The following is a 52,936-nucleotide window of genomic DNA, read 5'->3' as shown; positions in this document are numbered from 1 at the left end:
ATCACCCAATAGAGTCGCCCCCGGTAAGCGAAGCGCCATCCCGTCGACCTGGCCAAACCCCATCACGCTGCAGGCAGGGCGCAACAAACCACCCCAACGAAACACCGCCTGCAGCGTGATAAACAAAAGCCAGGTTCGACGGGATAAAGCGAAGCGGAAAAACGCCATCCCAGAGACCTGCCCAGCCGGCGAGGCGAAAAACCCCACGGCGAACCGCACCCACCGGAACGAACAACCCCGACGGCAAACCGCACCCACCAAATCAGCCCCCCGGAGAACAGCACCCGCCCCTAAAAACCCACACAAGCCCGAAAATCGCCAACACGAGCCCCCGAATGCGCAACACCCACCCCTGAACCCGCAACACGCGCCCCCGAACCCGCAACACGAGCCCCCGAATCCGCAACACGGGCCCCCGAATGCGCAACACGGGAGGCGGCCGGGGCTACGGCCAGTGGATGACGGAGTCGGCCCAGGCGTCGAGCAATGTGTCGTCGTGGCTGATGGCGAGAACGCCGATGCCGTCGGTGGTGACGCGGTCGCGGACGAGGTGGACGAGGAGTGCGGTGGTGGAGGCGTCGACCATGGCGGTCATCTCGTCGCAGATGAGGTAGCGGGGGCGGAGGACGAGGGCGCGGGCGAGGCAGGCGCGTTGGAGTTGACCGTCGGAGACTTCGTGGGGGCGTCGGCGCAGCAGGTCGGGGGTGAGTCCGACGGCGTGGGTGAGGTCATCGACGATGCCGTCGTCGGGTCGCCGGCAGGCGTGGAGGGGTCCGCGGATGATGTCGTCGAGTGTCCAGCGTGGGTCGGTGGCCAGGCGTGGTTGCTGGAAGACGACGCCGACGGCGGTGCGCTGTTCTCGGGGCGCGCGCTGGCGGAAGCCGGGTACGGTCTCACCGTCCAGGGTGACCTGGCCGGACCAGGGTTCGAGCAGCAGGGACAGCACCTTGGCGACGGTCGATTTGCCGCAACCGCTGGGGCCGGCGAGGCCGAGGGTGGTGCCCGGGCGCAGGTCGAGGTCGACGTGGTCGAGCACGGGCCGGCCTCGGTGATAGCCGACGACGATGTCCTTGGCGCTCAGCACGGCCGGTGCCCCGCGATCATGCGCTCGCCGACGGTGAACACGGTGGCATCGCCGGTGCAGGTGGGGTCGTCGTGGTCGACGCGGGCGCAGAACGCGCATCCGTCGGGCACGTTAGTCAGCTCCGGGGGATGGCCTGGAATGGGGGTGAACGTGCCGTCGGGCAGTGCGTCGAGAAGTCCGCGGGTGTAGGGGTGCCACGGGTCGGCGAACACCTCGTCGGCGGGTCCGGATTCGACGATGCGGCCCGCGTACATCACGGCGACGTCGTCGGCGACGCGGCGGGCGGCGGCGAGATCGTGGGTGATGAGCAGAACCGCCTTTCCGTTGTCGGCCATGGTGGCCAGCTGTCCGACCACGCGGTCGACGAGCGGACGGTCGAGGCCGGTGGTGGGTTCGTCGGCGAGGATCACGTCGGGGTCGCCTGCCATGGCGAGTGCGAAGGCGACCCGTTGCGCCATCCCGCCGGACAGCTCGTGGGGATACCGGTCGAGCACGGCGGGGTCGATGCCTGCGCGCTCGGCGAGGTCGTCGACGTCGGTGCCGGGCGGGCCGATGAGCCGTACCGTCTCGGCGAGTTGCGCCCGCGCCGTCCGCACCGGGGTGAGGTGCCCGGCGGCCGACTGGGGCACGAGACCGATGCGCCTGCCGCGGATGTGCTGGGCGAGGGTGCGTTCCGTCGCCGTGCACAGGTCGACGTCCCCGCCGGGGGCGTGCAGCACGGCGCGGCCGCGGGTCTGGGCGTTGGCGGGAAGCAGACCGAGCAGCGCCGACGTGAGCACCGATTTGCCGCAGCCGCTCTCCCCGACGAGCGCGAGCATCCGCCCGCGGGCGAGGGTCAGCGACACCTCGCTCGCGGCCCGGACGACTCCGGCCTTTCCCTTGCGTCCCAACAGGAAGCGCACCGACAGGTCGTCGATCGTCAACGCGTCGTTCACAGCGCCAACTCCGATCGTCGCCGTGGGACCAGCCGGTCGCGCAGCGTTCCGGCGATCCCCGCGGTGGCGAGGGTCGTCACGACCAGCAGCGCCGACGGGAACACCACGACCCACCAGCCGCCGAGCAGTAGTTCCGAACGGGCGTCCGACAGGATGTTGCCGATGCTGGCCATGTGCGGCGGCAGGCCCAGTCCGAGGAAGCTCAGTGCCGTCTCGTGCCACACGGCGTGCGGCAGCACGAGCACGGCGGACAGCGCGGCCTGCGGGACGACGGCGGGCAACACGTGCCTGCGGACGACGTGCAACTGCGACGCGCCCCCGGAGATCGCCGCGTCCACGAACGGCCGCTGGCGCAGCGACAGCACCTCGCCGCGCACGATCCTGGCCACCGTCGTCCAGTGGGTGACCACAATGGACACGATGACGGCGGTCATGCTGCCCCGGTACAGCGCCACGATGACGATGCCGAGCAACAGGTGCGGCACGGCGTTCACCGTGTCGAGCAGGCGCATGAGCAGCCGGTCCGGCCAACCGCCGAGGAATCCGGCGACCGCACCGATCAGCGTGCCCAGCGTGATCGATCCGAGCGCGCAGATCACCGCCACGATCAACGAGATCCGCAGGCCCGCGAGCGACCGCGCGAACAGGTCCCTGCCCGCCTGGTCGGTACCGAAGAGGTGCTCGCCGCTGGGCCCCTGGCGCACCTGCGTGTAGTCGAAGAACTGCTCACCGGACGGCGCGAGCCACGGCACCACGACGGCGGCCACCACCAGCACGGCCAGTACCGCCACGCCCACGACGAGCCGTGCGTGCGCCCTGCCTTCGACGGCCCGCCCCCGCGGAGTGCCCGCCCTTCTGCGTGCCGCCGGGCGCCAGGTCTGCTCAGCCATCGGCCCGCACCCTCGGGTCGGTCAGCGCCGTGGCGATGTCGGCGAGCAACGAACCGAGCAGCACCGCGGCAGTCGCGAGCAGCGCCAGCACGGCCAGAAGCGGATAGTCCACGGCGAGTCCCGCCTCGACCATCGCCGAGGCGACCCCCGGCCACGAGAACACCGTCTCCACGAGCACCGCGCCGGTGACGAGTTCGGGCACACGGGTGCCGAGCACGTTGAGGAACGGCAGCAGCGCGGTCGGCAGCGCGTGGCCGGTGACGACGAGACGTTCGGGCAATCCACGGGCCCGCGCCCCGATCACGTGGTCGTCGGCGAGGGAGGTCAGCAGCGACTGCCGCAGGTGCAGGACCAGCCACGGCGACTGCGAGGCCCCCAGCACGAGCGCCGGGAGCACGAGATGCCGCGCCACCTGTCCGAATGTCGCCTCGGCGTCGCCGTCGGTGACGCCTGCGACGGGCAGCCAGCCCAGGCCGACCGAGAACACCAGGATTGCGACGAAGGCCAGCACGAAACTCGGCAGCCCCTCCATGCCCTGGCCGATGGCCGTGACCGTGCGGTCGAGCCAGCCGCCCTGACGCCACGCCGTCACGATGCCGAGCACGAGTGCCAGCAGCGCGGCGACGACGATGCCCGTGCCCGCGAGCAACAGCGTCCACGGCAACCGTTCGGCCAGCACGTCGGCGACCGGCTGGTGGAACACGCGGCTCGTGCCGAGGTCGCCGGTCAACAGTCCGCCGATCCACCGTCCGAACTGGACGTGGACCGGATCGTCGAGTCCGAGCTGTTCCCTGGTCTGCTCGAGCTGCTGCTCCCCCGCGGAGAACACGTCGACGCCGTAGTACTGGTGGATGGGATCGAACGGCGATGCAGCACCGAGCAGGAACACCCCACCGGCGATCACGATCAGCACGGGGATCGCCATCGCGAGCCTGCGCGCGACGAGCCGCGCGATGGCCTCGCCGCGCGGCGTGGTGGCGTGGGTACGGGCGCTCATCGCTGCCGCTCCCAGGTACGCACGTTCCACCACGGTCCCCACGTCAGTCCGTGCGTGTGCGGTTCGACCACCGGGCGGTAGCCCTTCCACCCTTCCCGCAGCACGTAACTGTGGTCGAGGAACGCGAGGAACACGAAGCCAGGGTCGCCGTGGAAAGCGCGTTGCATACGGCGGAACGCGGCGGCCCTGTCGGCGTCGGTGTCGGCCCTTCGCGACTCCTCGAGCGCGGCGTCCACATCGGAATTGGCGTAGTAGCCCGGGTTGTTGTAGCCGTCCCCGCCGTAGGACGAGTGCAGCAGCGGATAGGCGACCAGATCGGGCTCGAAGGGGTTACCGCCGCCGAGGACCACCGCGTCCCGGTCCATGCGCGGATCGATCGCCTCCCAGCCCAGACCTTCCAGTGTCACGTCGATGCCCACCGCCTTCGCGTCCGAGGCGAAGGCCTGCGCGAACAGCTTCCGCACGCTGTCGTCGGCCGGGTACATGAGCGTGAACGCCGCCCGAGTTCCGCCGCGCGTGCGCACACCGTCGTCGCCGACGCGCCAACCCGCGTCGTCGAGGATGCGCCGCGCCTTCACCCTGTCGAAGGCGAACGTGGCCCGCGGCTCGTGCAGCTCCTCCAGTGCGGGCGGGATCGGCGTGTCCGCGGGAACGCCGTGACCGGCCAGGATGGCCTCGATCATGCCGCGCCGGTCGACGGCGTGGTTGAGCGCGGTGCGCACGGCGTGATCGCCGGTCACGGGGTTGTCCGAGGGCATCGTGATGGTCCGGTAGTCGGCCGTGCGGTGGTGCACGACGCGGTATCCGGCCAGATCGCGCATCGTGTCGGCGAGCGCGGGTGGCAGCGACGCTCCGTCGAACTCCCCCGCCCGCAGCCGCTGCGCCCTGGTGTTGTCGTCGCCGGCGAAGACCGCGGTGATGGTCCGCACCTTCGGCGCCCCACCCCAGTACCGGTCGTTGGCCGTCAGCACCATGCGATCGCCCTTCCGCCACTCGGTGAGTTCGTAGGGCCCTGTGCCGATCGGATGGCTGCCGAGGGGTGAGTTCTCCAATGGTTCGGGTTCGGCCAGCGTCTCGGCGGGCACGATCCCGAGCGTGAGCTTGTGCGGAAACGGCGTATAGCGGTACGCGAGGTCGAATCGGACCGTGTGGTCGTCGAGGGCGCGCACCGACTCGACCATCTCGTACTTCGACGACACGGTGGAGGCGTAACGCGGGTCGGCCAGCGCCCGGTAGGTGGCGACGACGTCGTCGGCCGAGAACGGCGACCCGTCGTGGAACACGACCCCGCGGCGTAGCGGCACGGTCCACGACCGGCCGTCGGCCGATTCGCGCGCGGGCGCGGAGGCCAACGCCGGGTGCGGCCTGCGGTCGGCCCCGTAGTCGTACAGGCCGTCGAAGATCTTGGAGGCACCTTCCTGCCCGTGCCCGAGCAGCGGGTGCAGGCTCTCGTCCTCGTAGGCCTCGGCCAGCACGAGCCCCTCGTCACCGGTCGCGTTGCCGCTGCCTTCGGGCACGGCACAGGCTCCGGCCGTGAGGAGCAGGCACGTCAGCGTCGCGATCGCACGCGCCGCGGCGGCGCCTCTGGAACACATCCCGCAACTCCCCCGCGCCGACCGATCCGTCCGCACGGCAAATTATCTGTTCAGCTGATCAGATGACAAGGTTGCGAGAGAATCCGAAACATCCCGTTCACCGGCGACAGAACGAGGGCAGCGACCGCCTCAGAGCGCTCCCATGTCGGACGACAGCCAGTGTTCGGGGCGCATCGTGATCACGAGATGTTCACCGAGGTGTTCCCGCTCGTAGTCCACGAACTGCTCCGCCCGATCGCGGGGCAGGTACCGGGCCGCCATCTCCAGCGACAGCGCGTGACTGTCGTCGCCGAACTCGGCGGGCCCTTCCACGCTCACGTACCGGACCGTCGGTTCGGACCGTTCCACGACCAGGGTGAACCGGCCCGCCGCGCGAATCGCCCTCGCTTTGCGCGAATCGGTGCCCGTGCGGATCCACAGAACTCCGCCGGGCCGGTACTGGTACCAGATCGGCACCGACAACGGCCCGCGACCTGCGCTCTCGACGACCGACAGCACGCCGATGTGCGGTTCGGCCAGGAACTGCTCACGTTCTTCCACGGATAACGCCATGACCGAGACGTTAGCCGCGACCACCGACATCCGCCGGTCGCCGACGGGCCCGAGCGGCCGCGGCCGGAAACGGCAGGGTCAGGACGAGAGCATCCGCCGGAACGAGGCTTCCACCTCGGCCCGCTCCGGCAGCGCGTCCCGGACAATGCCCTGCAGCTGCCACCCGCAGAACACGACCGACAGAGCCCTGCCGGTGTCGGCGTCGGTGTAGGCCGCGAAGAGTTCGGCCAGCGCGGTGTCCCATTCCTGGCTGACGTGGCGCAGCGCGGGACGGTGCAGTGCCGCGATGTAGAGCTGGTGCTCGACGGCCGTCTGCGCCCGCGCGGGCCCGAGGTAGTGCAGCACCAGGTCCGTGAGCGCCTCGGCGAGGTCGCCGCCCGCCTCAAGGCCCGCGGCCCATTTGCGCAGGTGCTCGACGTCGTCGTCGGCGGCCTGGCGCAGCGCGCTGGCCAACAGGTCGTCGAGCGTGGCGAAGTAGTAGGTCGTCGACCCCAGCGGAACGCCGGCGGCCGCGGCCACCCTGCGATGCGTCAGCTTCTCGACGCCGACCTCGGCGACGACGTCGATGGCCGCGCGCGCGATCCGCTCCCTGCGGTCCGGATCCCTGCGACCGGCCGCGGACTGGTTGCTCGGCATTCCCTCGACGTTCCCTCCCGTGATCGGACCACCAGCGTGCCACGAGCACCCCCGACGGCGATGCGGCGCAGATCACCGGAATCAGGAAACCGCTGTTCAAGCGCAATTTCCCGAGCATCCCCGAAACGATTCGTACGCCATTGGTGTACAGATGTACAGGTCCGGTGTTAGTGTCCTGCCCCGACGCCGAACGAATGCGAACTCCGGCCACAGAGCCGACACCGCGGAGAGACCACACCGCGGCGAGATCGCACCGCCGCGAATTCGCGACCGCGCGGATGCCGGTCCACCGCGGCACGCACGGACGCCATGCCGGTGCGCACGCGACGTCGCAGGTCAGACAGCTGCGACGGCGCCGAAGCGGCGCCGCGACACCGCGCGGCCCGCCCGCACCGGGGGACGGACGCCACGAGAAACGCCGAACGAACGGAAAAGAGCGAAAAACCCATGCCGCACGCCGACATTCCGGCAGCCACGTTGTTCATCGACGGTGAATGGAGAACGGCCGCAGAAGGAGGAACTCGCGAGATCCACTGCCCCGCGGACGGAACACTGGTGGCCACGGTCGCGGAGGGCTCGCGCACGGATGCCGAGCAGGCCGTCGCGGCGGCGCGACGTGCGTTCGACGAGGGCACGTGGGCCTCGAGTTCGGCGTGGGACCGCGGCGACCTGTTGCTGCGCGTGGCCGACATCCTGGTCCGCGACAAGGCCGACTTCGCCCGCGCCGAATCGCTCGACACCGGAAAGCGGCTGGTCGAGAGCGAATTCGACATGGACGACATCGCCGCGTGCTTCCGCTACTTCGGCAAACTCGCCGGCACCGACTCGGGCCGTGTGGTCGACACCGGTTCGCCGGATGCGATCAGCCGCGTGCAGTACGAGCCGGTCGGGGTCTGCGGCATGATCACCCCGTGGAACTTCCCGTTGTTGCAGGTCGCGTGGAAGGTCGCACCGGCGATCGCCGCGGGTGACACCTTCGTGCTCAAGCCGAGCGAGTTGACCCCGAGCACTGCGATCCTGCTCATGCGCGCGCTCACCGAGGCCGGTCTGCCCGCGGGCGTCGGCAACCTCGTGCTCGGCACCGGTCCCGAGGTCGGCAGCGTGCTGGCCGAGCACCCCGACGTCGACCTCGTGTCGTTCACCGGCGGACTCCACACGGGACGCACGATCTCCGCGCTGGCGGCCCCGACGGTCAAGAAGGTCGCGCTCGAACTCGGCGGCAAGAACCCGAACGTCGTGTTCGCCGACGCCGACTTCGACACCGCCGTCGACTTCGCGCTGACCGCGATCTTCCTGCACTCCGGCCAGGTGTGTTCGGCGGGCGCGCGGCTGATCGTCCAGGACGAACTGCACGACCGGCTCGTTGACGAGATCGTGCGCAGGGCCGAGCGGATCCGTATCGGCGGACCGTTCGACGACGACGCCGAGACCGGCCCGCTCATCTCCGAGGCACACCTGCGCAAGGTCGAGGACTACGTCGCCAAGTCGGTCGCCGAGGGCGCCGTACTGCGCACCGGCGGCGCCCGCCCCGAGGGCGAGCGCTACGCCGCGGGGCACTTCTACCTGCCGACCGTGCTCGACGAGGTGCGACAGGGTTCGTACGCCGTCACCGAGGAGTCCTTCGGCCCCGTGCTGACCGTCGAGCGGTTCACCGACGAGGACGACGCGGTCCGCATCGCCAACGACACCCACTACGGCCTCGCGGGCGCGGTGTTCACCGGCGATCCGGCCAAGGCGCAGCGGGTGGCCAACCGGCTGCGGCACGGCACCGTCTGGATCAACGACTTCCACCCGTATCTGCCGCAGGCGGAATGGGGCGGCTTCAAGCAGTCCGGTATCGGCCGTGAACTCGGCCGCGCCGGTCTCGGCGAGTACCAGGAAGCCAAGCACGTCTACCAGAATCTGCGGCCCGGACCGCAGAACTGGTTCTCCGGCTAATAGGCCGGAAATCGCGGCGCGGAACCTGTCCGCCGCACTTTTTCGCACTACGCAGGAAACGACCACCCGGGACAAGTGTGTCCGCACACCGCCCGGGAAAGGAGTTCGGGGCATGAGTGCGCCCAACCAGGACGCCGGACTCGGTGAGTTCGGCTACACCAACAAACTGAAACGGAGCCTCGGCGGATTCCACACGTTCGCCGCGGGGATCAGCTACATCTCGGTGCTCACCGGCACCTTCCAATTGTCCTATTTCGGTCTCGGTCTCGGCGGTCCCGCCTACTGGTGGTCCTGGCCGATCGTGTTCGTCGGGCAATTGCTGGTGGCGTTGAGTTTCGCCGAGCTGGCATCGCGCTATCCCATCGCGGGTTCGGTGTACAACTGGGCGAAGAAGCTCGGTGGACGGCACGTCGGCTGGCTCGCCGGCTGGATGATGCTGCTGGCGTCGATCGTGTCGATCTCGGCCACGGCGCTGGCCTACCAGAACACCCTCCCGCAGATCTGGGAGGGCTTCCAGTTCGTCGGCGACGGAACGTCTGCCACCGACGCGGCCGTCAACGGCATCGTGCTGGCGATGCTGCTGATCCTGTTCACCACGCTCGTCAACGCCTACGGCGTGCGGCTCATGGCCCGGATCAACAGCACGGGCGTGTTCATCGAACTCGTCGCCGCCGTGGCCCTGATCGTGGCGCTGGCGCTGGTCGCGGTGAACCCGCCGAGCATCGTGTTCGAGACCGCGGGCACCGAGTCCGCGCACGGCGGCAGCTATCTCACGGCGTTCCTCGTCGCCGGTATCGCCTCGTCGTACGTGATGTACGGCTTCGACACCGCGGCCTCCCTCGGCGAGGAGTCGATCGATCCGCACCGCAACGCGCCGAAGGCGATCCTGCGTGCGCTGATCGCCTCGTTCCTGCTCGGTGGCCTGATCCTGTTGTTCGGCATGATGGCCATCCGCGACATCGGCGCCCCCGAACTGGGCGTGTCCGGCCTGCAGTTCGTCCTGAACGACGCGCTCGGACCGTTCGTGGGACGCCTGTTCCTGCTGGGCATCTTCGTCGCGATCACCGTGTGCGTGCTCGCGGTGCACACCGCGGCCATCCGCATCATGTTCGCCATGGCCCGCGACAACGCGCTGCCCGGTGGCAGGCGGCTGGCGCGCGTCAGCCCGCGGTTCCAGACGCCGGTGCTGCCCGCGGTGTTCATCGGTGTGCTGGCGGTCGTGCTGCTGCTGGTCAACATCGGGCAGCCGCAGATCTTCACCGCGATCACGTCGCTGGCGATCATCCTCATCTACATCTCGTACCTGCTCGTGACGATCCCGATGCTGGTCGCACGCCTGCGCGGGAAGTGGAAGCCGGCGAAGGAGCAGGGCCGATTCAGCCTCGGCAGATTCGGTCTGCCCATCAACGTCCTCGCCGTGCTGTGGGGACTGGGCATGACCGTGAACCTGGCCTGGCCGCGCACCGAGGTGTACAACGCCGAGCCGCCGCACCACTGGTACCTGCAGTACAGCGCCGTTCTGTTCGTCGGCATCGCGGCCGTCGGCGGGTTCGCGTACTACTGGTTCGTCCAGCGGCACAAGGTGGGCGTCCTCGCCGACCACGCCGCTCCCGCGGACCCGGAACACGCCGGGGCGAGCCTGCAGGCCGAGCCGACCACCGACCGCGAGGCCTCGAGCCTCACCTGAGCACGAGGCGGAAAGGAAACTCCCATGACCGATCAGTTCGACTACGTCGTGGTGGGCGGTGGCAGCGCGGGCGCCGCGGTCGCCTCACGCCTGTCCGAGGACCCCGACGTCACCGTGTGCCTGCTCGAGGCCGGACCGTCCGATGTGGGCGATCGCAACATTCTCGAGCTGAACCGCTGGATGGCGTTGCTGGAGTCCGGTTACGACTGGGACTACCTCATCGAGCCGCAGGAGAACGGGAACTCGTTCATGCGGCATGCACGTGCGCGCGTGCTCGGGGGTTGCTCGTCCCACAACTCGTGCATCGCCTTCTGGGCCCCGGCCGAGGACCTGGACGAGTGGGAGTCCATGGGTCTCACGGGCTGGGGCGCGAAGGACGTCTTCCCGCTGTACAAGCGCCTCGAGACCAACGACGGCCCCGGTGAGCACCACGGCCGCAGCGGTCCGGTGACCATTCGCAGCGTTCCGCCGAAGGACCCGTGCGGGGTCGCGCTGCTGGAGGCCTGCGCCCAGCAGGGCATCCCGACGACCGAGTTCAACTCCGGCACGACCGTGACCCACGGGGCGAACTGGTTCCAGATCAACGCCCGCGAGGACGGCACCCGTTCGTCGTCGTCGGTGTCCTATCTGCACCCCGTGCTCGACCGGCCGAACCTGGAGATCCGGACGAACGCGTGGGCGAGGAAGGTCACCTTCGACGGCACCCGTGCCACCGGGGTGCAGTACCTCGACGAGGACCAGATCCACACCCGCAGCGTCAGCGCGCGCCGCGAGGTCGTCCTGTCGACCGGTGCGATCGACACTCCGAAGCTGCTCATGCTGTCGGGCATCGGCCCTGCCGAACACCTCCGCGAGTTCGGCATCGACGTGCTCGTCGACTCCCCCGGCGTCGGTTCGACGCTGCAGGACCACCCGGAGGGCGTGATCAGCTGGGACGCCAAACAGCCCATGGTCACCGATTCCACGCAGTGGTGGGAGATCGGCATCTTCACCCAGACCGAGGAGGGTCTGGACCGGCCGGACCTGATGTTCCACTACGGCTCGGTGCCGTTCGACATGCACACGGTGCGCCAGGGATACCCGACGTCGGAGAACGCGTTCTGCCTGACGCCCAACGTCACGCGGGCGCGCTCGAATGGCACGGTTCGCCTGCGCAGCAGGGACTTCCGGGACAAGCCCGCCGTCGACCCGAAGTACTTCACGCATCCCCACGACATGCGGGTGATGACCGAGGGCATCAAGCTCGCGCGCAAGATCGTCGAGCAGCCCGCGATGCGCGAATGGGCGGGAGCCGAACTCTTCCCCGGACCGGACGTGCGCACCGACGACGAGATCGCCGACTACATCAGCCGCACCCACAACACGGTCTACCACCCTGCGGCGTCCGTGCCGATGGGCACCGAGGCCGACAAGCCGCTCGATGCCCGCCTGCGGGTCAAGGGCGTGCACGGGCTGCGGGTCGCCGACGCGTCGGCCATGCCGTTCCTCGTGACCGTCAACCCCAACATCACGACGATGGCGATCGGCGAGAAGTGCTCCGACATGCTCAAGGAGGACAACGCCTGAGCAGGCACCCGGCCCGATGACGCGGCCCCTCCCGGATCGTCGACCGGGAGGGGCCGCGTCGCGGTGTTCCGGGTTCCCCGGTCCCCGCACCGATGCTGTGACCTGCGCCCGAGATGTCGGATATCGCGCCCGAACGCCGGCCGGGTCGGCCATACTCACGCGGTGAACTGGATCATCTGGGTGGGCGGCGGTGCCGTGCTCGTCGGCGCGGGCGTGACGAGCGCCTACGTGCCTCGCATGCGCGCTCACACCGAGCGCACGCGCGCGGCGTGGGCGGCGGCGAAATCCGCGATCGCCGCCGCGGGCGTGAGCCGCGACGCCTGCCCCGCGCACGTTCCCGAGGCCGACCGCCTGCTCGCCCAGGCGGAGGCACTGAGCGGCGGGCCGAAGGCCGCGCGCACGGCGACGGATCTGGCCGAACGCGCCGACCGGCTCTGGCGGGAGGCCCGCGATGGGTGACCGCACGCTCACGCTCGCCCGGTGGGCTCTTGCGGTCATCGCGGTCGTGGTCGCCGGTGCGTTCCTCCTCCAGCAACGCCAAGGCGACATCGACGTCAGCTACGGCGAATCGCCGTCGTCGGACTATCGGGAGGGCGACGGCGGCGAACTGAGCGACCACACCGTCCCCTCGGCCGACGAGATGGCCCGCCGGGTCCTGGCCGAACGCGTGGTGCGACTTCCCGGCGCGAACGCGACGTGGGACCAGCAGTGGGTCCTCGAGCACACCGACGACGTGCGTTTCCTGTTCGCACCGCCGGGACTGGACGAGCAGGAACGCGACCGGGTGCGCGAGGTCTCCTCGCACCCCGACGTCGCGAACGCGCCGTTCGAGCTGATCACCGTCATGGGCACGCGGGTGTCCGGTGGTGTCGTGTCGGTGTCGTCGTCCGATCTGGACGAGTTCCGCAGCCAGTTCGGTGTCGGCGACGTGACCGAACTGGTGCTGACGGCCGCCTACCACGTTCAGGAACGCGACGACCCGCCCCAGGCCCCGGCACCCGCGTGGCGCGCGCCGACGGCCGCGGAACTCGACGTCGTGGCACGGGATCTCGAACGCGATCGGCTGCACGTCGCCGAGGGCGCGACACTCGACGACATTCCCGCGAGCGCGAAGCACGCGTTCCCGGACACCGAACCCATGGTCGTCGCGCTGCCGCGGCCGGACCGTTCGGCACCGATTCCCCAGTACGCGCCCGCACTGGCGCAGCGTTTCCCCGACACGCCGATCGTCGTGATGTACGACGCGTTCGTCGATTACGCCGGGCCGTATCGCGACGACTTCTACGAGGTCGCCACAGCAGGGTTCTACGGCGTGATGGGCCAGCGCCTCGCCACCTACGATTATCCGCAGGGCAACGTTCTGGGCGCGTGGCTGAACGATGTCACCGACGTCCGCTACGCGGGCCTGTTCGACCGGCCGCTGCCCTACCAGCCGATCGACCCGCTGAAGGTCACCATGCCGGCGCTGCCGTGGGTGTTCGCGGCATGCGTGGCGGGTTTCCTCGCGCTGTCCGTCGGGTCCGTCAGGCGCAGCTCACGCGCGACCCCGCCGACGAAGCGGATCGCCGCACTGACCGCGCTGGCCGTCGAGGTGTCCGGACTCACCGGGCCGGACAGCAACCCGCCGTTGACCCGCGCGATCACCCACCTCGACGCGGCCAAGGACCTCGACCCGACACCGACCAGCAGGCGCTACGCCCACGCGCTGCTCGACAAGGCCGAGAGGGAACTGGCCCAGACCGCGCGGCTCATCGGCAGGCCCGACTACGACCCCGCGCGGTACGTCGCGGGCTGGGGAGCGTGATCGCCGTGAACCGCAAACCGTTTCTGCTCGCCGTGCTGCTCGCCGTCGTGCTGGCCGGCTGGGCGGCGTTCACCGGCGGCATCTTCGACGGGAAGGTGGCGCAGGCACTGCGCGGATCGTCGGTGTACGCCGCACCCGAGTACCGGATCGACCTCGACGAGGCCCGGCATGTGATCGGCAACAGGAAGCTCACCGTTGGCTTCCTGTCCCCCGACGACGACGCGAGCGCCGTGTGCAAGAACGTCTCGCGTGCCGCCGACGGAACGCTGTTCGTCGCCCTCACCCGCGACGACGACACGTGGAACGCCTACGGCTGCAGCCACCACACCGACGACATCGGCACGGGCATGGTCGCCGAGACGATCATCTCGCGCGGCATCGACACGTTCGCCGACCGGCCGATCGACACGCTCAAGGTCATCGTCGTCAACTTCGACCGTCTCGTCCGCGCCGGGAACGTCCCCGACGGCGCACGTACCGTCGACCCACCGCTGCCCCGCTACCTGCTCGCGGGCGCCGCGCTATGTGCGGTGGTCCTGGGTGCCGCGGCCGCATACGCCCTGGCCCGCGCAGCCGGCAGGCGCGCGGCGCAGCGCCGCATCGAGGCCGAGACCGGTGACGACACTCGCAGCGTGCTCAACGCCGAAACCGGCGCCGTCTCCCAGGCGCTGATCGACCTCGACCGCGTGTACGCCCGTGCCGTCGGCCCACAGCAGGGCACTCCTGGTGCCAAGAGCTTCGCCACCCGCTACCGCACCGTCGTCGACCGATACCTGGACCTCACCCGAGACATCGCCTCCGGCACAACTCCCGATCCCGGGACGAGTACGGATTCGGGCAGCGATGCGGATGCCGACTCGCGGAGCGGGCGCGGCAGCGGTGCGGCCGCCGACTCGGGAAGCGGTGCGTCGGACACCGCGACGCTCGTCGAACGCGCACGCGACCTTTCCCGACTTGCGGCCAAACTCGAGGACGACCAGTTCGCCCGAACCCACCACCGCCGAAGGAACTGAAAACCCCGACCCGTGTTGCGAGTTCGGGAACGCGTGTTGCGTTTCCGGGCGCGCGTGTTGCGGGTTCAGGAACGCGTGTTGCGAAGTCGGGAACGCGTGTTGCGTTTCCCGGGGTTCGTGTTGCAGGGGCGGGAGTTGGTGTTGCGCTTCCCGGAGGGCCCGTGTTGCGGCTCTGGGGGGTTAAGTTGCAGATGCGGGTGCGTGGCGCGAGGTCGGGACGTCGTGTTGCGGGTTACGGGGCGCTCGCATTGCGGTCCGGGGACAACACGAGTCCCCGGACGCGCAAACTGAGCCCGCGAATTCACGAAACGCGCCCCGGAATCCGCAACACGCGCCCCCAGAACCACAACACGCGCCCCGGAGTCCGCAACACGGGTAGGTTTGGCCGGGCACCGTCACGGCCACAGGACCACGAACACCAGCCAGGCGATCAACGGGACCACGGCGATCACCGGCACGGACCACACCAGAAGCTTCCGGAAGAACACACGCGAATCCATCGTCCGCTGGTTCGCCACCAGCAGCGCACCGTTCGTCGACAATGGACTCACATCGACCACACTCGACGCGATACCGATAGCGCTGATCGTGCCCAGCACCGGAAGCACACCACCGTCCAACAAAGGCGCAGCCAACGGAATGGACGCACCCAACACACCCGCCGTCGACGCGAACGCGGAAATGAGCCCACCGATGTACGCCGCCGCCAACGCGGCCACCAACGGGCTGGTCCCGCCCGTCAGCAGATCACTCAGAAAGTCGATCGTCCCGACACTCTCCAGCACACCGACATACGTGATCACACCGCACACCAGCAACACCGCCGACCACGGCACCTTCGACACCACGTCCGCGTACGCACTCGGCTTCACCAACGTCAGCACCAGACCGACCGCCAACGCCGTGAACCCGACGTCCAACCCGAACGCCGTACCCGCCACGACCAGCACGCCCAATCCGGCCAGCGTCAACACCTGCTGCACCGACAGGCCACGGCGATCCCCCTCAGCCGCCACCGCTGCCACCGGCGCCGGCGCGGCAACCGTGGCGACACCGCCGCCCGAACCACCGGACGCACCCGCCCCGCCCGAACCGTCCGACTCGCCCGACACAGCAGCACCCGACACAGCAGCCCCGGACACGGCAGCCCCGGACCCTGTAGCCCCGGACACGGCGTCACCGTCGACGTCACCACCGTCGGCCCCACCGTGCCGGCGACGTTCGCGGGCCAACCGCACACCGCCGAACAGCCAGAACACGAACGCGCCCATGACGACGTTGAACACGAAACTGCTCAGAAACAGCCCCGGCTGCTGCGGCGGCAACCCCTCGGCCGCCACCAACTGACCGGTGATCGCCCCGAAGGGGCTCAACGGCGAGAACGACCCGGCGGTGGCCCCCTGCACCACCATGAGACCCACCAACAACGGGCTGATCCGATACTGCTGCGCGAACCGCATCGCGATCGGCGCCATGATCGCCACCGCCGCCGCGCTCAGCGCACCCACCGCCGCCACGAACGCCGTCAACAGGAACAACAACCACGGCACCAAGGCGACCCGGCCACGCACCAGCCGCAACCCGCCGTCGACGACCCGCTCCAGCGTGCCGTTCACCTGCGCGACCCCGAACAGGTACGTCACCCCGACCAACAACACCAACAGGTCGGCGGGAAAACCGGCGAGCATGTCGTCGACATCCATGCCGCCCAGACCGGCACCCACCACGAACGCCGCCACCAACGCCAGCAAACCCAGGTTCACCGGCAGCACCGAGGCGACGACGAACATCACGACCAGCACCGCCAGCGCGGTGATGTGCAACGCCACGAGCGACCTCTCCCCTACCGCGCCAACACGCCACGGCGGGCCAGCTCGGGCCGCAACCCCTCACCGACCCAGTACGCCTCTTCCAGATGCGGGTAGCCCGACAACACGAACTCCTCGATCCCCGCGCGGTGGTACTCCTCGATCAGATCCGCCACCTCGGCGTGACTGCCCACCAGCGCCGTACCCGCACCACCGCGAAGCAGGCCGACACCGGCCCACAGTCCCGGATGGACCTCCAGCGCACGCGCGTCGTCCGGCTTGACCCCCTGGTGCAACGCCGTCATCGCCTGCTGCCCCGTCGCCTCGGATGCGGCCAACTTCTCCTGTGTCGCGGCAACGTCCGCGGGATTCATCTCGTCGAGAAAGCCCTGCACCGTCGCCCACGCCTGCTCGCTGGTGTCCCGCGTCACCACGTGGGCACGCACGCCGAACCGCAGCCGCCGTTGCTCCCGATCGGCCAGCTCGCGCAACGTCCGCACCTTGGCCGCCACCGCCTCCGGCGGCTCACCCCACGTCAGGTGCACGTCGGCCCTGCGCGCCGCCACCGGCAGCGCCGCAGGTGACGAGCCGCCGAAGTACAGCGGAGGCAGCGGGGCGGGTACGTCGAAGATCGCCGCGTCCCGCACCTGGTAGTGCTCGCCGTCGAAATCCACCGGCTTGCCGGACCAGATCTCGCGGACGATGTGCAGGAACTCGTCGGTTCGGGCATAGCGCTGGTCCTTGTCGAGCCAGTCCCCGAACCGCCGCTGCTCCACCGGATCCCCGCCCGTGACGACATTCAGCAACAACCGCCCACCGGACAGGTTCTGGTACGTCACGGCCTGCTGCGCGGCCAACGTCGGAGTGACGCTGCCCGGACGGAAGGCGACGAGGAACTTGATCCGATCGGTGCTCTGCAACAGCGCCGCGGTCGACAACCACGCGTCCTGACACCACGACCCGGTCGGCGTCAGCATGCCCATGAAACCGTTCTGCTCGGCGGCGCGCGCCACCTGCGTCAGATACTCCAGCGTCGGCCTGCGCGGCGTGTGCGCGCTCTCGGGCGTCGTGTGCGGACGGTCCACAACAGACCGTCCGTCACCGTGCGAGGGCAGAAACCAGTGCAGCGTCACACTCATCAGCGGGAACGTCCTTCCACCGGCGAACCGGTCGGGTCTCGAACTCGCCGCGACGCTAACAGCGAAAACACTGAAAAGAATCATTCCGCGGAAATGCGTGAAATGAATCCCACACTGCGGACGAATCTATTGTTTCTTTCTGTTCGTAAACAGCGAAACGGCCGGCCCCGGACGAACCGGGACCGGCCGCGAACGCCGAGGGTCAGCTGCGGGCGTCGACACCCAGTGCGTCGATCACCGCGAAGAAGATCTCGGTGTTGTCCAGCACGCCGTTGAAGCGCGCCGAACCGGGACCCGATGCGCACACGCTGACGTCCTCGACCGTGTGCACGCAGTTCGTCTCCGCGCCCGGCAGGTTGCCGATCTGCAGCTCGGCACCCGGATCGCGCTCGGGGTTGTCGACGGCCTTACCGCTGTCCTCGTCGGTGAGCGCAGGCTCGGCGAACACGTGGTTGTGCTGGAAGTCGTCGGTGTGGTCGGGGTGGTTCGACCAGCCGAAGAACAGCTGCACGTCCGGGTTCGGGTCGTCGGGGAAGCCGTCGCCGTCCTCGTCGGAGTACGTCGGGTAGGTGGCGTCGCCGTAGACACCGTTGGCGTCGCGGCCCTCCGCGTCCCGCCGGTCGTGCGTGCCGACGATGCTCATCGAGTGGTTGTGGTCGGCGGTGACGACGATGAGCGTGTCGTCGCGGCCCTCCGCCCACTTCTTGGCCACGCCGACGGCCTGGTCGAGCTCGATGGCGTCGTACACGGCGCGCGGACCGTCCAGCGGGTGCTCCATCTTGTCGATGGACGCGCCCTCGACCATGAGGAAGAACCCGTCGTCGGAGTCCTCGAGCACCTTGAGCGCGGCCTCGGTCATCTCCATCAGCGTGGGCTGGTCGTCCCACTTGCCGAGCACCTCGGGCTTCTTGTCGTGCTTGCGGTCGAGGTACACGTTCATGTTGCCGGTGTGGAACGTGCCGAGCAGCTTCTCCGGGGCCTTGCCGCGCACCGCGCGGGTCAGCTCGCTGCTCGTGCTGACGTGCGTGAAGCCCTGCTCCGTGAACTCCTTGACCAGGTCACGGTCGTCGTCGCGCGAGGAGTCCTCGTGCGACGAGGGCAGGAACGAGGCCAGGCCGCCACCCATGTACACCGTCGGCTGCTGCTCCTCGCGCAGCGACTGGTCCATGATCTCCTGGTACTCGGAACGGCGCCGCGTGTGCGCGAACACGGCCGCGGGCGTGGCGTCCTGCACCTCCGCGGTGGTCACGACGCCGATCTTCATGTTCCGCGCGCGCTTGAGCAGCTCGGCCATCGTCTCCACGCGCGGGTGCTTGTTCGGGTCCTCCTCGCTGGCCTCGTACACGCCCATCGCGTTCACCGACGACTTGTGCCCGCACATGTACGCCGACATGGAGTTGGCCGAGTCGGTGGCCAGAGCGTCCATTCCGGACGTCGTCACCAGGCCGCGGTACTCCATGCGGTCCATCTCGAGCAGACCGTGGTACTTGCCCTCGGTCAGCCCCTTCGACAGGATCCGCGCGGCCGTGACGGCGGGCTGGCCCATGCCGTCGCCCAGGAAGAAGATCACGTTCTTCGCGGGCTTGGCGGGCGCCTCGGCGAGCACGACCTCGTGGCCGACCTCGTCCTTCGACTGCCGGTTGCCCGAACGCACGGTGGCCTGGACCGTGTAGTCGCCCGCGTCGGGGTAGTGCAGCCCGCGATAGGTGACCTCGAGGCTGTCGTCGGCCGAGCTGGTGCGCTCCGGCTCGCCGACCAGGATCTCGGCCGGACCCTTGGGGCCCTTCACGCGGATGTCGATGCGCGCCGTCTCCGGGTCGACCCCCACGGCCTCCACGCGCAGGTCGAACTTGGCGCCCGCCAGGAACTTGGCCCGGTCGATCGGCAGGATCGTGATCTCGGCGGCGTCGGGCTTACGCCGCCGACGCGGACGCCTCCGCTCGGTGAGCGCGTGCGGATCGGCCGCCTTCAGCGGTCCCACGGGCGTGCGGGCCGCGGCCGGCCCCGCCTGCGCCGCGGCGGGCTGGGCCCCCAGTCCGACGATCGCCGCCGCGGCGACGCCACCCCCACCTGCGGCCTGCAGCAACGCTCTCCGGCTGAGTCCGCCGCGTCCGTCCTTCTTGCTCATACGTGTTGTCCTCCGCGCCTGCCGCGGCCGAGGTGGGTCGCGGCCTGGATAAGTCCGCGGTCCACCCCATCCCCCGATTCCCTCGATCAGATGAATCGTTAGTAACGCGAAGGAATACGCCATGCCAAAAGATGGCGATATGCGCAGTTTGTCACATTTCCCGCGTCGATCAGATCGGGTCGATCAGATCGGGAAGAAGTCGGGAACGAGGTGCCCGCCCCCTGCCGCGGCGACCTGGTCGTGGACCCAACCCCCGACGGCCAGGTCCAGCACCCCCAGTCCGAACGGCGAGAAGATCGCCGCCCTGCCCGGCTCCCGTACCAGCTCGCCGCGCACGACGTCGGCGATCGTGCCGTGCACGAACTCGCGGTGCCCCACCTGCTGTTCGGCCAGATGCAACGACGTCTGCTCCCGCACGGCGTGATCGACGTCGTCGGTGACGTTGGTGGCCTGCAGAATCAGCTCGGGGGCCAAGTCCCGCAACGAGATGTGCAGCACCACCGGGGCATCGGCCAGCAATGCCGGATCGGTCAGATGCGGCGTGCCCGCGACCGTCGCCACCACGACCAGGTCGCAGCCCGCGAACGCACCGGCGACGTCGTCGGCCACCGACACCGCACCCTTCGGGCCGTCGGCCGCCAGCGTCGCGGCGAACCGCTCGGCGTTGGCGGGCACCGTGTCGAACAGGACGAACTCGTCGACCTCCCAGTCCAGGTCACGCAGGAACATCCGCACGTGGTCGCTGATCAGTCCGGTGCCCACGAACCCGACCCGGCGGGCCCGGCGCCCACCGAGCAGTGCCTCCGCTCCCAGCACCGCCGACGCCGCCGTGCGGGTGGCCGAGATGATCGACGCCTCGAGCACGGCGTACGGATAGCCCGTCTCGTAGTCGTTGAGCACCATCGTCGCCGACGCGCGCGGAAATCCGTGCTCGACGTTGCCGGGATAGCTGGCGATCCACTTGATGCCCGACCACCGACCCCCGTCCTCGGTCCCGGCCGGGTCATCGGTGCCGGCTGTGTCGTCGAGGAACGCGGGCAGGGCGATGATCCGGTCGGAGGGGCGGTCCGGGAACCGCAGGAAGCTCGAATGCGGGTTGGCCGTCGCGCCCGAGGCGTGCGCGAGATACGCCCGGCGCACGGCGGCGAGCGCGCCCTCGCGGTTGCCGTCGATCTGCGCGGCCACCTCGGCGGCCCCGATGACACGCAGCCCTGCGGGCGGATGCGGTGTGGACAAGAGCGGTCCCTCCTGACTCGGTTGCGGTCCGGATGTCGATCATCCCGCCCGCACCAGCCGCGTCCACAGCGGAGGGCGGCGCCGCCGAGCAGGCTCCGACGTTCGCCGGGGATCCGGTCGGGCGCGTCGAGCCGATCACCACAGCCGGTCGATCACCACAGCTGCGTCAGCGGTTCGGCCGGTCCCTGTCGTTGCCATGCCTCGGTGAGGCGGGCGAGCCGCTCCGGCGTGGCGACACCGTGGAACCCGGCGACCTGCTCGCCCCGCACCTCCAGCACGACGGCGCCGAAGACCTGATCGCCGAGCGCGAAGAGGATGGCGGGGCAGCCGTTGACTACGGCCGCGTGGACCTCCGGCGAACCGCCCACGAACGCGCGTTTCGCGGGCGAGGGCGTGAACGCCGACCGGATCGCGCGGGTGATCCGCAGCGGACCGGCGAACCGCACGAGCTTCTTCGCGGGCCCGAACCCGGCACCGTCGGACACGCCGGCTGCGTCGTCGGTCAGCAGGGCGACGAGCTGCTCGGTGCGCCCGGACGAGGCCGCGGCGACGAACGCCCCGACGATCCGGCGCGCGGTCGCCTCGTCGACGCCGGTGTCCCCGCGCTGCCGGCCCGCGGCGACGCGGCGGCGGGCGCGGCTCGTGTGCTGCTGGCTGGCGGACTCGGTGATGCCGAGGATCTCGGCGATCTCGGAATGGCGGTAGGCGAACGCCTCCCGCAGCACGTAGGCGGCGCGTTCGACCGGCGAGAGCTGTTCCAGCAGCAACAGCACGGCCAGGGTCACCGATTCGCGCTGCTCGACCGTGTCGGCGGGGCCGAGCATCGGGTCGCCGTCGAGGAGCGGTTCCGGCAGCCAGGCCCCGGCGGCGCGTTCGCGGCGGGTCCTGGCCGAGCGGAGCCGGTCGAGGGCCAGATTGGTGACGACCTTGGTCAGCCACGCCTCGGGCACCTCGATGTGCTCCCGGTCGGCGACCTGCCAGCGCAGGAACGCGTCCTGCACCGTGTCCTCGGCGTCGGCGGCCGAACCGAGGAGACGGTAGGCGAGCGAGGCCAGCCGGTCGCGGCCGGCCTCGAACGTCGCCACGGTGGACGAATCCATGTCGATGACCTTAGGCCGACGTCGTCGCCGGTGCGGGCGCCGACTCTGCCGGACTCGACGATGCCGCGAGCCGGTGCCTGCGGCTCGGGAGTCCGGACGTCGGATGGGTCGTCGACCAGGCCGCCCCGGTGAGCACGCTTGCCTTGAACCGGGCGGCTGCCCGGCCCCGCAGGGACACCGGCCGGGACTGCGCCTGCTTGTCGACGAGCTGGAACACCGCGTCCCGCCTGCCGAGGCTGACGTGGCTGCCGACGTAGAACTTCGGCGTCGCCGGGATCCGGCGTCCGGTGCGGTCGCCGAGGACCGTGGCCGCCAGCTGCCGACTGCTCAGCCCCGCGGTGGCACAGGACATGGGCAGCGTCAGGCCGTTGTCCCCGACGACGTGGGCGCTGTCGCCCGCGGCGTAGACGTCCGGGTGCGAGACCGAACGCAGCTGCCGGTCGACGACGATCTGTCCTTCCGGCGTGACGTCGAGCCCGCCCGCGGCGGCGATCGGGTGCACGGCGAACCCGGCCGCCCACACGGTCGCGTCGGAGGCCAGCACGGTGCCGCCCATGGCGGTCACGGACGAGGCGTCCACCCCGGTGACCGTGGCGTGCTCGTGGACGTCGATGCCCAGCCGGTCGAAGGCGGCCAGCACGTGGCGCCGCGCCCGCGCACCCAGCCAGCCGCCGAGCTCACCGGTGGTGGCGAGTGCGACGGTCAGTCCGGGGCGGGATTCGGCGATCTCGGTGGCGGCCTCGATCGCAGTCAGGTTCCCGCCGACGACCACGACCCGCCCACCGTCGATCTCGCCGAGGCGGGCGCGCAACCGACCCGCGGCCGGCGCGGTGGCGACGTGGAAGGCGTGCTCGGCGGCCCCCGGCACGGCGTGGTGGGCCGCGGTGCTGCCGAGCGTGTAGACGAGCGAGTCGTAGCCGAGCTGGTCCTGGCCGTCGATGGTGACGGTGCGATTGTCGGCGTCGATGCCCGTCACCTCCGCGATGCGCAGGTCGATGCCCGTGCCGGCGAAGACGTCGGCCAGGGGCCGGCGGTCCAGGTCGTGCCCGGCGGCGAACTGATGCAGGCGCATCCGCTCGACGAAGTCGGGGGCGGCGTTGACGACGGTGATCTCGACGTCGTCACGGTGCAGCCTGCGGGCCAGGTACCCGGCGGCGTAGCTCCCGGCGTACCCGGCTCCGAGGACGACGATCCGGTGCCTCGTGCCGCGAAGAGGCGTGCCGTGGTGGCTGGTCTCGTGGTGGCTCATGGGGTGCTCCTGTCTCGTTGGCGTACCCCTTGAACGAGACGGCCCCCGATTTCCTGACAATCCCGATCTCCCGACAACCCCCGGTGTCCTGACGACCCCGGTGTGCCGACGACCCGGTCAGGCGGTTCCGGATCGGTGCCGGTGGCCTTCGATGGCCAGTCGCGCCGCGGCGACGGACTTGCGCACCACGAGTTCGGGTGTGTAGCCGTGCTTGGTGAACACGCCGTCGATCCAGAACATGCCGTAGCCGTGGGCCTGCGTGAACAACTGTTCCATCAGCTCGAGCGCGTCCTCGGGCCGGTCGGAGACCGCCAGGCAGAGCATGAGGAACTGGTCGGTCAGCCGCCGCGTCTGGTCGTGCAGCTCGGTGTAGGCACCGCCCTGGAGCCCGTCGGTGTAGATGACGTTCATGCCTGCGCGGCGTTCGATGACGTACTCGGTGTAGGCACCCGCCGCCGCGGCGAGTGCGTCGGCCGGATCGGACATCGGCTCGGCGGCCGCGGCCACCCGGTCGGCGAGCTGACTCGCCACGGCGGTGGCGACCGCGGCCAGGAGGCTCTCGCGCTCGGCGAAGTGGCGATACGGCGCCCCCGGGCTGACCTGCGCACGACGGGCCACCTCGGCCACGGAGAAGCCGGCGACCCCCTGCTCGGCGATGAGGTCGAGCGCGACGCGGACGAGCTCGTCGCGGAGCTCGCCGCGGTGGTACCGGTCACCCATGGCCGTGCACACATTTCTATATCGGAATATGTAAGACCCCTCTTACGTCGTTACGTGAGAGGGCCCTTACTTCGGGGCTCGTGATCGAGTATCGCAGGAGTTCTGATGAGCACAACGACGCACGCCATCGCCGCACCCGGCCCTGGCGCACCGCTCGAGCGGACCACCATCGAGCGGCGCGACCTGCGTCCCGACGACGTCCTGATCGACATCGCCTACGCGGGCATCTGCCACAGCGACATCCACCAGGCGCGCGGCGAATGGGGCGAGGCCATCTTCCCGATGGTGCCGGGGCACGAGATCGCGGGCACGGTCGCCGCGGTCGGGTCCGCGGTGACCAAGTACCAGGTCGGCGACCGCGTCGGCGTCGGCTGCATGGTCGACTCGTGCGGCGAGTGCGAGTACTGCCAGGCAGGCACCGAGCAGTTCTGCGTCAAGGGCAACGTGCAGACCTACAACGGCGTCGGCTTCGACGGTGAACCCACCTACGGCGGCTACAGCCAGCAGGTCGTCGTCAAGGACGCCTTCGTGTGCCGCATCCCCGACGGCATCGGCCTCGACGTCGCCGCGCCGCTGCTCTGCGCGGGCATCACGACGTACTCGCCGCTGCGCCAGTGGGGTGCAGGCCCCGGCAAGAAGGTCGCGATCGTGGGTCTCGGCGGCCTCGGCCACATGGCCGTCAAGCTGGCGGCCGCGATGGGCGCCGAGGTGACGGTGCTGAGCCAGAGCCTGAAGAAGCAGGAGGACGGCAAGCGACTCGGCGCCACCGAGTACTACGCCACCGCCGACGAGTCGACGTTCGAGGTGCTGCGCGGCAAGTTCGACCTGATCCTCAACACCGTGTCGGCGCAGATCCCCGTCGACGCCTACCTCGGCCTGCTGCGGACCGGCGGTGCCATGGTGAACGTCGGCGCGCCCGGCGAGCCGCTGTCCTACAACGCGTTCTCGCTGATCGCGGGCAACAAGGCGCTGGCCGGTTCGATGATCGGCGGCATCCCGGAGACGCAGGAGATGCTGGACTTCTGCGCCGAGCACGGCATCGGAGCGGAGATCGAGACGATCTCGGCCGACGACGTCAACACCGCCTACGAGCGGGTCTCGGCCAGCGACGTGCGCTACCGCTTCGTCATCGACACCGCCACGATCAACTCCTGATCGCGCCCCACGCAGCGGCCCGGCAGTCGACTCGACGAGCGCCTGCCAGGCCGCTCGTCGATGACTGGCCAACCACCTCACAGGACTGAGCGCAGAACTCGCGGGCCAGCGCGCCGCCGAGCGGTTCGTCTCAGGCCTTAATAAAGTGCGGGCGTGAACTCCGCCCGGCTGGACACGGACAGGCACGCGGGCGAGGACGCCCCCGACGTCCCCACCCCGCCCCGAAGACGAACCGCAGCACCGCCGACCGAGCACGTCGTGCGGCGGGCGCTGCGCCGGATCGGACCGTCGACGACGGCCGTCGCGTGTTACCTCGTCGCGATGACCGTGTCGTGGCTGGTGATCGATGCCGCCGACGTCGACCCGCTGTCACTGCGCGGCTCGGTCGCACCGATCGCGGCTGGTGCGGTGGGTGCCGTCGTCGCGATCGCGCTCGCCGCCCGGTTCGTCTCCGACCGCGTGGCCGGTGCGGTCGCGGGCCTGTACTCGGGCTGGATCGGCATGATCCTCATGACTGCGCTGAACGGAACGTCGTTCGGGCACAACGAACTGCACGACTGGGACACCATCCGCATGTCGGCGCTGGCGAACCGGCTCACCACGACGTGGGGCAGCACGGACGCCTTCCTGCCCGATCTGCCTTCCGAGTACCCGGTCCTGTACCCGTGGCTCGTCGCGCGCGCATCCGAGCTGCTGGACCGTCCGACGTGGACACTCGTGGGCCACATGGAGGTCCTGTTCATCTCCGCATCGGCGCTCGTGGCGTTCCTGCTCTGGCGCCGGCTCACCACCGCGCCCGTCGCGCTCGCCATGGCCGCCGTGGCGCCGATCGTGTTCACACACGGGCACAAGAGCTACGAGATCCTCACCCTGGCGGTGCTCGTGCCGTGGGCGCTGGCGACGTTCGCGGGCCTGTCCCGCCGCGAGGGCGGTCTCCACTGGCTGCCTGCGGGAATCATCGGCGGACTGTTCGCCTGCACCTACACCGGTTACCTCATGTTCGGCGCCATCGGCGGACTGGCGATCATCGCCGCGCGGATGCTGCGGCCGAACCGGGGTCCGTACCTGCTGCACCTGCTCGGCGTGCTGGTCACGTCGGTCGTCGTGTCGTCCTGGTACGTCCTGCCGCTGTTGTGGGCATGGCTGACGAAACCACGGGAGGTCGTCGCCGACACGTACCCGAACATCGCCATCTCCGACGACCCCGTGCCGTTGCCGTTCCTGGAGGCCACGCCGATCGGCGCGCTGGCGCTCGCGGGGCTGATCGGACTGTTCTGGTATCGCAGGCGGCAGTGGTGGGCCCAGCCGATGCTGCTACTGGTCGGCGGCATCTACCTGTACTGGGCGATCCACATGCTGTCCCTCACCGGTAGCGGGCACAGCGGATTCCTCGTGAAGACACCACGCATAATCACGATGGTGCTGGTGACGGCCGGGATCCTCGCCGTGGCACGCGCGGGCAGATCGCTGCTGCGCCGGTTCGAGCTCACCCCACCGCGCGGCGTCGGCGTCGCCGCCCTGGCCGTCCTGCTCGTCTCCTCCGGACTGGTCGCATGGAACACCTGGATGCCGGGTGAACCGAAGGGCTTCACCGACGCACTGCCGGAGGTGCCCGAGGCCGCGGTCGAACCGAACCCGGCGCTGCGGGCCCACATGGAACCCGGGCCGGACGGCGAGCCTTCCGAATTCATCCCACCCGAGATGGCGGCCCCCGAGATGCCGGCGAACCGGATCGCGGCCGAGGTCGAACGACGGCTCGGGCCCGACGCGATGCCGATGTCGTTGTCCACGGACATGCGGCTGTACGTCTACGAACGCTGGTGGGCCTATCTGCAACGCGGGCACTACTCGGCCAACAGCCTGATGCGTTACGACGAGCGCTCAGACGAGCTGGCGAGGCTGGCCGAGATCGACGATCCGGAGCGGTTCGCGCAGGCCTCGGCAAACACGCGGTTCGGCGGCATCGACGTCTTCGTGCTCAGGAGGACGGGCGCGACGTGGTACTTCGACGACCGCGTCGAGTTCAACCCCGACTCGTTCCGGGGCCCGGCGTTCGACGTCGTCGACGACCTGCCCTCGGGCCTGGTCCTGGCCGTACGGACAAGCTGAACGCGGGCGCACCGCCGTGGGCGTCGACCACGGCGGTGCGCAGCCGGATCACTCCTCGAGCAGGCCCATCATCTCCGGCAGTCCGAGCGACAGCTCGGGGATGAACGTGACGGCCAGCAAGAGCAGCACCAGCCCGGCGAAGTACGGCAGCAGCCTGGGCACGACCTGCTCGATCGACACCCCACTCACCCCGGTTCCGACGAACAGCACCGACCCGACCGGCGGCGTCATCGTGCCGATACACATCGCGAGGATCAGCACCATTCCGAAGTGGACCGGATCCATGCCGAGCTCCTCCGAGATCGGAAGCAGGATCGGCGTGAAGATGAGGATCGCGGGCGTGATGTCCATGAAGGTGCCGACGGCCAGCAACACCACGAGCATCAGCAGCAGGACGACGACCTTCGAATCGGCCATCGACAGCAACGTGTCGGTGATTGCACCCGGGATACCCGTGTAGGCCATGACCCATGACATGCCCGCGGACGCGGCGATGAGGAACATGACGATGCCGGTCGCGACGACCGTACGGGTGACGACATCCTTGAACGCCGACCACGACATGCTCCGGTAGACCAGCGACAGCACCAACGTGTACAGCACGGCGATGCCGGCGCCCTCGGTCGCCGTGAACACGCCGAACACGATGCCGCCGACCACGACGACGATCAGCAGCAGGCCGGGCAACGCCCGGAGGAAGACGCGGACGGCCTCGGCCGCTCCGACGCGGCCCAGTTTCGGATATCCCTGCCGCCGCGTGAACACGTAGGCGATCGCCATGATCACGATGCCCATGAGGATGCCGGGAACGTATCCGGCCATGAACAACGCCGACACGGACACGCCGCCTGCCACGGTCGAGTAGACGATGGCTGCCGTCGTCGGCGGGATGAGCAATCCGCTCGGCGCGGACGCGATGTTGACCGCCGCACCGAAGGCCGGGTCGTAGCCGGCCTCCTTCTGCCGGTCGTGCAGCGTACTGCCGATCGCGGCGGCCGACGCGACGGCCGAACCGGACAGCGACCCGAACAGCGTGTTGGCCACGACGTTGGTGTGGGCCAACGCGCCGGGCACGCGCCCCACCGCGACGAGGGCGAGGTCGACGAGTCGACGGGCGATGCCGCCGGTGTTCATGATCGTGCCCGCGAAGATGAACAGCGGGACCGCCAGCAGCGGGAAGCTCTCGATGCCGACGTTCATCTGCTGTCCGACGACATAGGTGGCATCGCCTGCCGGCAGGAACATCAACGCGGTCACCATCGCGGCGACCCCCAGCGACACCGAGATCGGCACGCCGGCGAACAGCAGCAGGAAGAAGGCGCCGAACAGGATGGCGGCGGCGGTCAGGGCGCCCATCAGTCTGTCCTCTCCGTCTCGGCGGGGACCTCACCGGTGAGGTCCTCCCAGATGTTCAGCACCTGCGCGAACACGATCGCGACACCGGCGATCGGCCCGATCGTGTACACCAGGCCGCGGGAGACGCCCAGCAGTGCCGAGTAGTTGGTGGCCGCGCTAAGCGCCAGCATCGTCCCGCCGACGATCAGCACCACGACGGCGAAGACGAGCACGAGCACGTCGGTACCGACGATCAGGGCCTTCTGCGCCGACGGCGAGAGGCGGTCCCGCACGAACAGCAGCGCCATGTGTTTGCGGTGCAGGAACGCATAGGCGGCACTGATCATGGACGTCCAGATCAACGCGTACCGGACGAGTTCCTCGGTGAAGGCCGCCGGTTCGCCCAGCACGTACCGCGTGAACACCTGGTAGAGCACCAGCGCGGTCATGACGACGAGGAGACCGCCGGCGAACCCCGCCAGCACGCGGCCGAGCACCCGCCGCACCCGATTCAGACGATCATGCGTGGTCATACCGCTCCTCAGCTCCTGCCCGACTCGATGACGGACAGAAGTTCCGCGACCTCGGGATACTCCTCGGCGTACCGGTCGACGACCGGCCGCGTGGCCCTGCGGAAGGCGTCGGTGTCGACGTCGTCGACGAACCGCACGCCCATCTCCTTGGCGTCGGCGACCGACTGCTCGACGGTCTCGGCCCACGCCTCCTTCTGCTTCTCGGTGGAGGCCCGTGCCGCATCGGACAGCAGCTTCGCGTCGGCCGGATCGAGCCGGTCCCACGTCTCGGTGCTGATGACGAGCACGTCGGGAATCCAGGTGTGCTCGGTCATCGAGAACACTTTGGACACCTCACCGTGTGCGCTGTCGGTCAGCACCGTCTCGTTGCTCTCCGCACCGTCGATCAGGCCGGTCTGCAGCGAGGTGTAGGTGTCCCCGAAGGCCATCACCACCGGTGCCGCACCGAGATCGCCGACGAAGTCGGTCTGCGAGCGCATGCCCTGCACCCGCAACTTCAGCCCGCGCAAGTCCTCCGGTTTCCGTACCGGCGTGTTGCGGGTGTAGAACGAGCGGGCTCCCGAGCTGTAGTACGTGAGCCCGACGAATCCGTCGTCGGCCGTCGACCGGAAGTACTTCGCCATCTCCGGCGAGTCCATCACGTCGTAGAACTCGCGCTCGTCCTCGAAGATGTAGGGCAGGCCGAAGGTGTGGTAACCCGGGTCGTAGGTCGCCAATCCGGGTGCGCTGACCCTGGTCATGTCGACGATGCCCTCGTGGAGCTGGCCGAGCACGTTGGGCTCGTCGCCCAGCTGGCCGTTGCCGTAGATCTTCACCTCGATGCGGCCGCCGCTGCGCCGCTTCACGTCCGAGGCGAACTCGGCCAGTGCCTGAGAGGTCACGTGGTCGTCGCCGAGGTTGTTCGCCAGGGTCAGCACCAGAGGGTTCTCCGGCGTCGCCTCGGCGCTCGTCCGGGCACCCGAGGCAGGCGCGCACGCCCCGAGTGCCGCGACGACGACCACGGCGACGATGCCGCTGACACCGCGGATCAGTCGGTTCCTCATGCCTGCCTTCCTCACATGCCGATCATGTCGACGGGCTCGAACGAGATGTCGACGGTGAGATCACCGCCGTGGTCGGGCGTCTTGACCAACACCGAGCCGAGGCCGATGTCGTAGTGCCAGCCGGACTCGGCGGCGTCGAACCGGCCGCGGTGGAGCTGCTGCGGCACTTCCCGGCCGTCGACGAGCACCCGGTGCGGGCATCGGCCGGGCCGCACGACGTCGAACAGCAGCCGCTCGAGGGCGCTGCGGTACTCGCCGCGCCGGGTCAACCGCAGCCGGACGTGCGTTCCCGCCGTCATACGGATCTCCGTCTCGCGGAACTCGCCGCGTTCGTGGGCGCGGGTGAGGCCGTCGTCCTCGTAGAGGGTGAACCGGCCGTCGTGGTCGGGAACGCAGATCAGTCGCAGGTCCGTCACCTCGTCGCGGGTGAGACTGGTCAGCGGGTTCTCCGCCACCGGAACGATTCCGCCACCGCGCAGGAACAGCGGAATCGAACCGAGGTCGACCGGCAGTTCGGCGACCTGCCCGCCCTCGTACCGCCTGCGCGTCCAGGCGTCGTAGAACACCTCGCCCTCGGGCAGCCGTACGGTGCGCGTGCGTGCGCCGGGTTCGAGCACGTTCGCCACGAGCAGCGAGTCGCCGAGCATGAACTCCTCGGACACCTCGTCGACGCCGTGATCGTCCTGGAACGCACTGACGAGCGGCTCCATGATCGGCCAGCCAGTCTCCGCGGCACGCGCCGTCAGCGAGTACAGGTACGGGAAGAGCCGGTAGCGCAGCCGGATCGCGTCGCGGACGTGCTGGGTGTACGCCGGATACATCCACGGTTCGGTGACCGTGTTGTCGGCGTTGACCGAGTGGATCGAGAAGCGCGGTTGGAACACGCCGTGCTGCACCCAGCGCACCAGCAGTTCCGGATCGGGTGCGGGGCCGTGGAACCCGCCGATGTCGCAGCCGTGGTGCGGGAAACCCGATAGGCCCATCCCGAGGATCGTGGCGACGTTGTGCCGCAACGAATCCCACGACGTCGAGTTGTCCCCCGCCCAGCTCTGGGCGTAGCGCTGGATGCCCGCGTGGCCGGAGCGGCACACGATGTAGGGCCGGGCGTCCGGTGCCGTGTCGGAGACGGCGTCCCGCGCGACCCGGCACATGAGGTTCGACATGACGTTGCGCAGCCTGCCGACCGTCGCGCCCGCGCCCTCGAAGTCGACGCGCGAGTCGGCGTCGATGATGCCGTCGTACTCGCAGTTGTCGTTCCAGACCGACGTCGTGCCCTTGCTCAGCACCGACTCGGTCAGCCACCGCCGCCACGCCTCGCGCGCGGCAGGCTTGGTGAAGTCCACGAACCGGCCGGGACCGCCCCACCACGCTCCGGTCGCCGGTCCCTCGCCCGCCACCGCGACCGCGTCCTCGCTGCGGGTGACGAACACGTCGGCGTCGGTGAACTCGGCCAGCCGCGGATGGACGTCGAGCACACCCGGTTTGACGTTCGGCGACACGGTGATGCCGCGTTCGGACATCGCCGAGAAGAAGCCCTCGGGGTCGGAGAATCTGCGCTCGTTCCACGTGAAGACACAGCGCTTGGCGCCGGCCTCGGTGTCCTGTGTGGTGTAACCCGACGAGAGCTGGAACCCGTCGACCGGGATCCCTTCCTCCCTCGCGATGTCGATGAACTCGGTGATCGCGCGGTCGCTGCCGGCGTCCAATTCGGAGTAGTACATCGACGAGGCGAGGTAGCCGAGCGCGTACTTCGGCAGCAACGGCGGGCGTCCGGTCAGCACCGTGTAACGCCGCAGCACCTCGCGGATTCCCGGGCCGGCGATCAGGAACAGGTCGACGTCGCCGCCGTCGGTGCGATAACGACTGTGCGGCGGCCAGTAGTTGCTCCGCTCCCGCCCGAGATCGAAATCGCAGTCGTAGGTGTTGTGGTAGAAGTACCCGACCGCTTTCCGATTCCGCCGATTCATCTTGACGTAGAACGGAATGTGCTTGTACAGCGGATCCGTTTCCCGCGGGTCGTAGCCGAGCGCGTCCTTCGGACTCATCGTGATGAGTTTCTGCGCCTTGTTCAGCGGACCGGTGGTCTCACCGAACCCGTAGAACGCGTCGTCGCGCGAGATCTCACTGGTGTGGATGCGGCGGCCGTTCGCGTCCTGGCGGTAGCCGAGGCCGACGACGTCCGTGTGCAGAACGGTCCCCTCGTCGTCGCGGACGCGGATGCGGAACGGCTCCCTGTCGATCTCCACGCGGAAGTTCCCGCCGGTCACGGAGATGACGTCGCCCTGTTCGCCGAGTTCGCACGGCGCAGGCGACACCCGGGTGCGTTCCTCGCCGAGCACGTCGTCGAGCCGGTCCGGCCAGGCCGTGGTGGCGAGCGTGTAGGACTCCTCGGCGAAATCGCCGTCGAAACCCGCACGAATACGCAGAATGCCGTCGGCGAGGACGGTCAGCCGGATCTCGACACCGTCGGTGTGGACCCGGACCGTCTCGCCGATCCGTTCCACTCGTTCGACTCGGGATGTGACGCGCACGGGGGACTTCTCTCGATCTCGCGAATTGCTTTAGCGGCCGGGCCCGACCACCTCGGGCACCGACATGTCCTCACCAATCATGAACGGTTCCGTCCTGTAGCCGGTTCACCGGCAAGTAGGCCCGTTCGTAGGGATACTTCGCCGCGAGCTGCTCGTCGACGTGGACGCCGAGACCGGGTTCCTCGCTCGGCCGCAGTCCACCGTGGGCGAACTCGTACGTCGGTCCGAAGACCTCCCGCGTCTGCTCACTGTGGACCATGTACTCCTGGATGCCGAAGTTGTGCAGGGCCAGGCCGAGGTGCACGGCCGCGGCGAGACCGACGGGCGAGACGTCCGTCGGACCGTGCATCCCGGATTTGACCTGGTACATCGCGGCGTAGTCCATGATCCGCCGCACGCTGCTGATCCCGCCCGCGTGCGTGATCGGCGAGCGGACGTAGTCGATGAGCTGCTCGCGGATCAGGTGCTGGTAGTCCCACACGGAGTTGAACACCTCGCCGATCGCCAACGGCGTCGTCGTGTGGTGCCGCACCCATCGCAGCGCCTCCTGGTTCTCGGCCGGGGTGACGTCCTCGAGCCAGAACAGGTCGTAGGGCTCCAGTGACTTGCCGAGCTTGGCCGCCTGGATCGGCGTGAGGCGGTGGTGCGCGTCGTGCAGCAAGGCGATGTCCTCGCCGAACTCGCCGCGGACGGCCTCGAACACCGACGGCACGTGCCGCAGATAGGCGCGCGTGTCCCAGCTCTCCTCGGCGGGCAGCGCCGCGCGGCGGGCGGGTTCGTAGTCGTAACGGGCGTCGCTTCCGGCGCCGACCGACGCGGCCGCGCTCGAGGCGACGCCGTACACCGAGTCCAGCCCCGGCACACCGGTCTGGATGCGGATGGCGCGGAACCCCTCGTCGAGGTGCTTGCGGACCGAGTCGAACAGTTCGGGGATGTCCTTGCCGCTCGCGTGGCCGTAGACCAGGCACCGCTCGCGGCTGGCCCCGCCGAGCAGCTGGTACAGGGGCAGGCCCGCGACCTTGGCTTTGATGTCCCACAACGCGGTGTCGACGGCCGCGATGGCCGCCATCGTCACCGGGCCGCGCCGCCAGTAGGCCCCGCGGTACAGGTACTGCCAGGTGTCCTCGATGGCGTGGGCGTCGCGGCCGGCCAGCAACGGCACCACGTGGTCGGTGAGGTAGCTGGCGACGGCCAGCTCCCGGCCGTTCAACGTGCCGTCGCCGTAGCCCACCACCCCGTCGTCGGTGGTGATCCTCAGCGTGACGAAGTTGCGCCCAGGGCTGGTGGCGATCACGTCGGCGCGCTCGATGAGCACTGGTCCTCCTTGACTCCGAACGACGAGCAGCCGCCGGTGCGCCTGCCGGGAACGGCCGTGCGAGCGCCGGGGGCCTCGTGGTCGGTTCAACGTAAGAGCCGCCCCGTAGACTGGCAATCAGTTGCCATTTGTTGCCATCAGGCGGAACACCGCCGCCGCGGCCTGGGAGGGAACGGCGTGGACGAGGCGAGGCCGACGATCTACGACGTGGCTCGCCGCTGCGGTGTGGCCGCGTCCACCGTGTCGCGCACGTTCTCGCATCCGAGCCGCGTCAATCCCGCCACCAGGGAGAAGGTCCGCGCGGCCGCCGACGAGGTCGGCTACGTGCCGCGCCCGCTCGCCCGCGCGGAGGCTCCGGGGCGGACGAGGACGTTGACCCTGGTCGTCACCGACATCGCCAACCCGTACTACGCACCGCTGATCAAGGCGGCGCAGGCCCAGGCGCTGGCGAGCGACTACACCCTCGCCCTCACCGACAGCGACGAGTCGCCGCGCGTCGAGGTCAGCAACCTCCGGCAACTGCTGGCGACCACGAGCGGAGCCATCCTGGCGACGTCCCGGCTGTCCGACGACGTCATCCGGCAGCTGGCCCAGCACCGCCCGCTGGCCATCGTCAACCGCGAGATCGACGGGGTGCCCAGCCTGGTGGTCGACACCGCGGGTGGCATGCGCAAGGCCGTCCGGCACCTGGCCGCCATCGGGCACCGCCGGATCGCGTACCTGTCCGGTCCGCGCAACTCGTGGATCAACGGCGCCCGCTGGCAGGCGGTTCGTCAGGAGTCCGCGGCGCTCGGTCTCGACGCCGCGTTCCTGGGTCCCTACGCGCCCAACCGGCAGGGCGGTCACGAAGCCGCCGACGCCCTGATGTTGCAGCGCGCCACCGCGGCGGTCGCCTACAACGACCTGATCGCGATCGGCACGTTGCAACGGTTGCAGTCCGCGGGCGTGCGCGTGCCCGACGACTTCAGCCTCATCGGTTGCGACGACATCTTCGGCGCCGACCTGACCGTGCCCGCGCTGACCACGATCGCGGGCCCGACCGAACGTCTCGGCAGATCCGCCGTGGACGCCCTCCACGCGCAGATCGCGCACCGCACGGCGGGCGATTCGGCCGTGTTCGACGCCCACCTCGTCACCCGTGGGTCCACCGCACCGCCGCCCGCGGCGTCCCGGTGACACGCGAGTACCAGCCGCTGCCGAGTACCCGGCCTTCCCGGGCGCGGCGCGTGCCGTGGTGACAACTGACGGCAACTAGTTGCACCCGGCGACCGCGGCACGCGAGGCTGCCCGCATGGACCGCGGCACGACAGACAATCCCGCCAACCCCGCTCCGCAGCGCACGTCCCGCGCCCACCGCGACACCCGGGGCCCGGGCGGCCGGGTACCGCTGGCTCCGCATCCCGACCGGCTGCTGCCGCCCGAGCCGTCACAGCGCGCCATCGCGCGCCGGCTCTACGAGAGCGTCCGCGATCTGCCGGTGATCAGCCCGCACGGCCACGTCGACGCGCGACTGCTCGCCGAGGACGAGGCGTTCACCGATCCGGCCTCGCTGTTGGTCACGCCCGACCACTACGTGACGCGGCTGCTGCACGCCCACGGTGTGCCCATGAACGAGCTCGGCCTGCCCGACCGGGACAACGCTGGGGCTCCGGCGGAGCCGCGTGCCGTGTGGCGTGCCTTCTGCGAGCACTGGCATCTGTTCCTCGGCACGGCGTCGCGGCAGTGGATCGAGGCCGAGCTCCACGACGTGCTCGGCGTGACGGTGCAGCCGTCGGCCGAGACCGCCGACGAACTCTTCGACGAGCTCACCGAACGGCTGCGCAGGCCCGAGTTCCGGCCGCGCGCGCTGTACGAGGCGTTCGGCATCGAGGTGCTGGCGACCACCGACGATCCGGCGGACGATCTCGCCCACCACCGCGCCCTCGCCGACGATCCGTCGTGGCCCGGCCGCGTGGTGCCCACGTTCCGCCCCGATCGCTACCTCGACGCCACGAAACCCGACTGGCCCGCGGCGCTGGACGCACTCGCCGAGGCGAGCGGCATCGACACCGGCGACTACGCGGGGCTCGTGCGCGCGCTGGAGAACCGCAGGGAGTACTTCCGCGCCCGCGGCGCCACGGCCACCGACCACAGCGCACCCGACGCAGGCACGCTGTTCCTCGACGCCGGCGAGGCACAGCGGCTGTTCGAGCGGGTCCGGTCCGGTTCGGGCGGCCCCGAGGACGCGCGTGCACTGTCGCGGCAACTGCTCGGCGAGATGGCGCGTATGTCCAGTGAGGACGGCATGGTCATGGCGCTGCACACGGGCGTCCGGCGTAACCATCATCCGGAGACGTTGCGCCGCTTCGGCCCCGACACCGGGCACGACATCCCGTTGCAGGCCGAGTTCACCACGACACTGCAGCCCATGCTGGAGCGGTTCGGCACGAATCCGCGGTTCCAGACGGTCGTGTTCACCCTCGACGAGACCGTGTTCTCGCGGGAGCTCGCTCCACTGGCCGGTTTCTACCCGTCGGTGTACCTCGGCGCGCCGTGGTGGTTCCTCGACGCGCCGCGCGCGATGCAGCGGTTCCGGGACGCGGTCACCGAGACGGCGGGCTTCTACCGCAACGCCGGCTTCATCGACGACACGCGCGGGTTCTGTTCCATCCCGGCCCGCCACGACACGGCACGCAGGGTGGATGCCGCACATCTGGCGAGCCTCGTGGCCGAGCACGTCGTCAGCGAGGACGACGCGGCGACGGTGATCCACGACCTGCACGACCGCCAGCCGCGCACGGCGTTCCGCCTCTGATGCCGGACAACGCCGCGCCCCGGCTCTCGCGAGCCTCCGCGTCGACCCGGCCGCCCGCCCCGGTGCGTGCCGTCCACCTCGGACTCGGCGCGTTCCATCGTGCCCACCAGGCGGTGTACACGATGTCCGATTCGGACTGGGGAATCGCGGCCTACACGTTCCGCAACACCACGCTGCCGCGCACGCTCACCGAACAGGACGGGCTGTACACCCTCCAGGTGCGCGGCGACGGCAAACCGCGCGCCGAGATCGTCGACGCGATCAGCAGGGCGCACCCCGGCGGGGACACCGACCGGTGGCTGGCCGATCTGGCGTCACCCGACGTGGCGTTGCTGACGCTGACGATCACCGAGCCCGGCTACCGCACCGGCGGACACGGCAGCGCGATCGACCGCGTCGTGGCCGGGCTGCGTGGACGTCACCGGGCGGGCGGCGATCCCATCGCCCTGGTGCCGTGCGACAACCTGCCCGGCAACGGTGGCGTGCTGCGGGACGCGCTGGCTGCGGCGACGCGGGAGGAGGACGCCGCGTTCCGCGCGTGGCTCGAGGAGCACGTGTCGTTCGTCGACACCGTCGTCGACCGCATCACCCCGGCCGCGACCGACGAGGACGCCGCGACGGCCGCGCGGCTCACCGGTTTCGCCGATCACGCTCCCGTGGTGACCGAACCGTTCAGCGAATGGCTGCTGGCGGGGCGGTTCCCGCTCGGCAGGCCGGCGTGGGAGAACGCGGGGGCGCGATTCGTCGACGACCTCGCCGCCTTCCAGCAGCGCAAGCTGTGGTTCCTCAACGGCGCCCACACGCTGCTCGCCTACACGGGCCCCGCGCTGGGCTGCACCACGGTCGACGAGGCGATGCAGCATCCGACGCTGATGGCGTTGACGGAATCGTGGTGGGACACCGCGGCCCGGCACGCCACGCTGCCCGAGGAGGACCTCCGCGATTACCGGCAGCGTCTCCTGCAGCGGTTCGCCTCCCCCGGCATCCGGCACCACCTGCTGCACATCGCGGTCAACGGATCCCAGAAGATCCCGGCGCGGATCCTGCCGGTGCTGCGTGCCGAACGATCCGCGGGACGCCTGCCGGAGCCTGCGGTCGCGGTATTGGCCGGGTGGCTGATCCACCTGCGGGACAGGGAGGTCGCCGACCCGCGCGCCGACGAACTCGTCGCACTGGCCCGTTCCGGCAACGGCGCCCGCCAGGTGGTGGCCACTGTGGACAGCGAGCTCGCCGAGGACGGCGCGCTGATCTCCGCCGTCGACGACTACGTCGAGCACCTCCGCTCGGCCGGATAAGCCGTCACCGCCGTGCCTCCCGGTCAACGGCCGCGAGCGCACCGGCGAGCCCGGACAGCAGGTAGCGGCGCCACAGCGGGGCAAGCCCGGCCCGGATCGCGAGGAAGCATCCGCGGCGGGGTTTGAACTCGTAGGTCCAGCGAACCACCGTTCCGGTGCCGTCCGGGGTGAAGGTCCACTCGCCGCGAACCCCGGAGACCAGTCGTCCGAGCACGTTGCTGAAGTCGGTCAGCTCGTAGGCGAAACTGCGGCCCCGGTCGTACTCGGTGAGGGTCTCGGTGGCAGACGAGCCATCGGTCAGCTGTGGATTCCGGGACGCGCCGACGTGGTCCCACGGGCCGGTCTGATTGCGGACGCCCTGCACTCCGGGGAACGGCCCCCAGCCCCGGAACACGAGCGACAGATCGATGGGCACGACGACGTCGAACGACCAGGCGGGGTCGGCGGCCGTCCGCCCCTGCACGGTGACCGCCACGGTGCGGTCCGAGCGCGAGATCAGCACCATGCCGACCATCCTGCCAGCCGCGGGCGGCGTCGACCCGTGCTTCGAGCACGGCCGGTCACGGACGTTGGCCTGCCGCCTCGCTCGTCAGTGCGTCGAAGGCGGCGCCAGCCTCGCGCGCGAGGGCGTCGGCTTCGTGTCCGGCCAGGCGCCACGCCGTGTGGTAGCAGGCCAGCGCGAGCTGCGCGGCGAGGACCGCCGATGCCTGCGGCGTGCCGCGCGTGACCAGGTGCTGTTCGAGACGATCGGCGTAGTGGCGGAGCTTGCGCGCGTGCCGATCGGCCAGCTCCGGGTGCCGGTCGACGAGCCTGGCGTAGGCCGCGTGCTGCTCCTCGGCACACAGCGCCACCACCAGTCGCCGCGCCTCGCCGAGCGCGGAGGCGAGGTCCGGCAGTGCCGGCGCGGCCGGGTCTTGTTCGGCGTTCAGCGCGCGCAGAGTGTCGCTTTCCCCGGAGAAGACGACCTCCTCCTTGTCGCCGAAGTACCGGAAGAAGGTCATACGACCGACGTCGGCACGAGCCGCGATGTCGTCGACGGTCACCGCGTCGAAACCACGCTCGTCGAACAGCGTGAACGCGGCCTCGGCGATCCGTTCCCGGGTCTGACGGCGCTTTCGCTCGCGCAGCGACTCCCCTGCGGCGATGTCGGCGTTCATCGCCCCGACACTAGCCGCTCAGCCGGGTCGCCTCGCGCCAGAGTTCCTCCTCCCGGGCCTCGTCGTAGGACTCCGGCGACGACGGAACCACTCGCCCGCGGTCGATGTAGGAACCGGACGGGCCGGGTGGCCCGGCGAGAATCGTCTCGGCCAGCCGGAGCCCGGCCTGCTGCGGCGTCATGCCCCGCCCGAGAGCCGACTGGAGCCGGAAGAAGCCCTTCGCCATGGCGCGCAACGGCGGCGGCGCCGCACGGAAGAAGTCCGTACCGGCCACGAGTGCCGGGTTGTAGGCGTGAACGGCCACCTCGGGCGGAAGCCGCCGAGCCAGTGCATGCGCCAGGTAGATGGTCCCGAGCTTGCTGGTCGCGTACGCGCGCCCGGCTTCCCGCGGGCCGCCCTCCCGAGGCCTCGCCAGCCGTGCCGGAGCGTCCCACCGGGGCGGCGGGGTCGCTCCGAGCGTGTAACGGAACTGTCCGAAGTGACTGTCGCTCGTGGTCAGCACGACCCATGCCGGCGCGGTGAACCGTTCCATCAACCGCCGAACGAGCAGCTGGTGCGCGAGCACGTTGACAGCGAAGGTCGTCTCGTACCCGTCGGCGGTCGCCGTGTCGGTTCTCATGAACACCACCCCGGCGTTGCCGAGAAACCCACCGAGCGGTGGCAGTTCCCCGTTGTCGAGGCCGGACGTGATCACGCCAGCCGCCCTGTCGACGTCGGCGAGCGAACCGAGGTCGCACGCGACACCGAGAACGCGGCCGGTACCGACCGCCGGGGCCAGTGCCTCGGCGGTGCCCGCGGCGTCACCGCGCGCCAGCACGACGTACCGGTCCTGCGGCCGCCGCGCGATCAGCGTTTTCGCGGCCTCACGGCCGAAGCCGCGGCTGACGCCCGTCAGCACGACGGTACGGGGGTTTTTGGCAAGCACGGCATCCATAGCGTCCACAGCACCCAACTTGATATTTAGTATCTTTTGATACTGAGTATCAGGTTATCCCTGTGGATACGAGTTGTCGACCGGTGCTGCTCCCCTGGTCACATCTCGCCGGCCGCGCAGCGTTCGGGCCTGCGCGCTGCCCACGGGTGCACCTGTTCGAGGAAGTGCGCAGCCCGGAGCAGGAGATCCTCCCGCCACGGGGCCGCCACGAGGTGCACGCCGACGGGCAGTCCGGACGGCTCGTCGTGGTGGATCGGCACGGAGACGGCAGGTTGGCCGGTGACGTTGAACAGCGAGGTGAACACCGCCATCGGATGGCTCGCCGTCACCGGGTCGCCGACCTCTCGCCAGGCACCGACCCGGGGCGGCAGACACGCCATCGTCGGTGTCACCAGTAGGTCGAAGGACACCGCGAACGCTTCGACGATGCGCCGGGACAGGCGTTGGGCCGCCTGCACGCTCTCGACGTACGCCAGCGAATCGACCGTCAGTGCCGCCTGCCGCTGAGCGCGGTTGTGCGGTTCGAGCCGATCCGGGTGCGCCACCGGAATCCCGGCGCTCGAGACGTTCCAGATCTTCATGAACACCGAGAGCAGCTCGTCGGCCGGCGGCAGTGGCAGCGCCGCGTCGACGACGTGGTGGCCTGCCTCCTCCAGCGCGCGCACCACCGTCCCCACCGCGGTCACGCACGCCGGATCCACGCCGATGCCGTCGATCGGCGACGTCGTGAGCACGCCGACACGCAGCCGGGCGTGCGCCGGGTCCGTCGACAGGGAGTCGGACAACCGGCGGTCGGACAGCAGAGGCTCGGACAGCAGGCCGGCGAACGAGCGTGCGGGCGAGGGCGGCGACCACCACGCACCCGGATCGTGCCGAGCGAGGACGTCGAGTGCGACGGCGGTGTCGGCGACCGTGCGGCTCACGACTCCGCTGGTGCCGAGGCCTTCCGCGTCGACGACCGAGCTCGTCACCCGGCCGCGGGTCGGCTTCAGGCCGACGAGCCCGGTGCACGAGGCCGGCACGCGGATCGACCCGCCGCCGTCCTCGGCGTGTGCGATCGGCGCCATGCCGGCCGCCACGGCAATCGCCGCGCCGCCCGACGAACCGCCGGGCGTGCGGTCGGGGTCCCACGGGTTGCGGGAGACGCCGTGCGCGTCGCTCTCGGTGAACGACGCGGCGCCGAACTCCGACGTCGTCGTCTTGCCGAGCGGGATCGCGCCGGCGTCGACGAACCGCCGCACGACCGGGTCCGACGCGCGTTTCGGCGCGTGGTCGGTCGCCAGCGAGCCGTAGGTGGTCGGCCAGCCCGCGACGTCGGCGAGGTCCTTGATCGGCACCGGGACGCCGTGCAGCGGCGGAAGATCCTCCGGCCGGCCTCGCGTGACCGCATCGGCTGCGGCGGATGCGGCGGCGCGGACCTCGTCGTCGGCGCGGTGACTGAACGCGTTGAAGACCGGATCGAGTGCGGCGATCCGGTCGAGATAGCACTCGGCGACCTCGACGGGACTCACGTCCTTCGCGCGGATCGCGGCGGCGAGGTCGACGACTGAGGTGTACGGATCGATCACGGTGGGCTCCTTCCTGACGTCCGTTCAGCCTGGCCATCGGGGTGGGAGCGGTCTTGGACGAATGTCGCGCGCGCCGGGCGGCTCTACGATGACGGCATGCGACCGGCCGAGTGGGCCCGAGACGGCGCCGCCGTGTGGGACATCGCCGTATGGAACCCGGCGGTGTCGAACAGAACGGGGGCGAACAGGCCTGAGCCGGCCGGGCCTGGGCCGGCCGGGTCTGGGCCGGACAGGGCGAGGCGACTGCCGGGACTGCGGATGGCCGGGTTCAGCGGCAGGACCACCGATCTCGTCGATCTTCCGGTGGTGCCACATCCCGCCGTCACGCTGTTCGTCGACCTGGGCGACGGACTGCTCGTCGACGACGTGAGTGGTGCTGCGCTGCGGGGTGGTGTGGTCGCCGGGTTGGAACCGCGAGGGGCGCGAGGTCGTGGGCGGCACATCGAGTGCTTGCAGGTCCGGCTCTCGCCGACGCTCGCCCATGCGGTGTTCGGCACCGGGCTGGACAGGAGTGTGGTCGCGCTCGAGGACGTGTGGCCGACGACGTTGCCGGAGCGGTTGCGCGCGGCCGGATCCTGGGCGGAGCGGTTCGCGATCGCCGAGGCGACGTTGGCGCGGCGCTGCGGGTCGGGTCGCCGGGTCGACGACGAGGTCGCGTTCGTGTGGCGGCGGATGGTGCAGCGGCGCGGCCGGGTGCGCGTCGAGCAGCTGGCGGACGAGACGGGGTGGAGCCGCAAACGCTTGTGGTCCCGGTTCCGCGGGCAGATCGGACTCGGGCCGAAACGAGCGGCGCAGCTGGTGCGGTTCGACGAGGCGGTGCACCGTCTCGCGGCCGGTGACAGTCCGGCGTCGGTGGCGGCGGCCGGAGGATATGCCGACCAGTCCCACCTGCACCGCGAGGTCGCGGCCTTCGCGGGGGTTACCCCGGCGGCGGTGGCGACCGCACCGTGGCTGGCCGTGGACGACATCGCCTGGCCCCGCTGAGGCCACCGGCGTGAGATCGGGCCGAACTCGGACCGCAACACACCCGCAAAGGGAACACCCACGATGGGGGTCCGGGGAACGCCCCGGGCGGGGTCTGCGAAACCAAACGGACCTGACGCTGGTCCCCACCCACCGGACCATGCCGCCAAAACCAGGAGCACGCACCGTAGGGGCCCGGGGGCTCGGCCCCCGCAACCAACACCCGAAACGAGAAACCGGCGAGCGCTCTCCGCGAGCACTCGCCGGTCATCGAGTGGAGGTGCCGGGAATCGAACCCGGGTCCTCTGTCGCCTCTCCAGGGCTTCTCCGTGCGCAGTTCGCTGTGCCTCTACTCGGCCCCACCGGTCACGCGAACAAGCCGGTGTGACGGGCCCAGCCACTGTTGGTGTCCCAACCGGTCCCCGTGGCCGGGACCGGTGGTGAGCCTTCTAGCTGATGCCGGCAAACCGGGTCGAAGGCTTACCCGGGCCGACAGACTCGCACTCGCTCAGGCGGCGAGGGCGAAGTCGCGCTGACTATTCGTCTTGGCGCTTATATTTAGTTGCGACGACGCTTTCGGTGGTCGTTGCCTGCACCGGCACGCTTCCCGCTGGATCAACGTCCAGAGTCGAAACCGTTCACCCCCTTGACGGGATCGGTGTGGATCACTCGTTCCACCCAGGATAACGCCCCCGTCCACCCGATCCTACCGGACTTGGGCGGGCAGCTGCATGTCACGGGGTGTTCGGGGCGGCGATGCTGGTTCTCGGGTCCCTGGCGTTGCTGTTGTCGAGTCTGCCGTTGGGCATCGTCTCGTTCGTGTTCCTGGTGACGACGTTCAGCGTGGGTGTGCCGTTGTCGCTGGTGTGGGCGGGCATTCCGGTGTTGATGGCGTTCGTGCTGGGTTCGCGCGGGCTGGCCGAGCTCGAGCGGGCACGGGTGCGGGCGTTGGCGGGCACGTCGGTGCCGCGGCCGTATGCCGTGTTGCCGTCTGCGGGCGCGCGGGCACGGTGGTTGACGCGGGTGCGTGATGCGCAGACGTGGCGGGACGTCGCCTACCTGTTGCTTCTGCTGCCGGTGGGGATCGTGGAGTTCACGCTGGCTGTGACGTTCTGGGCGTTGGCGTTGGGCCTGGTGGCGTTGCCGGTGTACTACCGCTTCCTGCCGGACGGGATCTACGCCTTCCCCGGGCACGATCTGCGCTGGATCGTCGTGGACTCGGTGCCGACGGCGTTGCCGTGGGCGGCGTTGGGGGTGTTGTTGGCGTGCCTGGCGTTGCCGGTCACGCGCGGGGTGGCCACAGGTCACGCGTGGCTGGCGGCGGCGCTGCTGGGTCCGTCGCGACGGCGCATGCGGGAGGCGGAGGCCGGGCCGGACATTCGCACGCCCGAACGGGAGCACGTGGTGGCAGGATGAAAGGCGCCTTGGCAGAAGGGGCGCCGCCGATGAACGAGGACCAACCGTGGCCCGGCACCTGGCGCACGATCGGCTACCAGGTGTTGACGTTGCCGGTGCGCCTGGTCCAGTTCGTCGTGCTGGTGACCCTGCTGGTCGCGGGGGTGGCCACGACGATCGTGTGGGTGGGCATCCCGCTGCTGATGGCCGCGACGCACTTGACGCAGTGGTTCGCCGACGCCGAACGACGGTGGCTCCGGCGCATGCTGCGCACCCCGGTCGCCGACGCGATCCGCGCGCAGGGTGACGGCAGCCGCGTCCGGAACTGGTTCGCGCGCATGGCCGACGCGACGACGTGGCGCGATCTGGCCTACCTCCTGGTGAGCTTTCCGCTCGCGATCGTGGAGTTCGCCCTCGGTGTGGTGTCGGCGATCGTGGTGCCGTTGGCGTTCACGGTCGCTCCCGGCGTGGGCTGGCTGCACGGCAAGCTGGCGTTGGCGCTGCTGGGACCGCCGCGTACGCAGCGGCTGGAGGCGAAGGCGTCCCGGTTGCAGGCCTCGCGGGCACGCGGGGTCGACGCGGCCGAGGCCGAGCGGCGGCGGATCGAACGCGACCTGCACGACGGTGCGCAGCAGCGGCTGGTCGCCGTGGCGATGACGGTGGGCCGCGCGAAGGCCAAGGTCGGTCAGGAGGACTCCGAGCTCGCGGGGCTGCTCGACGAGGCGCACGCCGATGCGAAGCTCGCCGTGTCGGAGTTGCGGGACCTGGCGCGCGGCATCTACCCGGCCGTGCTGGGCGACCGTGGGCTCGACGCGGCGCTGTCGGCTCTCGCAGCGAAGTCGCCGGTCCCGGTGGCGGTGACCGTCGACCTGCCCACGCGCCCGCCCGCGGCCGTGGAGACGACGACGTACTTCATCGTCGGCGAGACGCTGACCAACGCGGCCAAGCACGCCGAAGCCACACATATCGAGGTTGCCGTGCGGGGCGATGGCGATACGGTGATCGCCGAGGTGACCGACAACGGTCGCGGCGGCGCCGAGATGCGCCCGGGTGGCGGGCTCGCGGGCCTGGCCGATCGGGCGGCCACGATCGACGGTGTCGTCTCCGTGTCCAGTCCGCACGGTGGTCCGACGATGATCCGCGCCGAACTGCCCTGCGCCTGGTAGCTCAGCCGATCTGGGGGTTGTGGAGAGTTGCGCGTCGTCATCGCCGAGGATGCCGTCCTGCTGCGCGCCGGGGTGCAGCGTCTGCTCGCCGACGAGGGAATCGACACGGTGGCCGCGGTGGGCTCAGGGGACGAGCTGCTGGCCTCGGTCGAGCAGCACCGGCCCGACCTGGCCATCGTCGACGTGCGCATGCCGCCGACGTTCACCGACGAGGGGCTGCGCGCGGCGTTGCGTGCCCGTGAGAGGGTGCCGAATCTGCCGGTGCTGGTGCTGTCGCAGTACGTCGAGGAGACCTACGCCATCGAGCTGCTCTCCGGCGGTGCGGGCGGTGTCGGTTACCTGCTGAAGGAGCGGGTCGCGGACGTCGCGGACTTCCTCGACGCGATCCGCCGGGTCGCGGGCGGTGGCACGGCCATCGACCCCGAGGTGATCTCGCAGGTCATGGCACGGGGCAGGCGCAATCCGCTCGACTCGCTGACCGGCAGGGAGGGCGAGGTACTCGAACTCATGGCCCAGGGCCTGTCGAACTCGGCGATCGCCGCGAAGCTCGTCGTGTCGCACGGAGCCGTCGAGAAGCACATCGGCAACATCTTCCTCAAGCTCGGCCTCGACGGCAGCGCCGAGGAGCACCGCCGGGTCCGCGCGGTGTTGACCTACCTGGAACGCTAGGTGCTCCCAAGGGCCCCATAGTCGCGTTCAACGCGACTATGGGGCCCTTGGGAGTTTTGCCGGGGCGGTAGGGCTTGCCCCACCTGTCCGGTACGAAAACCGGTAGCGCGGGACGGTGGGTAGCTCCGCTGTGCGCGCATCGTTCGCTGACCAGGCTGAACGGTATGACCACGAGCCTCACGCCACCTGCCACGTCGCCTGTCGCGCCTGCCACTGCGCGCCCGACATCCCGGCCCACCGCGCCACCCACGCAGCCTCCGGGGCGGGATCGGTTTCTCGACCTGGTGCGAACGCTGGCCGTGGTGGGCGTGGTGGTGCAGCACTGGACGATGCCGGTGCTGAGTTACTCCGACGGGGTGCTGACCACGGGCAACGCGCTCAGCACCCCCGGCTGGTGGGTCGTGACATGGTTGTCACAGGTCATGCCGCTGGTGTTCTTCGCAGGGGGTGCGGCCAACCTGATCTCCCTGCGGCGGGCGAGCTCGACCCGCGACTGGCTCGCCGCACGGCTGCACCGGCTGTTGCTGCCGGTGCTGCCGCTGCTCGCGGTGTGGCTGCTCGTGCCGACACTGCTCCGTGACCTCGGCGCCCCGGAGCAGCCCGTGGCCGTGGCGGGGGCGATCGCGGCGCAGCTGCTGTGGTTCCTGGCCGTCTACCTGCTGACGGTCGTCACCACTCCCCTGCTGGCGGCCGCGCACCGCCGCGGCGGGCTCGCGACGTTCGGCGTGGTGCCGGCGTTCGCGGTTGCGGCGGCAGCCGTCGACGTCGTCCGATTCGGCGGCTTGCCCCAGCTGGCGGAGGTTCCGGTGGTCGGCTACGCCAACGCGGTGTTCGTGTGGCTTGCGGTCGCCCAGCTGGGATTTCACTACGCCGACGGCGGGCTCGCCCGACTGTCGACGAGCCGCGCACTCGCCCTGTCCGGCGCCGGGTTCACCGGGACGGCGCTGCTCGTGGCGTTCGGTCCGTACGCGCAGAGCATGATCGGCATGCCGGGCGATGCAGTGTCGAACATGAGCCCGCCCGCCGCGTGCCTCCTCACTCTGGCGGTCGGTCAGATCGGCCTGGCGCTCGCGGTCCGCCCGCTGCTCACGCGGCTGGCGCAGCGGCGGTGCGTGTCGACGGCGTTGGCGTGGGCCGCGCCCCGGTTCATGAGCATTTACCTCTGGCACATGCCGGCACTCGTGGTCGTCGCCGGGGTCGCGGTCGTCGGGCTGGGCCGTGCGACGCCGCAGCCCGGGACGGTCGCCTGGGCGGCGACACTGCCGGTCTGGCTCGCGGCCGCGGGCCTCGTGCTGCTGCTGTTGGTGCGGGTCACCGGCCGGTTCGAGACGGCACCACCGCAGCGCGCACTCGAGACGCAGACCCCGGCGCCGCTCGGCAGGCTCGTCGCCGCGGGCCTACTCGGCGCGACGGGCGTCCTCGGCCTCGCCGCGACCGGGTTCGGCAACGGACCCGAGCTGTGGGCGGCACTCATTGCCGGCGCGTACCTGCTCACCAAACCCGTCGTTGGCGAAGCGTCAAGGGAGCATTAGTCGGGATCAACGCAACTATGGGGCCCTCGGGAGCCTTGAACGGTGGGTCAGACGCCGAGGAGTTTGGCGGGCGTGTCGTGAAGAACGGCCCTGAGGAACGCATCGCCCAGCCGGTCGTCGGCCTCGGCCCATCCGGCGATGGCACGCAGCTGCGTGGCGTAGTCGTACGGGATGTTGGGGAAGTCGGTGCCCAGCACGACCCGGTCGGCGATGTCGGCCATCCGCGCGGGCCAGTCCTCCGGCACGGGCATGAAGCTCTCCGTGAACGGAACGCCGACCATCGTGGTGTCGAGATGCACGCGGGGGAACCGCCGCACCAGCTCCAGCGCCTCGGCGTACTCGGGCATCCCCGCGTGCGCCAGCACGGCGACCAGATGCGGATGCCGCGTCAGCACCTCGGCGAACACGTCGAGCCCGGTGTGCTCCCCCTGCAGCGGGCCGTGACCGCAGTGGATGACGGCCGGGATGCCGGCGTCGGCGATCGCGCCCCACACGGGATCGAGCAGCGCGTCCCTCGGGTCGTACGCGCCGACCTGCACGTGGACCTTGAAACAGCGCACGCCCGCGCGGATCGCCGTGTCCACGTAGGAGGCGGCCTCCGGCTCGGGGTAGAAGGTCGCGGTGGGTACCGCGTCGGCCTCCCGCTCTGCGAACTCGAGCGCCCAGCCGTTCAACCACTCGGCCATGCCGGGCTTGTGCGGGTAGACCAGCGGGGCGAACGCCCGCACCCCGAGCGACCGCAGCGTCGCGACGCGTTCGGCCTCGGGCAGCCGATAGTGCACCGGCCACGGCATGCCGTAGTGCTCCTCGGCGCGGTCGAAGTACGCCCACACCTTCTGGAGCATGCGGTCGGGAAGGAAGTGGACGTGGATGTCGACGAGACCGTCGAGCCCGAGCCCCCGCGCCCAGGCCGCGACGTCGTCGTCGGTGGCCGGACCCGTCACCGGCGGCCCGCGCGCTGCTTGTACTTGCCCTTGATCGCGCGCCCCATGGCCTTGGAGATCTCGCGCTGCGCGTCCCGCTTGGCGATGTCCTGACGCTTGTCGTGCGCCTTCTTACCGCGGGCCAGGGCCAGTTCGACCTTGACCTTGCCGTCCTTGAAGTACAGCGACAGCGGGACGAGGCTGACGCCGCTCTCCTTGGTCTTGCCGATCAGCTTCTCGATCTCCCTGCGGTGCAGCAACAGCTTCCTGGTGCGCCGCGGCGCGTGGTTGGTCCACGTGCCCTGGGCGTACTCGGGAATGTGCACGTTGCGCAGGAACACCTCACCGTCGTCGACCGTCGCGAACGCCTCGCTCAACGACGCCTTGCCGGCACGGAGGCTCTTCACCTCGGTGCCGGCGAGCGCGATGCCGGCCTCGTAGGTGTCGAGGATCGAATAGTCGTGTCGGGCACGACGGTTCGACGCGATCACCTTGCGTCCGACTTCCTTGACCATGTCTCGACTCTAACCGCCCTCGACCATGTGTCCTAACGGGTTAACACCGACCCACAACCGTAGGCGAACCGCCGCGGCCAGGCCGCGCTGAGGTTCCGCCACGGGAACCCCAGCGCAGGCCTGGACAATCCGCTAAGTACGGACGTAGGCGCGGAGCGTGACGTAACCGGTCACGGCCGAGATCAGGATCGACACGCCCAGCAGGATCGGCGCCACGGGGAACAGGATGTCGATCAGTTCGATCTTCGGAATCGCGCCGCCGGTCGCCTCGAGGATCCGGTCGAGCGCGATGTATTTGATCGCGATCAGTCCCCCGGTGCCGAGTACCGCACCGATGACGCCGGCGACCACCGCTTCGAGGAGGAACGGTAGCTGCGTGTACCAGCGCGTCGCACCGACGAGCCGCATGATGCCGACCTCGGTGCGCCGCGTGTAGGCCGACACCTGGATGGTGTTGGCGATCAGCAGCACCGCGGCGAGAGCGGCGATGAGGGCGACGATGAACGTGCCGTTCCGCCCGGAGTTCAGCAGGCTGAAGAACCGGTCGAGGAACTTGTTCTGGTCGTCGACGTTGGCGACGCCGGGCTGGTTGGAGAACTCCTGCACGATCACGTCGCTGCGTTCGGGGTCGAACAGCTTGACGTGCAACGAGGCGGGCAGCGACTCGGGCCGGGCGAGCTCGACGAGCTCGGGCTGGCCCTCGAAGATCCGCTGGAAACGCTCGTAGGCCTGCTCGCGGTCCTCGAACACGACCGACTCGACCGCCTGGTTGCTCTCGAGCGACTGGCGGATCGTCGAGCACGGCTCGGCGGTGCAGTTCTGGTCGTTGGCGCTGATGTCCTGCGTCAGATACACCGTGACCTCGACGTCGTCGAGGTAGCTGGCCTGCATCTTGTCGATCGTGCGGACGAACAGCAGCCCACCGCCGAACATCCCGAGTGAGATGGCGGTGGTCAGGATCATGGCGATGGTCATCGTGACGTTCCGGCGCAAGCCGGTGACGACCTCGCTGAAGACAAAGCTGGCGCGCATCTAGGGCACGGTTCCTTGGGAGTCGGGGGTCGGGTCTGGACGGGCGGGGGTGTGGCTCGCTGCGGGGGTCAGCGGCCGACGCCGTACACGCCTCGACGGTCGTCGCGGATGACCCTGCCGAGGTCGAGTTCGACGACGCGGCGGCGCATGGAGTCGACGATCGAGTGGTCGTGGGTGGCCATGACGACGGTCGTACCGGTGCGGTTGATCCGCTCCAGCAGCAGCATGATGTCCTGGCTGGTGTCGGGGTCGAGGTTGCCCGTCGGCTCGTCGGCCAGCAGCACCAGCGGCCGGTTGACGAACGCCCGCGCCATGGCGACGCGCTGCTGTTCACCACCGGAGAGCTCGTGCGGCATGCGGTCCGCCTTGCCGTCGAGACCGACGAGTTCCAGCACCTCGGGAACGACCTTGGTGATGGTGCGCTTCGGCTTGCCGATGACCTCGAGGGCGAACGCGACGTTCTCGGACACCGTCTTGTTGTTCAGCAGACGGAAGTCCTGGAAGACGCAGCCGATGGTCTGGCGCAAGCGGGGGACCTTGCGCCGGGGCATCTTGGCGACGTCGAAGTTCGACACCGACACCCGACCCTTGCTGGGCACTTCCTCCCGCAGGAGCAGTCGGAGGAACGTCGACTTCCCGGACCCCGAGGGTCCGATGAGGAAGACGAACTCACCCTTGTCCACGTCGACCGAAACGTTGTCCAGTGCCGGACGTGTCGAGGTCTTGTAGACCTTGGATACGGATTCGAGCTGGATCACGATTGGGCATCCTACCGTTGGGCGACGTTAAGGCCGGGTTGCCTGGCCTTCGGCCGCCGCGGCGCTGTCACCTGCGCCGATGCCCATCCGCTGGTCGAGCTAGGCCGCGTCGGCTTCCTGTTGCTTACGCCACCGGATGCCCGCGTCGAGGAACGCGTCGATGTCGCCGTCCAACACGGCGGACGGATTGCCCGATTCGTGCTCGGTGCGCAGGTCCTTGACCATCTGGTACGGGTGCAGCACGTAGGAGCGCATCTGGTTGCCCCAGCTGCTGCCGCCGTCCTTGAGGGCGTCGAGCTCGGCCTGCTCCTCCTCCTTCTTGCGCTGGAGGAGTTTGGCCTGCAGGACCTTCATGGCCGCGACCTTGTTCTGGAGCTGCGACTTCTCGTTCTGGCAGGACACGACGATGCCGGTGGGCTGGTGCGTGATGCGAACGGCCGAGTCGGTGGTGTTGACGCTCTGCCCGCCGGGTCCGGACGAGCGGTAGACGTCGATGCGGAGGTCCTTCTCGGGGATGTCGACGTGGTCGACCTCCTCGACCTCGGGCAGCACCTCGACGTGTGCGAAGGAGGTCTGGCGGCGGCTCTGGTTGTCGAACGGCGAGATCCGCACGAGGCGGTGCGTGCCCTGTTCGACCGACAGCGTTCCGTACGCGTAGGAGGCGCCGACCTTGAAGGTCGCGGACTTGATGCCCGCCTCTTCGGCGTAGGAGATGTCGTAGACCTCGGTGGCGTAGCCGTGGCGTTCGGCCCAGCGCAGGTACATGCGCATGAGCATCTCGGCGAAGTCGGCCGCGTCGACGCCGCCGGCCTCGGCGCGGATGTTGACCACGGCGTTGCGTGGGTCGTACTCGCCCGACAGCAGAGTGCGGACCTCGAGCGCGTCGATCGCCTCGGTGAGGGAGGAGAGTTCACTCTCGGCCTCGCTCTTGCTGGCTGGGTCGCCTTCGGCCTGTGCGAGTTCGTAGAGCACGCCCAGGTCGTCGAGCCGCTGGCGGAGTTCGCCGACGCGGCGCAGGTCGGCCTGCTTGTACGACAGCTGGCTGGTGACCTTCTGAGCGGCCTCGGGGTCGTCCCAGAGATCGGGGCGTGCCGCCTCCTCCTCGAGGGAGGCGACCTCCTGGCGCAGCGCGTCGATGTCCATGACGGATTCGACCTGCGTCAGCTTGCCGTCGAGGTCCTTGACGACGTCTTCGAACTCAGCACTCACGAATGACAAGGTTACGGCAAATCGTGCGGCCGCTTGAGGCGGCCGCACGAGATGCCGCTGCGCCGGGCTCGGCTCAGTTGGCCGAGACCGTGTCGAGGAGCTTCAGCGCCGCCTTGGCGTGCGCGAGGTCGAAGTCGGCGACGGCCTTGGTCACCGGGTCCTCGGCGGCCTTGGACACGGCCTTGGCGTTGTCGACCTGCTCGGTGTAGACGGCCTTGGCCGTGTCGAACAGGTTCTGCCGCTGCTTCTGGGTGAGCACGCGGGCGTGCACCAGGCGCAGGATGAGCGGCGAGCGCAGGTGGTCGGGCGCGGAGTCGGCGGCGACCCAGGCCTTGAAGGCCTTCTTGCCTGCTGCGGTGATGACGTACTGCTGACTGGAGCGCGGGCCCTGCTTGCCGAGGCGGACGTACCCGGCTTCGTGCAACGCGGGCAGTTCGCGGTACACCTGGCTCCGTGTGACGCTGAAGAACGCTCCGAAGCGTTCCTCGGCTCCGGAGACGAGTTCACCGCCGGTGGCGGGGCCGTCGTGAAGCAGTCCAAGCAGTGCTGCGGCTGTAGCGTTCAAATCGGACACGCCACTACGGTGCCACGTTCTGCCATTTCTGTCCACTGTGGCCCCAGTCGACGTCCACTGTGGAGCTGGGCACAGTCCACAAGCACCAGCTCATGCGGGCGATCGGCGCAGCGGTGTCGCCCACTCCGAGCAACGCCGGGTGACGCACGGTAGCTACCGCCGGTCTCGACAACCCTGCGCCTCCATCCCGTCACGCACCGCACATACCAACCGTCGCACCTGGGCGGCCGCGACGCAGCGGATTCCAACGCCCCTTGGGCGACCGCGAACGAGTAGGCCGATGCGAAGCGAGGCCGAAGGGGGTCCGGGGGCGAAGCCCGCCGGCCTGGGGCGTGGGGGGCTGGGCCCCCACAG

The 52,936-nt window shown here is 69.8% G+C and carries 46 protein-coding genes and 1 other RNA gene; 16 read left to right on the top strand and 31 right to left on the bottom strand.

Features of this window, described 5'->3' with window-relative positions; all coding sequences use genetic code 11:
* The 8 genes from IF64_RS27770 to IF64_RS0122385 form a co-directional block, all read right to left on the bottom strand.
* A partial coding sequence (locus tag IF64_RS27770) for a hypothetical protein (protein WP_211252642.1) occupies positions 1-219 on the bottom strand: 219 nt, incomplete at its 3' end.
* A 226-nt stretch (positions 220-445) separates the two neighbouring features.
* Positions 446-1,084, bottom strand: coding sequence for an ABC transporter ATP-binding protein (locus IF64_RS0122415; protein WP_030534149.1), 639 nt, complete (start codon positions 1,082-1,084; stop codon positions 446-448).
* The gene (locus IF64_RS0122410) at positions 1,078-2,019 is read right to left on the bottom strand and encodes an ABC transporter ATP-binding protein (RefSeq protein WP_036877580.1); all 942 of its coding nucleotides are present in this window, start codon (positions 2,017-2,019) and stop codon (positions 1,078-1,080) included. Before IF64_RS0122410 ends, IF64_RS0122415 begins: the two co-directional genes overlap by 7 nt.
* A complete protein-coding gene (locus tag IF64_RS0122405) occupies positions 2,016-2,909 on the bottom strand; it encodes an ABC transporter permease (RefSeq protein ID WP_084706040.1) in 894 nt (297 codons plus the stop codon). Before IF64_RS0122405 ends, IF64_RS0122410 begins: the two co-directional genes overlap by 4 nt.
* The gene (locus IF64_RS0122400; protein WP_030534146.1) at positions 2,902-3,906 is read right to left on the bottom strand and encodes an ABC transporter permease; all 1,005 of its coding nucleotides are present in this window, start codon (positions 3,904-3,906) and stop codon (positions 2,902-2,904) included. Before IF64_RS0122400 ends, IF64_RS0122405 begins: the two co-directional genes overlap by 8 nt.
* Positions 3,903-5,501, bottom strand: a complete 1,599-nt coding sequence (locus tag IF64_RS0122395) for an ABC transporter substrate-binding protein (RefSeq protein ID WP_030534145.1) — start codon at positions 5,499-5,501, stop codon at positions 3,903-3,905. Before IF64_RS0122395 ends, IF64_RS0122400 begins: the two co-directional genes overlap by 4 nt.
* A gap of 129 nt (positions 5,502-5,630) precedes the next feature.
* Positions 5,631-6,053, bottom strand: coding sequence for a pyridoxamine 5'-phosphate oxidase family protein (locus IF64_RS0122390; protein WP_030534144.1), 423 nt, complete (start codon positions 6,051-6,053; stop codon positions 5,631-5,633).
* Positions 6,054-6,131: 78 nt separating this feature from the next.
* Positions 6,132-6,689: a TetR/AcrR family transcriptional regulator gene (locus IF64_RS0122385; protein WP_030534143.1), complete on the bottom strand. Its 558-nt coding sequence runs from the start codon at positions 6,687-6,689 to the stop codon at positions 6,132-6,134.
* Positions 6,690-7,136: 447 nt separating this feature from the next.
* Between IF64_RS0122385 and IF64_RS0122380 the strand changes: the two genes are divergently transcribed.
* The 6 genes from IF64_RS0122380 (at position 7,137) to IF64_RS25660 (ending at position 14,697) form a co-directional block, all read left to right on the top strand.
* Positions 7,137-8,627 (top strand): aldehyde dehydrogenase family protein, encoded by a 1,491-nt coding sequence (locus tag IF64_RS0122380; protein ID WP_030534142.1) that lies wholly within the window; start codon positions 7,137-7,139, stop codon positions 8,625-8,627.
* Between the two features lie 112 nt (positions 8,628-8,739).
* Positions 8,740-10,314 (top strand): APC family permease, encoded by a 1,575-nt coding sequence (locus tag IF64_RS0122375; protein WP_051758077.1) that lies wholly within the window; start codon positions 8,740-8,742, stop codon positions 10,312-10,314.
* A gap of 24 nt (positions 10,315-10,338) precedes the next feature.
* Entirely contained in the window at positions 10,339-11,880 is a 1,542-nt protein-coding gene (locus tag IF64_RS0122370; protein WP_030534140.1) for a GMC family oxidoreductase, read from the top strand.
* A 162-nt stretch (positions 11,881-12,042) separates the two neighbouring features.
* The gene (locus IF64_RS0122365; RefSeq protein ID WP_030534139.1) at positions 12,043-12,339 is read left to right on the top strand and encodes a DUF6403 family protein; all 297 of its coding nucleotides are present in this window, start codon (positions 12,043-12,045) and stop codon (positions 12,337-12,339) included.
* Entirely contained in the window at positions 12,332-13,684 is a 1,353-nt protein-coding gene (locus IF64_RS0122360; RefSeq protein WP_030534138.1) for a hypothetical protein, read from the top strand. The genes IF64_RS0122365 and IF64_RS0122360 overlap by 8 nt, the downstream gene beginning before the upstream one ends.
* Positions 13,685-13,689: 5 nt before the next feature.
* Positions 13,690-14,697 (top strand): hypothetical protein, encoded by a 1,008-nt coding sequence (locus tag IF64_RS25660; RefSeq protein ID WP_145600636.1) that lies wholly within the window; start codon positions 13,690-13,692, stop codon positions 14,695-14,697.
* A gap of 395 nt (positions 14,698-15,092) precedes the next feature.
* Here the strand turns inward: IF64_RS25660 and IF64_RS0122350 are convergent, their stop codons facing one another.
* The 7 genes from IF64_RS0122350 to IF64_RS0122320 form a co-directional block, all read right to left on the bottom strand.
* Positions 15,093-16,526, bottom strand: coding sequence for an SLC13 family permease (locus IF64_RS0122350; RefSeq protein ID WP_030534136.1), 1,434 nt, complete (start codon positions 16,524-16,526; stop codon positions 15,093-15,095).
* A 14-nt stretch (positions 16,527-16,540) separates the two neighbouring features.
* The gene (locus IF64_RS0122345; protein ID WP_030534135.1) at positions 16,541-17,644 is read right to left on the bottom strand and encodes an LLM class flavin-dependent oxidoreductase; all 1,104 of its coding nucleotides are present in this window, start codon (positions 17,642-17,644) and stop codon (positions 16,541-16,543) included.
* Positions 17,645-17,846: 202 nt separating this feature from the next.
* Positions 17,847-19,772 (bottom strand): alkaline phosphatase, encoded by a 1,926-nt coding sequence (locus IF64_RS0122340; RefSeq protein WP_051758075.1) that lies wholly within the window; start codon positions 19,770-19,772, stop codon positions 17,847-17,849.
* Between the two features lie 183 nt (positions 19,773-19,955).
* On the bottom strand, positions 19,956-21,008 hold the full coding sequence (gene sbnB, locus IF64_RS0122335) for a 2,3-diaminopropionate biosynthesis protein SbnB (protein WP_030534133.1): 1,053 nt from the start codon (positions 21,006-21,008) through the stop codon (positions 19,956-19,958).
* 152 nt (positions 21,009-21,160) lie between these two features.
* The gene (locus tag IF64_RS0122330; protein WP_030534132.1) at positions 21,161-22,108 is read right to left on the bottom strand and encodes a sigma-70 family RNA polymerase sigma factor; all 948 of its coding nucleotides are present in this window, start codon (positions 22,106-22,108) and stop codon (positions 21,161-21,163) included.
* Positions 22,109-22,118: 10 nt separating this feature from the next.
* On the bottom strand, positions 22,119-23,357 hold the full coding sequence (locus tag IF64_RS0122325) for an NAD(P)/FAD-dependent oxidoreductase (protein WP_048808157.1): 1,239 nt from the start codon (positions 23,355-23,357) through the stop codon (positions 22,119-22,121).
* A gap of 117 nt (positions 23,358-23,474) precedes the next feature.
* A complete protein-coding gene (locus tag IF64_RS0122320) occupies positions 23,475-24,077 on the bottom strand; it encodes a TetR/AcrR family transcriptional regulator (RefSeq protein ID WP_030534130.1) in 603 nt (200 codons plus the stop codon).
* A 105-nt stretch (positions 24,078-24,182) separates the two neighbouring features.
* Here IF64_RS0122320 and IF64_RS0122315 point away from each other — a divergent pair, with 105 nt between their 5' ends.
* The gene (locus tag IF64_RS0122315) at positions 24,183-25,232 is read left to right on the top strand and encodes an NAD(P)-dependent alcohol dehydrogenase (RefSeq protein ID WP_030534129.1); all 1,050 of its coding nucleotides are present in this window, start codon (positions 24,183-24,185) and stop codon (positions 25,230-25,232) included.
* Between the two features lie 153 nt (positions 25,233-25,385).
* Positions 25,386-27,341: an arabinofuranosyltransferase gene (locus IF64_RS0122310; RefSeq protein WP_030534128.1), complete on the top strand. Its 1,956-nt coding sequence runs from the start codon at positions 25,386-25,388 to the stop codon at positions 27,339-27,341.
* Positions 27,342-27,389: 48 nt separating this feature from the next.
* Here IF64_RS0122310 and IF64_RS0122305 read toward each other — a convergent pair whose 3' ends face one another.
* The 5 genes from IF64_RS0122305 to manD form a co-directional block, all read right to left on the bottom strand.
* On the bottom strand, positions 27,390-28,697 hold the full coding sequence (locus IF64_RS0122305) for a TRAP transporter large permease (protein ID WP_030534127.1): 1,308 nt from the start codon (positions 28,695-28,697) through the stop codon (positions 27,390-27,392).
* Positions 28,697-29,209 carry a TRAP transporter small permease gene (locus tag IF64_RS0122300; protein ID WP_030534126.1) on the bottom strand — a complete coding sequence of 171 codons (513 nt, stop codon included), beginning with the start codon at positions 29,207-29,209 and terminating at the stop codon, positions 28,697-28,699. Before IF64_RS0122300 ends, IF64_RS0122305 begins: the two co-directional genes overlap by 1 nt.
* Positions 29,210-29,217: 8 nt before the next feature.
* Positions 29,218-30,252 (bottom strand): TRAP transporter substrate-binding protein, encoded by a 1,035-nt coding sequence (locus IF64_RS0122295; RefSeq protein WP_030534125.1) that lies wholly within the window; start codon positions 30,250-30,252, stop codon positions 29,218-29,220.
* An 11-nt stretch (positions 30,253-30,263) separates the two neighbouring features.
* Positions 30,264-32,783 (bottom strand): glycoside hydrolase family 31 protein, encoded by a 2,520-nt coding sequence (locus IF64_RS0122290; protein ID WP_051758074.1) that lies wholly within the window; start codon positions 32,781-32,783, stop codon positions 30,264-30,266.
* Positions 32,784-32,853: 70 nt separating this feature from the next.
* A complete protein-coding gene (manD, locus tag IF64_RS0122285; RefSeq protein ID WP_030534123.1) occupies positions 32,854-34,098 on the bottom strand; it encodes a D-mannonate dehydratase ManD in 1,245 nt (414 codons plus the stop codon).
* A gap of 177 nt (positions 34,099-34,275) precedes the next feature.
* Between manD and IF64_RS0122280 the strand changes: the two genes are divergently transcribed.
* From IF64_RS0122280 to IF64_RS0122270, 3 genes are all read left to right on the top strand, one after another.
* The gene (locus tag IF64_RS0122280) at positions 34,276-35,274 is read left to right on the top strand and encodes a LacI family DNA-binding transcriptional regulator (RefSeq protein WP_030534122.1); all 999 of its coding nucleotides are present in this window, start codon (positions 34,276-34,278) and stop codon (positions 35,272-35,274) included.
* A gap of 115 nt (positions 35,275-35,389) precedes the next feature.
* Positions 35,390-36,892 (top strand): glucuronate isomerase, encoded by a 1,503-nt coding sequence (gene uxaC / locus IF64_RS0122275; protein ID WP_084706038.1) that lies wholly within the window; start codon positions 35,390-35,392, stop codon positions 36,890-36,892.
* Positions 36,892-38,187, top strand: coding sequence for a mannitol dehydrogenase family protein (locus IF64_RS0122270; protein WP_084706037.1), 1,296 nt, complete (start codon positions 36,892-36,894; stop codon positions 38,185-38,187). The genes uxaC and IF64_RS0122270 overlap by 1 nt, the downstream gene beginning before the upstream one ends.
* 4 nt (positions 38,188-38,191) lie before the next feature.
* On the opposite strand, the gene IF64_RS25655 is transcribed toward IF64_RS0122270, so the two are convergent.
* From IF64_RS25655 to IF64_RS0122250, 4 genes are all read right to left on the bottom strand, one after another.
* Complete coding sequence (locus IF64_RS25655) at positions 38,192-38,692, bottom strand: SRPBCC family protein (RefSeq protein ID WP_036877577.1); 501 nt, start codon at positions 38,690-38,692, stop codon at positions 38,192-38,194.
* 55 nt (positions 38,693-38,747) lie between these two features.
* Positions 38,748-39,344 carry a TetR family transcriptional regulator gene (locus IF64_RS0122260; protein WP_030534118.1) on the bottom strand — a complete coding sequence of 199 codons (597 nt, stop codon included), beginning with the start codon at positions 39,342-39,344 and terminating at the stop codon, positions 38,748-38,750.
* 10 nt (positions 39,345-39,354) lie between these two features.
* Positions 39,355-40,278 carry an SDR family NAD(P)-dependent oxidoreductase gene (locus IF64_RS0122255; protein WP_030534117.1) on the bottom strand — a complete coding sequence of 308 codons (924 nt, stop codon included), beginning with the start codon at positions 40,276-40,278 and terminating at the stop codon, positions 39,355-39,357.
* Positions 40,279-40,376: 98 nt separating this feature from the next.
* Entirely contained in the window at positions 40,377-41,846 is a 1,470-nt protein-coding gene (locus IF64_RS0122250; RefSeq protein WP_030534116.1) for an amidase, read from the bottom strand.
* A gap of 258 nt (positions 41,847-42,104) precedes the next feature.
* Here IF64_RS0122250 and IF64_RS0122245 point away from each other — a divergent pair, with 258 nt between their 5' ends.
* Positions 42,105-42,830: a helix-turn-helix domain-containing protein gene (locus tag IF64_RS0122245; RefSeq protein WP_145600625.1), complete on the top strand. Its 726-nt coding sequence runs from the start codon at positions 42,105-42,107 to the stop codon at positions 42,828-42,830.
* A gap of 251 nt (positions 42,831-43,081) precedes the next feature.
* On the opposite strand, the gene ssrA is transcribed toward IF64_RS0122245, so the two are convergent.
* Positions 43,082-43,455, bottom strand: a transfer-messenger RNA (tmRNA) gene (gene ssrA, locus IF64_RS26765).
* Positions 43,456-43,565: 110 nt separating this feature from the next.
* On the opposite strand from ssrA, the gene IF64_RS0122240 reads away from it, so the two are divergent.
* The 4 genes from IF64_RS0122240 (at position 43,566) to IF64_RS0122225 (ending at position 47,571) form a co-directional block, all read left to right on the top strand.
* On the top strand, positions 43,566-44,225 hold the full coding sequence (locus IF64_RS0122240) for a sensor domain-containing protein (protein ID WP_051758079.1): 660 nt from the start codon (positions 43,566-43,568) through the stop codon (positions 44,223-44,225).
* 29 nt (positions 44,226-44,254) lie between these two features.
* A complete protein-coding gene (locus IF64_RS0122235) occupies positions 44,255-45,370 on the top strand; it encodes a sensor histidine kinase (protein ID WP_030534113.1) in 1,116 nt (371 codons plus the stop codon).
* 27 nt (positions 45,371-45,397) lie between these two features.
* A complete protein-coding gene (locus tag IF64_RS0122230; protein ID WP_030534112.1) occupies positions 45,398-46,039 on the top strand; it encodes a response regulator transcription factor in 642 nt (213 codons plus the stop codon).
* 164 nt (positions 46,040-46,203) lie between these two features.
* A complete protein-coding gene (locus tag IF64_RS0122225; protein WP_084706036.1) occupies positions 46,204-47,571 on the top strand; it encodes an acyltransferase family protein in 1,368 nt (455 codons plus the stop codon).
* Positions 47,572-47,618: 47 nt separating this feature from the next.
* On the opposite strand, the gene IF64_RS0122220 is transcribed toward IF64_RS0122225, so the two are convergent.
* The 6 genes from IF64_RS0122220 to IF64_RS0122195 form a co-directional block, all read right to left on the bottom strand.
* Positions 47,619-48,515: an amidohydrolase family protein gene (locus IF64_RS0122220; protein WP_030534110.1), complete on the bottom strand. Its 897-nt coding sequence runs from the start codon at positions 48,513-48,515 to the stop codon at positions 47,619-47,621.
* Entirely contained in the window at positions 48,512-49,009 is a 498-nt protein-coding gene (gene smpB / locus IF64_RS0122215; RefSeq protein ID WP_030534109.1) for an SsrA-binding protein SmpB, read from the bottom strand. The genes IF64_RS0122220 and smpB overlap by 4 nt, the downstream gene beginning before the upstream one ends.
* A 132-nt stretch (positions 49,010-49,141) precedes the next feature.
* The gene (ftsX, locus tag IF64_RS0122210; RefSeq protein ID WP_030534108.1) at positions 49,142-50,041 is read right to left on the bottom strand and encodes a permease-like cell division protein FtsX; all 900 of its coding nucleotides are present in this window, start codon (positions 50,039-50,041) and stop codon (positions 49,142-49,144) included.
* Between the two features lie 68 nt (positions 50,042-50,109).
* Complete coding sequence (gene ftsE / locus IF64_RS0122205) at positions 50,110-50,799, bottom strand: cell division ATP-binding protein FtsE (protein WP_030534107.1); 690 nt, start codon at positions 50,797-50,799, stop codon at positions 50,110-50,112.
* A 99-nt stretch (positions 50,800-50,898) separates the two neighbouring features.
* Complete coding sequence (prfB, locus tag IF64_RS0122200) at positions 50,899-52,008, bottom strand: peptide chain release factor 2 (protein ID WP_030534106.1); 1,110 nt, start codon at positions 52,006-52,008, stop codon at positions 50,899-50,901.
* Positions 52,009-52,081: 73 nt separating this feature from the next.
* Positions 52,082-52,582 (bottom strand): PadR family transcriptional regulator, encoded by a 501-nt coding sequence (locus IF64_RS0122195; RefSeq protein ID WP_030534105.1) that lies wholly within the window; start codon positions 52,580-52,582, stop codon positions 52,082-52,084.
* Positions 52,583-52,936: the final 354 nt, after the last annotated feature.

The sequence above is a fragment of the Prauserella rugosa genome, assembly GCF_000719975.1.
Lineage (GTDB): Bacteria > Actinomycetota > Actinomycetes > Mycobacteriales > Pseudonocardiaceae > Prauserella > Prauserella rugosa.
Note: the sequence above shows the minus strand (reverse complement) of the source record. Positions and strands in the feature narration are given on the sequence as shown.

What these genes read in the sequence shown, in the direction of transcription:
- IF64_RS0122380 (WP_030534142.1), top strand. Translation starts at nt 7,137, where the DNA reads ATGCCGCACGCCGACATTCCGGCAGCCACGTTGTTCATCGACGGTGAA.
- IF64_RS0122325 (WP_048808157.1), bottom strand. Translation starts at nt 23,357, where the DNA reads ATGAGCCACCACGAGACCAGCCACCACGGCACGCCTCTTCGCGGCACG.
- IF64_RS0122240 (WP_051758079.1), top strand. Translation starts at nt 43,566, where the DNA reads ATGCTGGTTCTCGGGTCCCTGGCGTTGCTGTTGTCGAGTCTGCCGTTG.
- IF64_RS0122305 (WP_030534127.1), bottom strand. Translation starts at nt 28,697, where the DNA reads ATGGGCGCCCTGACCGCCGCCGCCATCCTGTTCGGCGCCTTCTTCCTG.
- IF64_RS0122245 (WP_145600625.1), top strand. Translation starts at nt 42,105, where the DNA reads ATGGCCGGGTTCAGCGGCAGGACCACCGATCTCGTCGATCTTCCGGTG.
- IF64_RS0122385 (WP_030534143.1), bottom strand. Translation starts at nt 6,689, where the DNA reads ATGCCGAGCAACCAGTCCGCGGCCGGTCGCAGGGATCCGGACCGCAGG.
- IF64_RS0122330 (WP_030534132.1), bottom strand. Translation starts at nt 22,108, where the DNA reads ATGGATTCGTCCACCGTGGCGACGTTCGAGGCCGGCCGCGACCGGCTG.
- IF64_RS0122405 (WP_084706040.1), bottom strand. Translation starts at nt 2,909, where the DNA reads ATGGCTGAGCAGACCTGGCGCCCGGCGGCACGCAGAAGGGCGGGCACT.
- IF64_RS0122295 (WP_030534125.1), bottom strand. Translation starts at nt 30,252, where the DNA reads ATGAGGAACCGACTGATCCGCGGTGTCAGCGGCATCGTCGCCGTGGTC.
- ftsX (WP_030534108.1), bottom strand. Translation starts at nt 50,041, where the DNA reads ATGCGCGCCAGCTTTGTCTTCAGCGAGGTCGTCACCGGCTTGCGCCGG.
- IF64_RS0122270 (WP_084706037.1), top strand. Translation starts at nt 36,892, where the DNA reads ATGCCGGACAACGCCGCGCCCCGGCTCTCGCGAGCCTCCGCGTCGACC.
- IF64_RS0122375 (WP_051758077.1), top strand. Translation starts at nt 8,740, where the DNA reads ATGAGTGCGCCCAACCAGGACGCCGGACTCGGTGAGTTCGGCTACACC.
- IF64_RS0122300 (WP_030534126.1), bottom strand. Translation starts at nt 29,209, where the DNA reads ATGACCACGCATGATCGTCTGAATCGGGTGCGGCGGGTGCTCGGCCGC.
- IF64_RS0122400 (WP_030534146.1), bottom strand. Translation starts at nt 3,906, where the DNA reads ATGAGCGCCCGTACCCACGCCACCACGCCGCGCGGCGAGGCCATCGCG.
- IF64_RS0122235 (WP_030534113.1), top strand. Translation starts at nt 44,255, where the DNA reads ATGAACGAGGACCAACCGTGGCCCGGCACCTGGCGCACGATCGGCTAC.
- IF64_RS0122395 (WP_030534145.1), bottom strand. Translation starts at nt 5,501, where the DNA reads ATGTGTTCCAGAGGCGCCGCCGCGGCGCGTGCGATCGCGACGCTGACG.
- IF64_RS0122370 (WP_030534140.1), top strand. Translation starts at nt 10,339, where the DNA reads ATGACCGATCAGTTCGACTACGTCGTGGTGGGCGGTGGCAGCGCGGGC.
- smpB (WP_030534109.1), bottom strand. Translation starts at nt 49,009, where the DNA reads ATGGTCAAGGAAGTCGGACGCAAGGTGATCGCGTCGAACCGTCGTGCC.
- IF64_RS0122255 (WP_030534117.1), bottom strand. Translation starts at nt 40,278, where the DNA reads ATGGATGCCGTGCTTGCCAAAAACCCCCGTACCGTCGTGCTGACGGGC.
- IF64_RS25655 (WP_036877577.1), bottom strand. Translation starts at nt 38,692, where the DNA reads ATGGTGCTGATCTCGCGCTCGGACCGCACCGTGGCGGTCACCGTGCAG.
- IF64_RS0122340 (WP_051758075.1), bottom strand. Translation starts at nt 19,772, where the DNA reads ATGAGCAAGAAGGACGGACGCGGCGGACTCAGCCGGAGAGCGTTGCTG.
- IF64_RS0122345 (WP_030534135.1), bottom strand. Translation starts at nt 17,644, where the DNA reads ATGAGTGTGACGCTGCACTGGTTTCTGCCCTCGCACGGTGACGGACGG.
- IF64_RS0122225 (WP_084706036.1), top strand. Translation starts at nt 46,204, where the DNA reads ATGACCACGAGCCTCACGCCACCTGCCACGTCGCCTGTCGCGCCTGCC.
- IF64_RS0122260 (WP_030534118.1), bottom strand. Translation starts at nt 39,344, where the DNA reads ATGAACGCCGACATCGCCGCAGGGGAGTCGCTGCGCGAGCGAAAGCGC.
- IF64_RS0122315 (WP_030534129.1), top strand. Translation starts at nt 24,183, where the DNA reads ATGAGCACAACGACGCACGCCATCGCCGCACCCGGCCCTGGCGCACCG.
- IF64_RS0122390 (WP_030534144.1), bottom strand. Translation starts at nt 6,053, where the DNA reads ATGGCGTTATCCGTGGAAGAACGTGAGCAGTTCCTGGCCGAACCGCAC.
- IF64_RS0122360 (WP_030534138.1), top strand. Translation starts at nt 12,332, where the DNA reads ATGGGTGACCGCACGCTCACGCTCGCCCGGTGGGCTCTTGCGGTCATC.
- uxaC (WP_084706038.1), top strand. Translation starts at nt 35,390, where the DNA reads ATGGACCGCGGCACGACAGACAATCCCGCCAACCCCGCTCCGCAGCGC.
- IF64_RS0122320 (WP_030534130.1), bottom strand. Translation starts at nt 24,077, where the DNA reads ATGGGTGACCGGTACCACCGCGGCGAGCTCCGCGACGAGCTCGTCCGC.